This is a genomic window from Nocardia sp. NPDC052001, assembly GCF_040680615.1.
Classification (GTDB): Bacteria; Actinomycetota; Actinomycetes; order Mycobacteriales; family Mycobacteriaceae; genus Nocardia.
Window position 1 is genome coordinate 457,656 of sequence record NZ_JBFAXC010000004.1, and the last position, 57,671, is coordinate 515,326.

General features: G+C 67.2%; 50 protein-coding genes, 2 tRNA genes and 1 riboswitch (2 of these 53 cut by a window edge). Of the genes, 20 read left to right on the forward strand and 32 right to left on the reverse strand.

All coding sequences use genetic code 11. From position 1 onward, the window contains the following. The 3 genes from AB0L82_RS22245 to AB0L82_RS22255 form a co-directional block, all read left to right on the forward strand. Window positions 1-1,405 carry the 3' portion of a PepSY-associated TM helix domain-containing protein gene (locus AB0L82_RS22245; RefSeq protein ID WP_364639233.1) on the forward strand. The gene continues 68 nt to the left of window position 1, outside the view, so only the last 1,405 of its 1,473 coding nucleotides appear in the window; its start codon lies off the left edge, out of view; the stop codon is at window positions 1,403-1,405. A gap of 135 nt (window positions 1,406-1,540) precedes the next feature. After that, window positions 1,541-2,236 (forward strand): hypothetical protein, encoded by a 696-nt coding sequence (locus AB0L82_RS22250; protein ID WP_364639235.1) that lies wholly within the window; start codon window positions 1,541-1,543, stop codon window positions 2,234-2,236. Between the two features lie 262 nt (window positions 2,237-2,498). Next, window positions 2,499-3,899, forward strand: a complete 1,401-nt coding sequence (locus AB0L82_RS22255) for a DUF222 domain-containing protein (RefSeq protein ID WP_364639238.1) — start codon at window positions 2,499-2,501, stop codon at window positions 3,897-3,899. 436 nt (window positions 3,900-4,335) lie between these two features. On the opposite strand, the gene AB0L82_RS22260 is transcribed toward AB0L82_RS22255, so the two are convergent. Both AB0L82_RS22260 and AB0L82_RS22265 read right to left on the reverse strand, forming a co-directional pair. Continuing rightward, window positions 4,336-4,914, reverse strand: coding sequence for a TetR/AcrR family transcriptional regulator (locus tag AB0L82_RS22260; protein WP_364639241.1), 579 nt, complete (start codon window positions 4,912-4,914; stop codon window positions 4,336-4,338). A gap of 4 nt (window positions 4,915-4,918) precedes the next feature. Further along, window positions 4,919-5,422: an SRPBCC family protein gene (locus AB0L82_RS22265; RefSeq protein WP_364639244.1), complete on the reverse strand. Its 504-nt coding sequence runs from the start codon at window positions 5,420-5,422 to the stop codon at window positions 4,919-4,921. A 62-nt stretch (window positions 5,423-5,484) separates the two neighbouring features. On the opposite strand from AB0L82_RS22265, the gene AB0L82_RS22270 reads away from it, so the two are divergent. Next, window positions 5,485-6,528 carry an LLM class flavin-dependent oxidoreductase gene (locus tag AB0L82_RS22270; RefSeq protein ID WP_364639247.1) on the forward strand — a complete coding sequence of 348 codons (1,044 nt, stop codon included), beginning with the start codon at window positions 5,485-5,487 and terminating at the stop codon, window positions 6,526-6,528. A 20-nt stretch (window positions 6,529-6,548) separates the two neighbouring features. On the opposite strand, the gene AB0L82_RS22275 is transcribed toward AB0L82_RS22270, so the two are convergent. The 4 genes from AB0L82_RS22275 to galK all read right to left on the reverse strand — a co-directional run bounded on the left by AB0L82_RS22275 (window position 6,549) and on the right by galK (window position 10,330). Further along, complete coding sequence (locus tag AB0L82_RS22275; RefSeq protein ID WP_364639250.1) at window positions 6,549-6,779, reverse strand: hypothetical protein; 231 nt, start codon at window positions 6,777-6,779, stop codon at window positions 6,549-6,551. A 13-nt stretch (window positions 6,780-6,792) separates the two neighbouring features. After that, on the reverse strand, window positions 6,793-8,481 hold the full coding sequence (locus tag AB0L82_RS22280) for a sodium:solute symporter family protein (protein ID WP_364640418.1): 1,689 nt from the start codon (window positions 8,479-8,481) through the stop codon (window positions 6,793-6,795). A gap of 165 nt (window positions 8,482-8,646) precedes the next feature. Continuing rightward, window positions 8,647-9,078: a group II truncated hemoglobin gene (locus AB0L82_RS22285; RefSeq protein WP_364639253.1), complete on the reverse strand. Its 432-nt coding sequence runs from the start codon at window positions 9,076-9,078 to the stop codon at window positions 8,647-8,649. A 127-nt stretch (window positions 9,079-9,205) separates the two neighbouring features. Further along, window positions 9,206-10,330, reverse strand: coding sequence for a galactokinase (gene galK, locus AB0L82_RS22290; protein ID WP_364639256.1), 1,125 nt, complete (start codon window positions 10,328-10,330; stop codon window positions 9,206-9,208). 366 nt (window positions 10,331-10,696) lie between these two features. Between galK and AB0L82_RS22295 the strand changes: the two genes are divergently transcribed. Together AB0L82_RS22295 and AB0L82_RS22300 are read left to right on the forward strand one after the other, a co-directional pair. Continuing rightward, window positions 10,697-12,133, forward strand: coding sequence for a GGDEF domain-containing protein (locus AB0L82_RS22295; RefSeq protein ID WP_364639258.1), 1,437 nt, complete (start codon window positions 10,697-10,699; stop codon window positions 12,131-12,133). A gap of 41 nt (window positions 12,134-12,174) precedes the next feature. Further along, window positions 12,175-12,573 carry a hypothetical protein gene (locus AB0L82_RS22300; RefSeq protein ID WP_364639261.1) on the forward strand — a complete coding sequence of 133 codons (399 nt, stop codon included), beginning with the start codon at window positions 12,175-12,177 and terminating at the stop codon, window positions 12,571-12,573. Here AB0L82_RS22300 and AB0L82_RS22305 read toward each other — a convergent pair. The 5 genes from AB0L82_RS22305 to AB0L82_RS22325 all read right to left on the reverse strand — a co-directional run bounded on the left by AB0L82_RS22305 (window position 12,570) and on the right by AB0L82_RS22325 (window position 18,437). Continuing rightward, window positions 12,570-13,328 (reverse strand): DUF6319 family protein, encoded by a 759-nt coding sequence (locus AB0L82_RS22305; protein ID WP_364639264.1) that lies wholly within the window; start codon window positions 13,326-13,328, stop codon window positions 12,570-12,572. The genes AB0L82_RS22300 and AB0L82_RS22305 overlap by 4 nt on opposite strands. 242 nt (window positions 13,329-13,570) lie before the next feature. Then, on the reverse strand, window positions 13,571-13,978 hold the full coding sequence (locus tag AB0L82_RS22310; protein ID WP_364639271.1) for a hypothetical protein: 408 nt from the start codon (window positions 13,976-13,978) through the stop codon (window positions 13,571-13,573). 164 nt (window positions 13,979-14,142) lie between these two features. Continuing rightward, on the reverse strand, window positions 14,143-15,033 hold the full coding sequence (locus AB0L82_RS22315; RefSeq protein WP_364639274.1) for an SGNH/GDSL hydrolase family protein: 891 nt from the start codon (window positions 15,031-15,033) through the stop codon (window positions 14,143-14,145). A 137-nt stretch (window positions 15,034-15,170) separates the two neighbouring features. Then, complete coding sequence (locus AB0L82_RS22320) at window positions 15,171-17,561, reverse strand: MFS transporter (protein WP_364639277.1); 2,391 nt, start codon at window positions 17,559-17,561, stop codon at window positions 15,171-15,173. Between the two features lie 216 nt (window positions 17,562-17,777). Then, the gene (locus AB0L82_RS22325) at window positions 17,778-18,437 is read right to left on the reverse strand and encodes a PhoU domain-containing protein (protein ID WP_364639280.1); all 660 of its coding nucleotides are present in this window, start codon (window positions 18,435-18,437) and stop codon (window positions 17,778-17,780) included. A gap of 174 nt (window positions 18,438-18,611) precedes the next feature. Here AB0L82_RS22325 and AB0L82_RS22330 point away from each other — a divergent pair, with 174 nt between their 5' ends. Then, window positions 18,612-19,778, forward strand: a complete 1,167-nt coding sequence (locus AB0L82_RS22330; RefSeq protein ID WP_364639283.1) for an AI-2E family transporter — start codon at window positions 18,612-18,614, stop codon at window positions 19,776-19,778. Here the strand turns inward: AB0L82_RS22330 and AB0L82_RS22335 are convergent. Both AB0L82_RS22335 and AB0L82_RS22340 read right to left on the reverse strand, forming a co-directional pair. Then, a complete protein-coding gene (locus AB0L82_RS22335; protein ID WP_364639286.1) occupies window positions 19,711-20,586 on the reverse strand; it encodes a DMT family transporter in 876 nt (291 codons plus the stop codon). The genes AB0L82_RS22330 and AB0L82_RS22335 overlap by 68 nt on opposite strands. 41 nt (window positions 20,587-20,627) lie before the next feature. Further along, a complete protein-coding gene (locus tag AB0L82_RS22340; protein WP_364639288.1) occupies window positions 20,628-20,984 on the reverse strand; it encodes an Imm51 family immunity protein in 357 nt (118 codons plus the stop codon). A gap of 74 nt (window positions 20,985-21,058) precedes the next feature. On the opposite strand from AB0L82_RS22340, the gene AB0L82_RS22345 reads away from it, so the two are divergent. Further along, complete coding sequence (locus AB0L82_RS22345) at window positions 21,059-22,411, forward strand: DUF2252 domain-containing protein (protein WP_364639290.1); 1,353 nt, start codon at window positions 21,059-21,061, stop codon at window positions 22,409-22,411. A gap of 13 nt (window positions 22,412-22,424) precedes the next feature. Here AB0L82_RS22345 and AB0L82_RS22350 read toward each other — a convergent pair whose 3' ends face one another. Further along, window positions 22,425-24,353 (reverse strand): BTAD domain-containing putative transcriptional regulator, encoded by a 1,929-nt coding sequence (locus AB0L82_RS22350; protein ID WP_364639292.1) that lies wholly within the window; start codon window positions 24,351-24,353, stop codon window positions 22,425-22,427. Window positions 24,354-24,462: 109 nt separating this feature from the next. Beyond that, window positions 24,463-25,245: an SDR family oxidoreductase gene (locus AB0L82_RS22355; protein ID WP_364639294.1), complete on the reverse strand. Its 783-nt coding sequence runs from the start codon at window positions 25,243-25,245 to the stop codon at window positions 24,463-24,465. 96 nt (window positions 25,246-25,341) lie between these two features. Here AB0L82_RS22355 and AB0L82_RS22360 point away from each other — a divergent pair, with 96 nt between their 5' ends. The 4 genes from AB0L82_RS22360 (at window position 25,342) to AB0L82_RS22375 (ending at window position 30,388) form a co-directional block, all read left to right on the forward strand. Then, the gene (locus AB0L82_RS22360; RefSeq protein ID WP_364639296.1) at window positions 25,342-25,977 is read left to right on the forward strand and encodes a TetR family transcriptional regulator; all 636 of its coding nucleotides are present in this window, start codon (window positions 25,342-25,344) and stop codon (window positions 25,975-25,977) included. Between the two features lie 63 nt (window positions 25,978-26,040). After that, window positions 26,041-26,219, forward strand: a riboswitch (M-box (ykoK) riboswitch). A 349-nt stretch (window positions 26,220-26,568) separates the two neighbouring features. Then, window positions 26,569-27,273, forward strand: coding sequence for a hypothetical protein (locus AB0L82_RS22365; protein ID WP_364639298.1), 705 nt, complete (start codon window positions 26,569-26,571; stop codon window positions 27,271-27,273). A 35-nt stretch (window positions 27,274-27,308) separates the two neighbouring features. Further along, window positions 27,309-29,066, forward strand: coding sequence for an ABC transporter permease subunit (locus AB0L82_RS22370; protein ID WP_364639300.1), 1,758 nt, complete (start codon window positions 27,309-27,311; stop codon window positions 29,064-29,066). Window positions 29,067-29,104: 38 nt separating this feature from the next. Then, a complete protein-coding gene (locus AB0L82_RS22375) occupies window positions 29,105-30,388 on the forward strand; it encodes a nitrate/sulfonate/bicarbonate ABC transporter ATP-binding protein (protein WP_364639302.1) in 1,284 nt (427 codons plus the stop codon). A 177-nt stretch (window positions 30,389-30,565) separates the two neighbouring features. Here the strand turns inward: AB0L82_RS22375 and AB0L82_RS22380 are convergent, their stop codons facing one another. The 7 genes from AB0L82_RS22380 to AB0L82_RS22410 form a co-directional block, all read right to left on the reverse strand. Continuing rightward, window positions 30,566-31,357 carry an SAM-dependent methyltransferase gene (locus tag AB0L82_RS22380; protein ID WP_364639304.1) on the reverse strand — a complete coding sequence of 264 codons (792 nt, stop codon included), beginning with the start codon at window positions 31,355-31,357 and terminating at the stop codon, window positions 30,566-30,568. A gap of 171 nt (window positions 31,358-31,528) precedes the next feature. Continuing rightward, window positions 31,529-32,902 (reverse strand): cutinase family protein, encoded by a 1,374-nt coding sequence (locus tag AB0L82_RS22385; RefSeq protein WP_364639306.1) that lies wholly within the window; start codon window positions 32,900-32,902, stop codon window positions 31,529-31,531. Window positions 32,903-33,097: 195 nt separating this feature from the next. Further along, a tRNA-Met gene (locus AB0L82_RS22390) sits at window positions 33,098-33,171 on the reverse strand. A gap of 59 nt (window positions 33,172-33,230) precedes the next feature. Next, the gene (locus AB0L82_RS22395; RefSeq protein WP_364639308.1) at window positions 33,231-35,213 is read right to left on the reverse strand and encodes a serine/threonine-protein kinase; all 1,983 of its coding nucleotides are present in this window, start codon (window positions 35,211-35,213) and stop codon (window positions 33,231-33,233) included. Next, the gene (locus AB0L82_RS22400) at window positions 35,210-37,192 is read right to left on the reverse strand and encodes a serine/threonine-protein kinase (protein WP_364639311.1); all 1,983 of its coding nucleotides are present in this window, start codon (window positions 37,190-37,192) and stop codon (window positions 35,210-35,212) included. The genes AB0L82_RS22395 and AB0L82_RS22400 overlap by 4 nt, the downstream gene beginning before the upstream one ends. Further along, window positions 37,189-37,809 carry a hypothetical protein gene (locus AB0L82_RS22405; RefSeq protein ID WP_364639314.1) on the reverse strand — a complete coding sequence of 207 codons (621 nt, stop codon included), beginning with the start codon at window positions 37,807-37,809 and terminating at the stop codon, window positions 37,189-37,191. The genes AB0L82_RS22400 and AB0L82_RS22405 overlap by 4 nt, the downstream gene beginning before the upstream one ends. Window positions 37,810-37,832: 23 nt before the next feature. Then, complete coding sequence (locus AB0L82_RS22410; RefSeq protein WP_364639317.1) at window positions 37,833-39,062, reverse strand: hypothetical protein; 1,230 nt, start codon at window positions 39,060-39,062, stop codon at window positions 37,833-37,835. Window positions 39,063-39,224: 162 nt separating this feature from the next. On the opposite strand from AB0L82_RS22410, the gene AB0L82_RS22415 reads away from it, so the two are divergent. Both AB0L82_RS22415 and AB0L82_RS22420 read left to right on the forward strand, forming a co-directional pair. Then, window positions 39,225-40,226, forward strand: coding sequence for an AraC family transcriptional regulator (locus AB0L82_RS22415; protein ID WP_364639320.1), 1,002 nt, complete (start codon window positions 39,225-39,227; stop codon window positions 40,224-40,226). A 149-nt stretch (window positions 40,227-40,375) separates the two neighbouring features. After that, window positions 40,376-41,497, forward strand: coding sequence for an acyl-CoA dehydrogenase family protein (locus AB0L82_RS22420; protein WP_364640420.1), 1,122 nt, complete (start codon window positions 40,376-40,378; stop codon window positions 41,495-41,497). Here the strand turns inward: AB0L82_RS22420 and AB0L82_RS22425 are convergent. From AB0L82_RS22425 to AB0L82_RS22435, 3 genes are all read right to left on the reverse strand, one after another. After that, window positions 41,478-42,035, reverse strand: coding sequence for a potassium channel family protein (locus AB0L82_RS22425; protein ID WP_364639323.1), 558 nt, complete (start codon window positions 42,033-42,035; stop codon window positions 41,478-41,480). The genes AB0L82_RS22420 and AB0L82_RS22425 overlap by 20 nt on opposite strands. Before the next feature lie 44 nt (window positions 42,036-42,079). Further along, window positions 42,080-43,174, reverse strand: a complete 1,095-nt coding sequence (locus AB0L82_RS22430; protein ID WP_364640423.1) for an AI-2E family transporter — start codon at window positions 43,172-43,174, stop codon at window positions 42,080-42,082. Between the two features lie 197 nt (window positions 43,175-43,371). Then, complete coding sequence (locus AB0L82_RS22435; RefSeq protein WP_364639326.1) at window positions 43,372-43,959, reverse strand: TetR/AcrR family transcriptional regulator; 588 nt, start codon at window positions 43,957-43,959, stop codon at window positions 43,372-43,374. Between the two features lie 88 nt (window positions 43,960-44,047). Between AB0L82_RS22435 and AB0L82_RS22440 the strand changes: the two genes are divergently transcribed. Then, entirely contained in the window at window positions 44,048-44,584 is a 537-nt protein-coding gene (locus AB0L82_RS22440; protein WP_364639329.1) for a DUF1772 domain-containing protein, read from the forward strand. Here the strand turns inward: AB0L82_RS22440 and AB0L82_RS22445 are convergent. The 3 genes from AB0L82_RS22445 to AB0L82_RS22455 all read right to left on the reverse strand — a co-directional run bounded on the left by AB0L82_RS22445 (window position 44,491) and on the right by AB0L82_RS22455 (window position 47,865). Continuing rightward, the gene (locus AB0L82_RS22445; RefSeq protein WP_364639332.1) at window positions 44,491-45,018 is read right to left on the reverse strand and encodes a DUF779 domain-containing protein; all 528 of its coding nucleotides are present in this window, start codon (window positions 45,016-45,018) and stop codon (window positions 44,491-44,493) included. The two genes, AB0L82_RS22440 and AB0L82_RS22445, sit on opposite strands and share 94 nt — an antisense overlap. Next, complete coding sequence (locus AB0L82_RS22450; protein ID WP_364639335.1) at window positions 45,018-46,541, reverse strand: aldehyde dehydrogenase family protein; 1,524 nt, start codon at window positions 46,539-46,541, stop codon at window positions 45,018-45,020. Before AB0L82_RS22450 ends, AB0L82_RS22445 begins: the two co-directional genes overlap by 1 nt. A 94-nt stretch (window positions 46,542-46,635) precedes the next feature. Then, window positions 46,636-47,865, reverse strand: coding sequence for a transcriptional regulator (locus tag AB0L82_RS22455; protein WP_364640425.1), 1,230 nt, complete (start codon window positions 47,863-47,865; stop codon window positions 46,636-46,638). 428 nt (window positions 47,866-48,293) lie between these two features. On the opposite strand from AB0L82_RS22455, the gene AB0L82_RS22460 reads away from it, so the two are divergent. Continuing rightward, window positions 48,294-48,941 (forward strand): SDR family oxidoreductase, encoded by a 648-nt coding sequence (locus AB0L82_RS22460; RefSeq protein ID WP_364639338.1) that lies wholly within the window; start codon window positions 48,294-48,296, stop codon window positions 48,939-48,941. Between the two features lie 216 nt (window positions 48,942-49,157). Beyond that, window positions 49,158-51,644 carry an ABC transporter substrate-binding protein gene (locus AB0L82_RS22465; RefSeq protein ID WP_364639341.1) on the forward strand — a complete coding sequence of 829 codons (2,487 nt, stop codon included), beginning with the start codon at window positions 49,158-49,160 and terminating at the stop codon, window positions 51,642-51,644. Window positions 51,645-51,652: 8 nt separating this feature from the next. On the opposite strand, the gene AB0L82_RS22470 is transcribed toward AB0L82_RS22465, so the two are convergent. Further along, complete coding sequence (locus AB0L82_RS22470) at window positions 51,653-54,325, reverse strand: AAA family ATPase (protein WP_364639343.1); 2,673 nt, start codon at window positions 54,323-54,325, stop codon at window positions 51,653-51,655. A 204-nt stretch (window positions 54,326-54,529) separates the two neighbouring features. On the opposite strand from AB0L82_RS22470, the gene AB0L82_RS22475 reads away from it, so the two are divergent. Together AB0L82_RS22475 and AB0L82_RS22480 are read left to right on the forward strand one after the other, a co-directional pair. Next, window positions 54,530-55,588 (forward strand): helix-turn-helix domain-containing protein, encoded by a 1,059-nt coding sequence (locus AB0L82_RS22475; protein WP_364639346.1) that lies wholly within the window; start codon window positions 54,530-54,532, stop codon window positions 55,586-55,588. A gap of 32 nt (window positions 55,589-55,620) precedes the next feature. Further along, window positions 55,621-56,052 (forward strand): SRPBCC family protein, encoded by a 432-nt coding sequence (locus AB0L82_RS22480; protein WP_364639348.1) that lies wholly within the window; start codon window positions 55,621-55,623, stop codon window positions 56,050-56,052. A gap of 52 nt (window positions 56,053-56,104) precedes the next feature. Here AB0L82_RS22480 and AB0L82_RS22485 read toward each other — a convergent pair. Both AB0L82_RS22485 and AB0L82_RS22490 read right to left on the reverse strand, forming a co-directional pair. Further along, window positions 56,105-56,178 (reverse strand) — tRNA-Met (locus tag AB0L82_RS22485). A gap of 16 nt (window positions 56,179-56,194) precedes the next feature. After that, on the reverse strand, window positions 56,195-56,581 hold the full coding sequence (locus tag AB0L82_RS22490) for a hypothetical protein (protein WP_364639351.1): 387 nt from the start codon (window positions 56,579-56,581) through the stop codon (window positions 56,195-56,197). Between AB0L82_RS22490 and AB0L82_RS22495 the strand changes: the two genes are divergently transcribed. Further along, a complete protein-coding gene (locus AB0L82_RS22495; protein ID WP_364639354.1) occupies window positions 56,580-57,071 on the forward strand; it encodes a helix-turn-helix transcriptional regulator in 492 nt (163 codons plus the stop codon). The genes AB0L82_RS22490 and AB0L82_RS22495 overlap by 2 nt on opposite strands. Here AB0L82_RS22495 and AB0L82_RS22500 read toward each other — a convergent pair. Further along, window positions 57,056-57,671: the 3' portion of a protein phosphatase 2C domain-containing protein gene (locus tag AB0L82_RS22500; RefSeq protein ID WP_364639356.1), read on the reverse strand. It continues 176 nt past the right edge of the window; only the last 616 of its 792 coding nucleotides appear in the window; the start codon falls outside the window, past its right edge — the gene reads right to left on this strand; it ends in the stop codon at window positions 57,056-57,058. The genes AB0L82_RS22495 and AB0L82_RS22500 overlap by 16 nt on opposite strands.

Below are 57,671 nucleotides of genomic sequence, written 5' to 3' on the forward strand. Positions count from 1 at the left end.
CCCACCCAAACGCAGTGCGGGCAATGCCTTTCAGGCGTTGATGCTGCGACTGCATTTCTATGCCGGTGTATTCGTCGCACCGTTCATTCTCATTGCCGCCGTGACCGGTGCGCTGTACGCGGTGGCGCCCACGCTGGAGACCTTCGTCGATCGCGGTCTGCTGCACACCGATTCGACCGGTCCGGCCAAACCGCTGTCCGCGCAGATCGCCGCGGCCACCGCGGTGCAGCCGAAGCTGGCGCTGGTGGCGGTCGCACCGGCGCAGAACAGCGGTGACACCACCCGGGTCATCTTCAGCGATCCGAGCCTCGGCGAATCCGAGCGGCGCGCGGTGTTCATCGATCCGGTGACCGCGACGTCGGTGGGCGACAGCGTCGTCTACGGCAGTTCCGGGGCGCTGCCCACGCGCACCTGGATCGATCAGCTGCACCGGGATCTGCACCTGGGCGACTTCGGCCGCTACTACAGCGAGATCGCGGCGTCCTGGCTGTGGGTCATCGCACTGGCCGGACTGGTGCTGTGGTTCCGCCGGGTGCGGGCGCGGCGCGAAAAGCGCTCGGCCGGTTGGCTGTTCCGCCCGGATCGGTCCCGGCCGCGCGCCCGCACGCTGAATTGGCATGCGGCCGTTGGCGTATGGATTCTGCCGGTGCTGCTGTTGCTGTCGGCGACCGGTATGACCTGGTCCAAGTACGCCGGTGAGAACGTCACCAAACTGCGCCAGGAAATGAGCTGGACCACGCCGTCGGTGACCACCAAGCTGCCCGGCACCGAGGGTCCGGCCATGCCCGCCGGTGGCGACCACGCCGGTCACGGCGGGGGCGCGACGCCCGCCGCCGCACCGAATCCGAACAAGGCGGCGCTGGTGGACACCGTGTACGCGGTGGCTCGCGCCAACGGTGTCGACGGTCCCATCGAGATCAGCATTCCGGCCAAGGACGGCACCGCGTTCGTGGCCAAGGAACTGCGCCGACCCGGCGTGCTGACCGTCGATGCCATCGCCGTGAACGGCAGCACCGGCGTGGTCACCGATTCGCTGAAGTATTCGGATTGGCCGCTGGCCGCGAAATTGACCAACTGGGGCATCCAGTTCCATATGGGGCTGATGTTCGGGCTGCTCAATCAGCTGCTGTTGCTCGCCGTCATGATCGGGCTGCTCACCGTGGTGGTGCGCGGATACCTGATGTGGTGGCGACGCCGGCCGACCAAATCCGAAGCCAAGGTCGCGCTGGGTAAGGCCCCGCGCCGGGGTGCGCTGCGGCAAACACCGATCACCGTACTGGTGCCGTTCCTCGCGGTCGCCGCGGTGGCGGCCTGGTTCGCACCGATGATCGGCATTCCACTCCTCGGTTTCCTACTGGTGGACATCCTGGCGGGCTTGGCATCCCGCCGTCGCGCCACCGCCTGACAACCGAATCCCGCTGAGCGGCACGGCCATTGGGCCGTGCCGCCGGTAAGCCATACCTTCGCGCCGATCCCGGCGGTCGGGATCGACTCTGCCCGTGCAGTACCTGACCTGCACTGACACAAGGATTTTCACCTGATGAAGCTCAACACGTTCGCCGCGTCCATCGTCATGTCGAGCGCGCTCGCCGTCTGCGCGGGCACCGCGCACGCCGATACGACGGCCGATTCGGCGATCAACTACACCGCCACGAACAGCGAGACCAACACGGTCATCCGCACCGATGCCGGTTCCATGGCGGTCGAGGACGACGTCTTCAAGATCAAGGCGGCCGACGGCAAGACCATCGCCGGAACCGAATTGTCCTTCCGCGTAGACGATTTCGTCTTCCCCATCGCCACCGAGATCCACGACCGGGTGGCCACCCTCACCCCGCAGTTCGACCTGGCCCACGCCGCCTACCGCCCCGTGGCCCTCCCGTTCGAGAACGGGGCGCCTTGGAAGACCGAATACGACCGTGAGCAGGCCGCCTGGAGCCGCATGACCAGCACCATCGGCATGGGCGCGACAATCGGCACCCTGGTCGGCGGCCTCGGCGGCGCGGCGGTCGGCTGCCTCATCGGCGGCGCCACCCTCGCCACCGTCACCGGTGCGCTGACCGCCATGTTCGGCGCCCTGGGCGGCGCGGCGCTCGGGTGCATCGTCGGCATGAGCGTGATCGGTTTCCTCGGAACCGTCGCGGGCCAGATCTTCGTGACGGCTCCGGTGGCGATTCTCGCTGCGGCGCAGTACTTCACGACTATCAACCAGCCGTTCACGGCACCGGCGAAGTAGGCCCGGAGTAGGACGGGGGTATCGGCCGGAATGTCCGGCCGATACCCCCGGTGGCCCGAAAATGAAAGAGCGTGAATTCTGAATAGCTTTGTATCACAATAGAATTCGGCTTTCGGGGTTTGTTTTTCGGGAGTAGAATAGGGGTATGAATTCAAGGGAGAACATCGCAATCACGGACAGTGCACACGCACTCTCCGCTGCGATCGATTCCCTTGTTTCTCAGCCGCTTATTCCGGTGCCGGACAACGACATTGTTGAATTGATGCAGCAGATCGAAACCGCCACCCGCAAACTCGACGCGCTCAAGCTCGACCTGGTGGTGCAGACCTGCTCCCGGTCACTGCCCAAGCGCGCCGGAGCGGGCAGTGTCGCACTGTTTCTGCAAGACACCCTGCGGATTTCGCATGGGGACGCGTTGAACCGGTGGCATTGCGCCGAGCAGGCTGCGATCTGGCCGCGCGTGGGGGACAACAACGACATCTCCACACCTGCTCCGGTGTTGCCCAATACCGCGCTCGCGCAAGAAGAAGGCGCGATCGGACTCGATCATGTGCGCGTGATCCGGCAGGTCATGGACCGGCTCCCCAACAAGGTCACCGCGGAAGACCGCGCACTCGCCGAAGAACACCTCGCGCGGCACGCTCGCGCGTTGAACCCGAACCAACTGCCCAAGATCGGTGACCGGATCCTGGGCCACCTCGATCCCGATGGCACCCTCACCGACGACACGGACCGCGCTCGGATGCGCAGCATGCGGTTGAGCCCACAGGGTTTCGACCTGATGTCCACCATGACGGTGGTGTTGACCCCCGAAGCACGCGCGGCCATGGACGCGGTGCTGGCCAAGCTCGCCCGGCCCGGCCTGTGCAACCCGGCTGATCCCGAGAGCCCGTTCGTGGTGGACGACAAGCTCGATCCGGAGGTCGTGAAGGCTGCGGCCGCACGGGATACCCGCACGACGGTGCAGCGTCAGCACGATGCGTTGTTCGCGCTCCTGCACCCGGACTTCCACCCCGCGCATCTGGGCTCACACCGTGGCCTGCCCGTCACCACCATCCTGACCATGTCCATCGCCGATGTGGAACGCGCTGCCGGAGTGGCCACCACGGCCACCGGTGGGACTGTGCCGGTCGCGGTCGCGTTGGAAATGGCTGCGCGCAAGAGCAAGACGTTCTCTGTCGTCACCGACGCCAACAACATGCCCCTGCACATCGGCGAAGCCCGGTTGGCGAACCCGGCACAGCGGATGGCGCTCATCGCCACCGAGCGTGGTTGCACCCGCCCGGGCTGCACCGCACCCGCGAGCATGGCCGCCGTGCACCATGTCACCGAGTACGTCAAGGGCGGCCCGACCGACATCGAAAACCTCACGCTGGCGTGCGATCACTGCCACGCCTTGGTTAATGATTCTCCGACCGGCTGGACCACGATCAAGCTCGGTAAGGATTCGGCCTTCGCGGGCCGTACCGCGTGGATCGCGCCCGCGCACATCGACCCGACCCGGACACCGAAGGTGAACCACCTGCATCACCCGGACGAGTTGATGGCCACCGCCCCGGCCGCGCCGCCGCTGCCTGCCCGCCCGGCTCGCGCATGCGCTCCGAACCGGATGCGCCAGCGACCCTGGGTATTGCCTCGCCCGGCTTGCCCAGCCCGGCAATAGGTTTCGCCACCACCTGTATCCACCGTCAGGAACTCGCCTGCCGGTCCTACTGGCATGTCCGCATCTCTCCTGCCGGTCCTACTGGCATGTCCGCATCTCTCCTGCCGGTGCTACCGGCATGTCCGCATCTCTCCTGCCGGTGCTACCGGCATATCCGCATCTCAAAGGGGTGCCCCCGCACCTCCCGAAGGGTGCGCTTCTGCGGTTCCAGCCCTGCCGCAGTCCGGGCAAAGAAGCAGTGCTGGGCACGTCGCCTGCCGTACCCGACTTGCTCTCCCGCAACCCAGGCCCATACCTCACGCACCCGACGGGGTGACTGGCTGTGGTCACCTCCCAAGACCAAAGAACCAAGCCGCCCAAGTGTTTTGGTTCCTTTTGTTGGTCTTTATCTTTGTTCTTGTTCTTTCTTGTCCGGGCGTCTTTTTCTTTTGTTCTTCTAGTCTTTTGTATTTTGGGTGAGTAGCAACTCCAGCTCTGCGGCAACTTCGTTGAGGGGTTCGAGACTGCGGTGCACACGGCAGAGGATGATCGCGCCCTCGACGGACGAGAGTGTCAGTGTGGCAAGGCTTCCCGCGCGGGATGCGGGGATGCCCGCAGCCGTCAGGGAAGCGATGAGAGCGGTGCGCCAACGGGTGAACGTGGCGGATACCTCCGGATGCAGGGCGCGATCGTCGTCGGTGCCGCTGACCGCGACTGCGACTGCGGGGCAGACCGCTTGGAAGTCCTCGGTGTTCAGCAGGAGCCGCTGCCAGAAGCCGACGAGGCGGTGCAGCGCCTCCACCGGGCCGACCGTCGAGGTTTCCTCGATGATGGCGGCGATGGCATCGGACGCCAGTCCCAAACTCTCACTGAGCAATTGGCGACGGCCGCCCGGGAAATGGTGGTAGACCGAGCCGCGCGGCGCGCCGGTGCGGGCGAGCACGGCATCGATGGTCACGCCCGCGGAACCGCGTTCCCGGAGCAGCTCCACCCCGCCGATCAGCATCTTCTGCCTGGTCTGGCCACGTGCTGCCATGCCGCTAATCCCCCTGGGGTGCTTCGAATTTCGCCTGTACGGCCGCAAGGTTCGCGCGCATATTGCGCTCCCATTCGACCAAGCGATTGGCGATGATCCGGCCTTCCTTCTCCGGCATGGCGGTGATGGCCGCGTTCAGCCCGGACGGGTCCGGCCCCATCCGGCCCCACTGCCGCACGATCACCCCGGAGCTCGCCGGATCGATCTCGAAACCCCAGGTGGCGCTGACGCCGAGCGGCCCGCGCACCTGCCATACCCAGCGGCGTTCGGGCTCCACCTCGATCACCTCGCATTCGGTGCTCCACGCACCCATGGCGCTGTGCTGATTCGTGCCCCGGAATCGCGCGCCGAGCTCGACATGGTCCGCGCCGTCCAGCCATTCGACCGAGTCCAGCTCATCGGAGGCGATGGCGGGCAGCCCGATATCGGTGACCACGGCCCACGCCTGCTCCGGGGTACAGGACACCCGCTGGGAAACTTCGACGGTTGGTTGATCGCGGTAGCGCACTGTGCAGCCCTTCGGGGTTCCGGCCAGAGTTTCTATGGTCTATAACATAGAACATGATGTCGATGGAGCCCAAGGGGAAACCGCTCGAGGTCGGAGTCGTGATCGAACCGCGCCTACCGGGGGCGGCGGAGTTCGCGGTGGAGGCGGAGCGGCTCGGCGTCGCCTCGCTGTGGGTGCCGGAGGTGTGGGGGTACGACGCGCTGACCGGGCTGGCCTACCTCGCCGCCAAGACCTCGACGATCCGATTGGGCACCTTCGTGGTTCAGCTCGGCTCGCGCTCACCGGCGCTGCTGGCCACCTCGGCGCTGAGTCTGCAGGAGCTCTCGGGCGGGCGCTTCAATCTGGGCATCGGGGTATCCGGACCGCGGGTGATGGAGGGGTGGCATGGCGTGCGATTCCGCAAACCCGTTGCCACCACTCGCGAAACCATCGAGATCCTGCGAATCATCAGTCGCGGTGAACCTTTGAGCTACGACGGCGAGGTGTACACGCTGCCGCTGCCGGACAGCGCCGGTCGGGCGCTACGGCCGCTGATCGCGCCGCGCGAGGTACCGGTGTACGTCGCGTCCATGGGTCCGGCGAATCTCCGGCTCACCGGTGCGGCGGCGGACGGGTGGCTCGGTAACGCGTTCATCCCCGAAGCGGCCGACGTGTTCTTCGATCCGCTGCGGGAGGGCGCGGAATCAGCGGGCCGCACACTCGGCGATCTGGATCTGGTGGCACCGGTGGCCGTCGAGTTCGCCGATGACGAAATCGATGCGGCACAGCGCATTCGGAAGCACGCCGAGGGTTACGCCTTCACCATCGGCGCGATGGGTGCGAACGGGCGCAACTTCTACAACGAGGCGTTCACCCGGCTCGGGTTCGGTCCGGCCGTCGAGCGGGTGGCCCAGCTGTGGCAGTCCGGCGATCGCGATGCGGCGCGCCGCACGGTCCCGCTCCAACTGGGCAGCCACACCAATCTGGTCGGCACCGCCGACGATATCGCCGAGCGCGTGAAACGCTATCGGGCAGCGGGCATTTCGACACTGCTCGCCAAGATGGAGACGCCGTTCGAGGAACAGCTGGTCACCCTGCGCCGACTGCTGGAGCTGGTGCGCGCCTGAACAGGTGCGGGCGGCGAGACCTATTCGGCGTCGTCGTCCGCGCTCGTCAGCTGCGGCACCGGGCGTAGCCGGACCCAGGCGAAGAAGATCAGGCCGACGACCGTCATCCCTATTCCGGCCCATAGGTTGATGTCGATGCCACCGGTCTTGGCACGCTGGAAATCGGTGTTGTACGCCAGCGCGACGACGATCAGGATCACTCCGTAGCAGGCGAGTAACCCGCCGACGATGGTGCGGATATCGAACAGCATTTGACGCCTTTCCTTATCCGACGAACACATTGAGCAGAATCACGATGACCAGCGCTATCCCGGCCAGCAGGCCGGGTCGCTGATACCAAGGCAGGGTGGCCGCGTCCGCATCGGTGCGCATGGCCTTGGGGGTTTCGGAGTAGACCAGGCCCGCGAGTTCGGCGACCGGTTTGGGCCGCGACACCTGGGTAACCAGCACGCTCACCACGATGTCGACCACGAAGGCGATGCCCGCGGCCACGAAACTCGTTCCCTGACCGGACAATTCGAAGACGTGCGCCTTGCTCATCACGAAGACGATGATGGCCGCGCCGGTACCGCAGACCAGTCCGATCCAACCCGCGGCAGGGGTCATGCGCTTCCAGAACATGCCCAGGATGAAGGTCGCGAACAGCGGGGCGTTGAAGAAGCTGAACAGGGTCTGCAGGTAATCCATCATGTTGGAGAAATTGCCCGCGATGAACGCGGTGCCGACCGCGCCGAGCGTCGCGCCGACCGTGGCCAGGCGGCCGACCTTCAGGTAGTACTGATCGGAGCGATCACGCTTGACGTAGCGCTGCCACAGGTCGTAGCTGAATACGGTGTTGAACGCCGACACATTGGCCGCCATACCCGCCATGAACGCCGCCAGCAGTCCGGCCAGGCCGACTCCGAGCAGACCGTTGGGCAGCACGTCCTTCATGAGATAGAGCAGCGCCTGGTTGTAGGTGACATCGCCCTTGTAGTCCGGATTCGCCGCCAATTGTGTTTTGAAATCAGCGATCTGGGGCACCAGCACCGCGCTGATCATGCCGGGGATGACCACGATGAAGGGGATGAACATCTTCGGGTACGCGCCGATGATCGGGGTGCGCTGCGCCGCCGAGATGGAATGCGTGGCCAGCGCGCGCTGCACCTCGACGAAGTTGGTGGTCCAGTAGCCGAAGGACAGCACGAAGCCGAGGCCGAACACGATGCCGATCACCGAGGCGATATTGCTGGTGAACCCGGTGAGCTCATTGCCCGGCCAGGAGTCCAGCTGTTCCGCACCGCCCGGACCTTCGATCACCTTCTCGCGCAAGCCGTCCCAGCCGCCGACCTTGTGCAGGCCGACAATGGTGAGCGGCAGCAGCGCCGCCACGATGATGAAGAACTGCAGCACCTCGTTGTAGATGGCCGCCGACAGTCCGCCCAGGGTGATGTACGAGAGCACGATGGCCGCCGCCGCCAGCACCGACACCCACAGCGGCCAGCCCAGCAGCACATTGACGATGCTGCCCAGCAGATACAGGTTCACGCCCGCGATGAGCACCTGTGCCACCGCGAAACTCAGCGCGTTCACCAGGTGCGCCCCGGGACCGAAGCGGCGCAGCATGAACTCGGGCACGCTGCGCACCTTGGAGCCGTAGTAGAACGGCATCATCACGATGCCCAGGAACAACATGGCCGGGACCGCGCCGATCCAGAAGTAGTGCATGGTCGGCATGCCGTATTCGGCGCCATTGGCCGACATGCCCATGATCTCGACCGCGCCCAGGTTGGCGGAGATGAAGGCCAGGCCGGTCACCCAGGCCGGTAGCGAACGGCCGGACAGGAAGAAGTCGATACTCGACGAGACCCGCTGGCGGGCCAGCCAGCCGATCCCGAGTACGAAGACGAAATACAGTGCGACCAGGGCATAGTCGATGGGGTCGGCATCGAGTCTGAGTTGGCTCGCGGCCATTACCGCAGCGGGCTGCCCGAATGCCACCGCGGGCAGGCTGGCGTCGAACGGCATACGGCTCTCCTGTCGAAACAGATGGCGCGGGCACGACTGTAGCGCGAAATACTAGCGGGGTGTTCGCTGGCCTATGGGAGGCGCGGCCTGGCGTCTAGGAGTATTGACCGATCACCAGGTCCAGTGCGGTACTTCGCGCAATGGATGAAGTTGCTCGTCGGTTTCCGCGAGCGAGTTCTGCTGTGCGACCTGGGCGCCGAACTCCACATGCCGGCGCACCGCCTCGCGGAATTTCTCATCGGCCGGCATACCCGCCGCGTCGAGGGATTCCAGATACACCTCGACGAAGCGCTGTCGCTGCGCATCGGTGATCTTCAGGCCGCGGTGCGCGTCGATGATGTACGCGAAGCCCAGCTCCCGGGTGAAACGGCCTGGGCCACCGAAGGATTCGGCGGTGAACCAGGTCAGATGGTCGACGTGATCGGGCCGGCGCACCGGAAACACCTCGCGCAGCACGGGATCCGCCAGTGCGCGGTCGTAGAAGATCTCCTCCAGGCGGTGCAGGGCCTCTTCGCCGCCGGCGAACGTGTACAGGCTCTCCATGGCTCGCTCGTTCCTGGTGTGCGAGTTGGTCGTTCCGATACTCAGGCTAATCCCGGACAGCCGAAAGCGTGCGATTTAACGACCGCACGGTGCAATCGAACAACCCCGTCCGGCTTCGGGGTCGGCGCTAGGACAGTCGGCGCGCGCCCGCGGCCGGGGTCACCTCGAAGTCGCGCGGGGCGTCGAAACCCCTGCGCGCGAAGGCATCCCGCACCGTGGTGACAATTCCGGCGGCCCGCCCTGCGTCCGCAAGCGCGATGACGCTGCCGCCGAATCCGCCGCCGACCATCCGCGCGCCGTACGCGCCCGCCACCAGCGCGGCGGCGACGGCGGTGTCCAAACGCGGGGCGGAAACCTCGAAATCGTCCCGGAGCGAGGCGTGCCCGGCGGTCAGGATCGGTCCGATCGCGCGCGGATCGGCGCCATCACGCAATTTGTCGGCAACCTGGCGCACCCGCGCGTTCTCGGACACCACATGCCGGGCGCGCCCGCGCAGCACCGGATCGGTGAGCCGATTCGCCTCGGCCAGGGTCGCGTCGCGCAGGTACGGCACGCCGAGTTCCACGGCGGCGGTGGCACATTCGGCGCGCCGCTGTGCGTACTCGCCGTCCGCCAGCTGGTGCGGACTGCCGGTGTCGAACACCAGCAGGCTCAGGCCGAAGCGGCGCAGATCGAAGGGGATCTGCTCGTACTCGCGTGTGCGCACATCCAGGAACAGCACATGCCCCGCGGTACACAGCATGGACGCCGACTGATCCAGGATGCCGGTGGGCACCCCCACGTAGACGTTCTCCGCGGTGCGCGCGATATCGATGATCTCGGCGGTGGAGATACTGGGCGCGAACAGATCTCGCAGTGCGATGGCCACCGCGCAGGACAGTGCCGCCGAGGAGGACAGGCCCGCGCCGATGGGCACGTCGCCGTCCAATTCGAGATCGACCCCGCGCACCTCGTGCCCGCGCCGCTCGAATTCGCGGATCACCCCGAGCGGATAGTGCGACCACTTCGGCAGTTCGGACCAGCCCGCGGCGGCGAGCGCGCCCATGGCGATCTCGACCTCTTCGCCGGGCGCCTGCGCCGACCGCAGCCGCACCAGCCGGTCCGTCCGGATCGCGGCGGTGCAGGTCATGCCCAGCGGCAGGGCCAGCGGCAGTACGTATCCCTCGTTGTAATCGGTGTGCTCACCGATGAGGTTGACCCGGCCGGGGGCGAGCCAGCGCCCCGCCGTCGATGTCGCGGACGATGCAGCCACCTCAGCTCCTGTTCCCAGAGTCACACAGGCTGTCGGGTTCCATTGCGCAGCGAGCATAGCGAGTCACGCGGATCGCGATGCTGCGGGTTCGGCGGACTCCACTACGCGGAGCGACATTTCGTGCCATGATCGACTCGGTTGCCCAAATTTCGATGGCAGCGCCTCTTCCCCCGTGGATACTGCGGCCCTCGCTCGGCACCTATGCTCGTACGGCAATGCTCGGTTCGTGATTCGTGGTGGCACAGCCGATTACAACTGGGGACGGAGCGGACAAAAGGGGGGCTGGTGCAAGCAGACGAACAACCGGCCGGTTCCGGTCGACGGTTTCGAGTCTGTTGGCGTTCACTGCTGTTCGGTTGTGGGGTATTGATTCTGGCACTGCCCCTGGTGGTGAACAATCGCCTCCTCGCCCTGTGCACGCTGTTCGCCTCGGTCACCATCGCACTGGTCATGATCGGCGCGGGTGTGCACCGCTATCGGCCGCGATTTCCGCTGCCCTGGTATCTGCTGTCGGCCTCGGCCGTGCAATTCACCATAGGCACCACCCTGCGCGAAGTCACCGACTGGCACCGGCATCCATTCGACGATCTGTTCACCCTCAGCGGCTACTGCTGTATCGGCGCGGCCGCCGTACTCTGGCTGCGGCCGCGACAGAACAGTACCGATCACGATCTACTGCTGGATTCCGGCCTGATCGGACTCGGTGCGGCACTGCTGTCCTGGACCTTTCTCATCTCGCCGATTCTGCATCGCTCGAACGGCTTCAATTTCACCACCGCCACCGCCATCACCTATCCGGTGGTCGACGCCTTCCTGCTCACCGTGGTCGCACATTCGGTGGTGACCTCCGCGCGCTCGGAAACCTCACTGCGCCTGGTGTATCTGGCCATGCTGGTAATTTTGGCGGGCGATCTCGGCTACAACCTGGAGACGGCCGGTTCGGCCGAACTGGGCCGCCAGATCCTGCTGCTGCCATTGCAACTGGCGTACACGCTGATCGGCGCGGCGGCGCTGCATCCGACCATGGTCATGCTGGGCGGGCCGCGCGATATCCATTCCCATCGCTCCCGCCAGCGCGCCAGCATCATCGCCATCGTGATGATCGTGGCCTCGCTGGTGCCGGTGGTGGGCTCCAGCCTGAATCTGCTGGACCGCGTCGTGGTCTCCTCACTATTCGCCCTACTACTCGCCGGCGTGCTGCTACGCAGCGAACGCGCCATCGAACGCAGCGCCCGCAGCGAACGGCGCGCGCAGTACCAGGCGGACCACGATATGCTCACCGGCCTCCTGAACCGCGCCGCTCTGCTGCGGGCGCTGCATCGTAATCGGGACCGCTGGGGTGATCAGCCGCTCGCACTGCTGTTCATCGATCTGGACGGGTTCAAACGGGTCAATGACAATTGGGGGCATGCGGTCGGCGATGAGCTGATCGCCAATGCGGCGGCCCGTATTCGCCGCATCATCCGGCGCGATGACGCCGCCGCCCGTTATGGCGGTGACGAATTCGTGGTGCTGGCCCCGCTGGGTCGTCAGCAGGCGCTATTGCTGGCCGAGCGGCTATTGGCCACGCTCGGTGAACCGTTCGAACTCAGTGCCGCCGAGGTGCGCATCGCGGCCAGTATCGGAATTGCCTGCAGCGGCCCGCGCGGGGCCGATACCACGGTGTATGAGCTTCTCCGCGAGGCGGATTCGGCTATGTACCATGCGAAGGAATATTCGCTGGGGTACGTTTTCCATGCTGATCTCAGGCATGGTCACCCGGAGTCCGGACCGCGTACGTGGCACCGGGAGTCCGCGGTCTGACATCGTAATTGTTGTCAACGCACGGATATTCGGGTACTTCAATGAAGATTACGACCAGTCGCTATCGACTACTCACCGCGACCGGGGCCGCCTCGGTCGCACTCGCGCTCGGCGCGACGGGAGCCGCCAACGCGGCTCCGCTGGAGCTGGAGAATGCGCCAGTGGTGACCGCGCCGGCGGGTGCGGAAATCGCCATCGGCACCGGATCACTCAATACCGGATCGATCGGAAGTGGTTCGGCCACAGGTGGTTCCAGTAACCCCTACGCGCCGTACACCGGCTCGGGCAAGGGCACCGGATCCTCCGGCTGGGGCGACAGGATCGGTCGAATGGGACCGAATATCGCCGCCGGTATCGATAACTTCCTGCGCGGGCTCGGGTTCCGGCCGGGCAACGTTCCCGCTGCTCCGGACGCGGAACCCCCTGCGGCGGAAGGCTAGCCGGCGAGCTCGTCGAGCAGCCGCCGGGCGTTCTCCAATTCGGCCTGCAGCTGCTCGACCTTGGCACGCTGTGTCAGTCGCACCGCCTCGAGCACGCCGTCGACCACCTCGGCGACCTCCGGGTGCAATAGCTTGGCGGCCTGCGAGACCGCCGAACCCGGTACGGACAGGCCCTTGATGGTGCGCTTCTTGCCATTGACCACGTCCAAGGTCCACTCGCCGTCGGCGGTGCCGCTGAGCGTCACCACGACTTCGGGATCCTTGGGCTTCTTCGCTGCGGCCGCGTTGCGCGCGGGGCGCGATGCGGCGGCGGCCGGTTTGGGCTTGGCCGCCTCGGTGCTGGTTTCGGTTGCGGGAACAGCTGTCTCGGGCTTGGGCGCGGCGGGCGCGCTCGGCGGAGTAGCGGCAATGGTCGCGGTGGGTGCTGCGGGCGACGGCATCGTCACGGTGGGGTCCTTCCTGGTTGCCGTTTTCTGTTTCGCACCGGCGGCGGGCTGCTGCCGGGCCGGTTTGGTCAGGGTCACCTCGGTGGGGCCGAACGAAAGCACATCTTTGGAACCGGTCGGCTTCACCTGCAGGAAATCACCCTCGGACGGATCACCGAGTGAGATCACCTTGCCGGAACGGCCTTCCGGTACTCCGACCGCTGCCGCCGTGAACCACACCATCGGCGGACGGCCTGCATCGATCTGCTCGGCGATCTGCCGAATCTCTATCTCCGACAAGGGCTGTGGCTTGGTGCTACGGGACGACATGGGACTCTCCGGGCGGACGGTTGGACATCAGCGTGCACAGAGCATGCCCCATGGCACCGACAAATCCACATCCGGAGAATTCGCACCGCCACCGACGCACTGGCCAGTGAATGTTTAGCTAATCCGACTCGTGCGGCCCACCGAGCATGGCCGGCGGTCCGATCGTAGGCGCAGAGCACCCCGTGCGCGCAAGTTTCCGAGCTGTCAGCCCCTCGAACACGGAGCTGTCGGCCCCCTCTAACTCAGAGCTGTTCCACCCCGCGCAGCACACAGCGCACGCTCTGCGGGCGGGTGACCGGATCGAGTTTGGTCTCGGTGGTGAAGTCCTGGGTGGCTCCGGCCGCCACGGTCACCTCGGTGCTGGTGCGTTCCAGCACTGTGGATTCCGCGGTCAGGAAACTGATCACCACGAGGTACCGGTGTTCCACCTGATCCCGGTTGCTCACCACCGCGGTGGCCTCCCAGCCCGCCGAGGTGCCGCCGCAGCCGGTGACGAACGCGCTGCGCTGCATTTCCGCGGTGCTGTGCTGCGCTTCGGCCTTATCGGCGCCCTCGACTCCCGGCGTCGGCGTACCCGCTCGCGCACACCCCGCCAGCACAGCCGCGCATCCACCCAGAACACCGACGAGCCTCAGGTAGGGGGCGATCATGAATCTCCCTTTCCACCGCGCACTTCTGTGCAACAAATCAGCCGTGCGGTAAACCAGCGCCCCCGTAACACTGTTGCCGCTAATTAGCCGCGCGCAGAGATTACCCCAGTTGACGCGCGTGTCGTCACATGACGCGGCAGGCGTGTCGCACCGGGGGCGGAAGTTCAGTTCGCACCCAATACCTCCAGCACGCGACGGGCCTGGTAGTCCGCCCCCAACTGGTTCGGATGGAAGGGTACGGCCAGGCCGACCGGCGTGCCGGAGAACGGGATCAGACCTTCCACCCACCGGGTGCCGACCGGCTTGCAGGCATCGTGACCGGAACTGCCGGTGTAGGTGTCCACGAACTCGACACCGCTGGTCGCGGCCACCCGGGCGAGCATGTCGTGCAGTTCGATGAGCTTGCCGCCCAGCCAGATCGCGTCCGGATCGGAAATCGGGATCATCGGGAAACAGCCGCCGGTGACGCCGATGCCCTCGAAGTAGTCCAGCAGCAGAATGCGCGCGTGCGGGGCGCGCTCGCGGATCCCCGCGAGTACGGCGGCCACCCGCGGCTCGGCCCGCGCGATATTCGCCGACATCCGGTCCACCCCGTTCACGACCATCTCGTCGAGACAGGGCGTGGCGCGCGGATCGGCGGTGACGCAATCGGAGACGGTGGCCGCCAGATCCGCGTCATTGCCGCCGATTTCGAGGGTCACCAGATCGGTGGTCTCGCTCAGCCGATCGAATTGCGGTGGGTTGCTGCCGAATACGGAGGTCTGCGGGGAGGTCATATTCACCGTCATCGCACCGCCGCAGGTGGCATCGCGGAACACCGGAACCGCGAGCGCGGCGGCCACCTGCTTGGCGTAGTTCCCGATGCTCTGCACACAATGCAGCGGGGTGAACGCCGTGGTCACCTGACTCAGGGTGGCATCGGCCGCCCATGAATCCCCCAGCGCCACATACTCGTTCAACGGTGCGGTGTTCACCCCGGGTTCGGCGTGCGCCGCGCCCACCGGCAGCACCGCCGCGACCGCGGCGGCCGCCACCAGGACATGCGAGATCCTCAAGTCATTCTCCCCTTGACCGACACCCCGACAGTGAACTGGACCGTTGTTCAGATTGCTCTGCCAGAACATAACAGCGGTCCGCGTCACGCGTGCGGTGAAAGTGGAGAATTCCCGGGGGCTTCAGCCGCGGTCAACCCTCAGACGCGCTCCCCCGAGGTCAACAGCGGCTCGGCGTGCTCGCGTTCGTATCCGAGCAGCACATCGTGGGCGACCTCGCCGTCCACCACCGTGACCCGGCTGAAGACCGGCGGATAACCCCGGGCCATCACCGTGTACCGGCCGTCGGCCAGATCCGGGACCACATAGTGGCCGGTGTCGTCGGTGCGGGTGACGGCGATCAGATCACCCGCTTCGTCCAGGACGGTGATCTGGGCGTCCGGAACCTTGTGTCCCGCATCGGTGCTCGCCGATCCGGCCAGTACGGCGCGGGGCAGCAGTTCGACGTCGTGGCGGAGCATGCCCGAGTCCGGGACGGTCAGGGTGACGGCGGTGGGGCGCATATGACCGGCCACCGCGACCAGGGTGTAGTTGCCCGCCAGCACGCCGCGGCAGACGTACGCCCCGTCGGCCGTGCTGACGGCGGACGCGACGACATCGCCGTAGGTGTCGGTGAGGGTGACCGAGACATCGGCCAGCGGAGCACCGCGGCCCGCCGCGCGCACCAGACCCGAAACCTCGCCCGAACCGATCAGCGCGATATCGAGTTGATGCGGGCGGCGGGCGACCGTAATGGTCACCGCCGTCGGCTGATAGCCGTAGGCGGAGACGATCAGGACATAACCGCCCGCTCGCGGTGCGCCGATGGCGTAGGCCCCGTCGGCTTGGCCCAGCGCCCGCGAAACCTGGTGTCCGCGTTGATCGATGAGGGTGAGCACCGCATCGGGGATCGAGGTGCCGTCCTCGCGGTGCACACAGCCGGAGATGGCGATCCCGGCCGGCTCGACGATCCGCAGTTCCTGCTCGGGCTCCGCGTCGGGGACGACCTCGGCCTCGGGTTCGGGCTCGGCCACGACGCCCGCCTCGGCCGCCGCCGGGGACGGCATGTCCTGCAGCGGAATCTCTTTCATGAACATGAGCACGAACGCGGCCAGCACCGCCACCGCGCCCGCCACGTAGAACACCCCGGCCATGGCATCGGTGAAACCGATCAGGATCGGGGATCGAAGCTGTTCGGGCAGTGCGGCGATCCCGGTGGTATTGCTCTGGATCCGGCCCAGCTCCCCCGCGTCGAAGCCGGGCGGCAGCTCACCGCCGAACGCGCGCAGAATGCGCTTGGGCAGCAGATTGAACAGGATGGTCAGGAAGATCGCCACGCCCAGCGTGCCGCCCATCTGGCGGAAGAAGGTGGCGGCCGCGGTGGAGACGCCCATATCCGAACGGGGACCGGCGTTCTGGGTCGCGATGACCAGGGTCTGCATACAGCCGCCCAGGCCGAAACCGATGATGCCGCAGTACAGCAGCGGCTGCCACAGCGCGCTGTCGTAGTGCACCCGCGCGAACAGCACCGAGCCGATGGCGATCACCAGTGAGCCCAGAATCGGGAGCACCTTGTAGCGGCCGGTGAATTTGGTGACCAGCCCGGCCAATTGCGCGCCGATCATGATGCCGACCACCAGCGGCAGCATGAGCAACCCGGCATTGGTCGGCGAATAGCCGCGCACCACTTGGAAATACAGCGGCACCAGCACGATGGCGCCGAACATGGCAACGCCCACAATCAATCCGCCGATGATGGCGAGGCTGAAGGTGCCATTGCGGAAGAGCCGCAATGGAATCAGCGCGGCATCCTTCATCAGGAATTCCACGATCAGGAAGAGCACGAATCCGCCCGCGGCGATGCCGTAGCAGAGCAGCGCGCGATGGCTCTGCCAGCCCCAGTCCCGGCCCTGCTGGGCGATGATGAGCAGCGGCACCGTGGCGGCGGTCAGAGTGATCGCGCCGAACCAGTCGGTGCGGATGCGCTGGCGCTCGAACGGCACATTGAGCACCCGGGCCACCACCAGCATGGCGAGGACGCCGATGGGGACGTTGACCAGGAATACCCAGCGCCAGCCCTCCAGGCCGAGCAGGTGATCGGCATTGGAGAAGAAGCCGCCCAGCACCGGGCCCAGCACGGTGGCGATACCGAAGACCATCATGAAATAGCCCTGGTAGCGGACCCTTTCCCGGGGTGGCACGATATCGCCGATAATCGTGAAGGCCAGCGACATGAGCCCGCCCGCGCCGATGCCCTGTACCGCGCGGAAGCCCGCGAGCTGATACATGGTGGTGGCGAAGGTGCAGGCCACCGAACCGAGCACGAAGACCCCGATGGCTATGAGGTAGCAGGGTTTTCGGCCGTGGATATCGGCGAGTTTGCCGTACAGCGGGGTGCTGATGGTGGCGGTGATCAGATAGGCCGTGGTGGCCCACGCCTGCTGATCGAAGCCGTGCAGGCTGTTGGCGATGCGCACGATCGCCACGCTGACGATGTTCTGATCCAGTGCCGCCAGAAATACACCCAGCAACAAACCGGACAATATGGTCATAATCTGACGGTGCGACAGTGACTCTCTCGCACCGCTTTCCGAAGCCGGCGGGATAACCCGCGGCTTGGTTGGGGCATTAGTCATGTTTGGGGCCCTTGTCGGATTTCGGGTGTCCGTGCAGTGCGGTGCTACTCGAAAAGACCTCGCCATGAAGCAATTCGGGCAGCGTACCCTTGCCGATCCGGCCCCTGACCGGCCACCCCCGCTATGAGGTGGTTACCCCTCCACTTGTGCGTACAGCGGAATTCCGGTGTGGAAGAAGCGAATGAGCTGACCGATCCGCACCGAATGATCCACGCAGTGCCCGAAGTGATGCGCGATCATGGCGATATCGATGGCCATGGCCGACCCGTGCGACCAGCCCGAATCCGCGGCGGCCTCGGCGGCGCGCAGGCGCAGCCGGTCCAGTGCGTCGTCACGCGGCACCAGCACCTGATCGCGCGGCGGATTCTGCGCGGCAATGACTCTCACCACCAGATCCACCAGAGTGGTTACCGCGTCGGCGATCTCGGCCAGCATCTCGGCGATCGGCTGCACCGCAACCGGTTCCGGATAGCGGCGCACCACCACATCGGCCACCCGGCTCAGCGCGCCGGCGATGCCGAGCAGATCGTCGGCGATCTGCATGGCCGTCACCACATGGCGCAGGTCGCGCGCCACCGGGGCCTCCAGGGCCAGCAGGATGACCGACCGGTCCTCGCACTTGGCGTGCTCGATCTGCACCTGTTCCTCGAGCGCGAACACCTCGTAGGCGGCGGTGAGATCACAGCCCTGCAACGCCACCGTCGCGCGCTCGGCCGCCTCATGGGTCAGCCGCGCCATATGCGCCAGCTCATCGGTCAGCGCCATGAGCTCGATCGAGAATTTCGTCCGCACTCGCATATCTTGTCCGCCCACCCGCACAACTGCACAATATCGCGGGAAAAGCATTCCGCCCGAATGCGTCTCGGCCATGTCACCGGAAAATAACCAACCGACCAGTCGTATTCATTGCCCGGGCACCGGTGCGTCGTATCCGGAAAAGCACCCGGGGTACCCGAGACTGGGGCGGTGGCCGAGACCTCCGTGTCCATCGAAACCCCATCCCCGGCAAGCCGCATGCCGACCTGGCTGCCCCGCGCCATGGTGCTCGCCTTCGCCCTGCTCGGGTTGTTCGAGCTGGTCAATTGGGCCGCACACGAATTGATCGGGATCGCCGTCATGATGACGGTGGCCTTCTTCATCTCCCTGGCCATGGAGCCCGCGGTGGACGCCATGGCCGGGCGCGGGGTCAATCGCGGCATCGCGACGGCGGTGGTATTCCTCGTTGTTTTCGCCTGCACCATCGGCTTCCTGGTGACGCTCGGCATTCTCATGGTGGAGACCGTCGGCAATGTTCTGGACGAATTGCCGCGTCTGCTGGACGAATTGGTGTCCTGGGTCAATCACACCTTTCACCAGGATTTCACCGTGCATCAACTTCGGGACCGGCTTTTCAAGGACTCCGACGTCATCAGCTCGTATGCCGAGCGCGCCGCGAACAATGTGTGGGGACTGTCCAATACCGTGCTCGGCGGCTTCGCGCGGGTGGTCACCATCGCGCTCTTCAGCGTGTACATGACCGCGGACGGACCCAAGCTGCGCCGCTCGCTGTGCTCACTGCTGCCACCCGCGAAACAGGGTGCGGTACTGCATGCTTGGGATCTGGCCATCGATAAGACCGGCGGCTATCTCTACTCCCGGGCGCTGCTGGCGGTCATCTCCGCCGTCACGCACGGGGCGTTCCTGTGGTTGATCGGATTGCCGAACGCCTTCGCCCTGGGCATCTGGTTCGGCGTAGTCGCCTCGTTCGTGCCGACCATCGGCACCTATATCGCGGGCATTCTGCCCGTGCTGGTGGCGCTGACCATCCGGCCCATCGACGCGGTCTGGGTGGTGCTGTTCGTCGTTGTCTACCAATGGATTCAGGACTATGTGCTACAACCGCGCATCACCGCGCGCACGGTCGATGTGAACCCGGCCGTGGCGCTGCTGTCGGTCATCGTGGGCGGCGCGCTGCTGGGCGCGGTCGGGGCACTGCTGGCGATTCCCGCGACCGCGACCCTGCAGGCGTTCCTGAGCGAATACGTGACCCGGTACGACGTCACCGAGGATCCGCGCATCGATCGCGTCAGGCGGGGGCAGGCTCCCGCGCCCGATCCCGCGAACGCGCCGTCCCCAGAATCGAACCCAGAATGACCAGTGGGAAGCCGATCGCCATACCGGCGGTCAGCGGTTCGCCCAGCAGGCTCACTCCGATCAGCAGGGCCACCGCCGGATTGATGTAGGTGATGACGGTGGCGCGCGCCGGGCCGACCTCACCGATCAGCGCGAAGAACACCACGAACGCCAGCGCGGTGCACAGCAGGCCCAGCCCGACCACCGACCAGGTGGCGTCGGCCGGGAAGTGAGACGGCCTGCGCCACACCGCGAATGGCAGATAGATGATCGCGGCGAACACCAGCGAGGCGGTGACCACGCCGATAGGCGGTAGCTCCTTGAGCTTGCGATCGATGATGATGGGCCCGAAGGCGTAGCCGACCGCGCTCACCGCGATCGCCGCCAGCGCACCGATATTCGACACATCGATATCGAGACCGACCAGCGCCGCCACACCGCCGACACCGATCACCAGACCGGTGACGCGCCGCGCGTCCAAGCGCTCATGCCCCAGCCCGGTTACCACCACGACCGCGATCAGCGGTACCGCGGCGAGCAGCAGACCGACCGTGGAACTGGTCAGCGTGGTCTCGGCGGTGCCGATCAGCAGCCAGGGTCCGGTGATCTCCACGACGGTGTAGACCAGCACCCACTTCCACTGCCGCAGCACCGGTAGCAGCACCTTGGCGTACAGCGCCACCGGCAGCAGTACCAGCGCGCCGATGGCGGTGCGCCCGAAGGCCACCACCACCGGATCGAAATCACCGACGGCCACCCGGATCATGGCGTACGGGACGCCCCAGATCACGCCCATGGCGAGGAACAGCACCCAACCGCGCTTACTCACCACTCACCTCCGCCGGACCGGTACCGCATGGCGAACACCTCTCAGTCGAACCACTCCGGGTCGCCGCTCGCGATCAATTCGGCGAGCACGGCCCGCTCCCGGAAAGCCTCCCGGAGCAATAGGCCCAACCGCCGCAGGGCCTCCGCGTCTTCCCCGTACGCGACGAAAGTTCCGGCCTCGGGATCCAGGCCGAATTTTCCGTCGAGTTCGGGAGCGCGGGTGGCCACCGCGGATCGGGCGACACCGGCCCAGGCGTAACCGCCGCACTCGTAGCCGGACTCGGCGAAAACCTCTTCGAGCTCGACCATATGACTGTCCGACAGCATGAGGCAGTAGTTGCCGGGGTTGTGGTCGTATTCGAAGAACACCAGCGGGGCGAAGGTTTCGCGATCGGTCATAGCGGCGAACCTAGCGGGCGACACCGACAAGCGAGATGCGACGGTACGCGCCGCGCACGCACTAAAGTTCGCACATGTCGACTTCCGAGCGGGTGGACGGTGCAGATGCGGCCGAAGCGGGCCGCGCCGCGCGTAAACAGGCGACGCGCACCCAGCTCGGCGAATGGCGACCCGGACCCGATCGCGCCGATCCGATCGGCATTCTGGAACAGCAGGCCACCACCCGGGTGCCGGAGCTGGTGCGAATCCGATACGCGCGCATGGCCGCCGGGCAGTTCCCGTTCTACCGGGGCGCGCCCGCGATCATGGCGGCCGATCTGGCCGCCGGACCCGATACCGGGCTCACGGTGCAGCTCTGCGGTGACGCGCACCTGTCGAATTTCGGGCTGTTCGCCTCACCCGAGCGCGCACTCGTGTTCGACCTCAACGATTTCGACGAAACCCTGCCCGGACCGTTCGAATGGGATGTGAAGCGGCTGGTCGCCAGCGTCGCGGTGGCCGCGCGCGCCAACGGCTGCTCCGATGCCGAGGCCAGGACCGCGGCCATGGCCGCGGCGACCGCGTACCGCGAGGCCATGGCGCAGCTGGCCACCCTCGGCGAGACCGAGGTCTGGTACGAGATGGTCAATGCCGAGGACGCCGCCGCGGTGCTGCGGCCGCAGGATCGCAAGACCGTCGAGAAGGTGATCAACAAGGCCAAGACCCGCACCAGTCTGCAGGCCCTGGACAAACTCACCGAACCCGGGCCGGATGGTCAGCCGCGCATCAAATCCGATCCGCCGCTGGTGCTGCCGATCTCGGAAATCGAAGAGGCGGACCTGGATTCGGTGCTCGCGGACTATCGCGCCAGCCTGCCCGAGGAGCGCCGGGTGCTGCTGGATCGCTATCAGCTGCGCGATCTGGCCATGAAGGTGGTCGGCGTCGGCAGCGTCGGCACCCGCTGCTTCATCGCGCTGCTCACCGGCCAAGCCACCGGCGATCCGCTGTTTCTGCAAGTGAAGCAGGCCGAGACCTCGGTGCTGGCGAATCATCTGCGCGCCAGCGTATTCCGGCATCAGGGCCATCGCGTGGTGCACGGCCAGCGGCTCACCCAGGCCGCCGGTGACATCTTCCTGGGCTGGGCCACCGGCCCGAACGGACTCTTCTACTACTGGCGGCAACTCCGGGATATGAAGGGCTCCATCACCATCGACGATATGAGCGCCGAACAGCTGGCCAAATACGCGAACCTGTGCGGGCGCACCCTGGCGCGCGGCCACGCCCGCTCCGGCGACCGCGTCGCGATCGCCGCCTACCTCGGCAACGGTGACGTATTCGACCGCGCCATGGCCGATTTCGCCCTCGCCTACGCCGACCAGACGGCCACCGACTACGCCGCCCTGCTCACCGCCATCGATCTGGGCCGCATCGACGCCGCCACCGCCTGACGCCCGGCGGTACTCAGGCGGCGGGAATCGCCCGGGGCATCAGGTGTTTGGCGAAGAGCCGGTGGATTTCCAGCATGACGTACTGCGGGCGCGCGCCGTCGTGGTCGGCGACGGTGAGCAGGTGGGCTTCCAGGAGTTCCGCCAGCGCGGCGGCCGGATCGGCGAGGCCGGGCAGGGTGACGGTGCTGAAACGCTCGCGCGGGGACAGGGTGGCCCCCAAATGGTGCAGCGCCCGGATGGCGGATGGGCCGAGGCGGCGTACGGTCGAGGTGATGCCGTCGCGGATATCGGCTGTGCCATAGGCGAATTCGCGCAGGCGGCGCTGTTCCTCGGACATCCTCCCGAGCTGCTGGGTAATGGTCCAGTCCGGGCGGGCGGCCAGCCGGGAGCCGACCGCGTGCAGGGCCAGGGGGATGCCGGAGCAGCAGCGGATGAGCGCGGTGGTGGCCCATTCCTCGGCGGCGACCCGGTCCGGGCCGACGATGGCGGACAGCATCTCCAGGCTTTCGGCCATCGGCAGCTCACGCAGTACAACGGTGCGAAAAGACTTGGCGGGCAGCATGAAACGGCTCGTGATCAACGTCGCGCTGCCGGGGCCCCCGGCGAGCAGCGGGGCCAGTTGCGCCGCCGAGGCAGCGTCGTCGAGCACCACCAGCACCCGCCGCTCGGCGAGTTCGGCTCGATAGCGGGCCGCGCGAGCGGGCAGATCGGCCGGTAGCGCCGCCGCCGGTACCCCGAGCGCGTCCAGCAGCAGCGCCACGATCTGCGCGGGATCCGCGGGCGTGGACGTCGAACCGCCGAGTTCGGCTCGCAGCACGCCGTCGGGGAACTGCTCGGCGACCAACTCGGCGACACGCACGGCCAAGGCGGACTTGCCGATTCCGGGACTTCCGGTGATCAGGACCGGTCTCGCTCCCGGGCCGGAACGCTCGGCCAGCGCACAACGGACCTGTTCGATCTCGGCGCTCCGGCCACGGAAACCGTTCGGGGCCAAGATATCCGGGCCGTGCGCCGCTCCCGATGCGGACGCCTCGGCGAGCGCGGGCTCCGATCCGGACGCCGATCTCACCTCGGCCGCTGATTTCACCTCGGGGACCCCGGCCATCTCGGCCGGGGACTCGGCGAACCCAGCCCGGGGTGCGGACTCCGATCTCGGCGCCGCCGACTCCCCCCGCGAAATCGCTTCGCCCGGAGCGGTTTCGGTGGCGCGCAGCAATTGTGCGTGCAATTCTCGCAGGCGTGGGCCGGGGTCGACGCCGAGTTCGGTGGCCAGCGTGCGGCGCAACCTGTCGTAGTGCGACAGCGCTTCCGCGCCGCGGTTGTCCAGGTGATAGGCCCGCAGCAGCCGCTCGTGCAGATCCTCCGCCAGCGGATGCTCCAGCAGCGCCTTGCGCAGATCGGCGGCCACCGGTTTCGGATTGCCCAGGCGCAGTTCGGCATCGGCCCATTCGGCGATCACTTCGTGGCGCAATTGCCGCAGGCTGTCTCGAAAGCGCCGCACCCAGTCGCTGTCCAATCCGGCCAGCGGTTCACCGCGCCACAGCGCGAGCGCCCGGCTCAAAGTTTGCGCGCGGGCGGGATCGTCGGGGGCCAGCGCCCGGGCGCGGGCGACCAGATCGCGGAAGACGGACAGGTCGATGCTGTTCGGCGGCGCCTCCAGCCGATAGCTGCCGTGCACCCGGCGAATCTCCGGGGTCGCGCCCGCCCGGCCGCCCGCGGACCGCAGAATGCGCCGCAACCTGGTCATATACGTGTACACCGAATTCCGGATGGTCTCCGGTGGAGCGTCCCACACCCGTGCGACGAGGGTGTCGGTCGAGATGGTCTGATCCGGCTCGGCCAGCAGCGCGGCGACGATCCCCCGCTGTTTGGACGGCCCCAGATCGATGATGCGGCCATCCACCAGCAACTCCACGGAGCCCAGCAACCTGAATTCGATCATATCCTCCGCCGTGCCCCGAAACCCGTGGTGAGGTGCAAAAACTAACAGCCTCACGGGTGTTCGGCAAAGCCCCCACATCACACGGCAGTGCCGGGCGCGACGGTGCGGACTAGGTGTGCGCGGCCCCGTCGATGCGAATCTCGGTGCCGCTGATGAACTTGCCGTCATCGGAGACCAGCATGGCGATGACGCCCGCGACATTCTCCGGTCCCGCCATCTCGGCCGGATTGTCCTGCGGCAGAACGGCGATCAGGCGGCTGAACAACGACCAGTCCGAATCCTGCGGCAGGTAGCCCGGAGTCGCGTCGGTGATACCGGATTTGATGCCGCCGGGGGCGACGCTGACCGCGCGCAGGCCCTGCTTGCCATATTCCAGCGCGAGCACATGGGTAAGGGTCTGGATACCGCCCTTGCTCGCGGAGTACGCGGCCATATAGGGGTGCGCGAAGTTGGCGGAGGTGGAGCTGAAGTTCACGACGGTGCTGCGCGGGTTGGCCAGCAGTGCGGGCAGCGCCTCCCGGATGACCAGGAAGGTGCCGGTGAGGTTGACCGTGATGATCTGGTTCCACAGGTCCAGCGAGGTCTCGTGGGTGTGCGCCGCGCGCAGGATGCCCGCCGCGTTCACCAGCGCGTCCAGCCCGCCGAGCGTGTCGACCGCGCTCTTGACGCCCGCGACGACATCGGCTTCCTGGCCGATGTTCATCTCCAGCGTGGTCAGGCGATCGGCCGAACCCGCCTCGGCGGCGTGCTTGCGCGTGAGTTCGAGGCCCTCGGCGTTCACATCCGCGCCGACGACGACCGCGCCCTCGGACAGCAGGCGAAGGACGGTGGCCTGCCCGATACCGGATCCGGCGCCGGTCACCAGGATGCGGCGCTGTTCGAGACGATTCATGAGAGCTCTTCCTGATCGATGCGAGTGTTTCTGACACAATATGCCGCAAATGGCACATTGCGCCATTAAATGTTTCCGGCTCGGTAGAGTCCCCCTGTGACCAGCGACCGAGACCGTACCGCGCCCGCACCCGGCCGTCCCGCCCTGAGCGCGACCCGCCGCGCCGCCACGCGCCGCGAAGTCGCCATGGTCGCCGCCCACCTCTTCGCCGAAAACGGTTACACCGCAACGACGGTCGACGATATCGCCGCCGCCGCGGGTATGGGCCTGCGCACCTTCTACCGCTACTTCGCCGGTAAAGAGGATGTGGTGGCCCCGCTGCTCGCCATCGGCACCCAGGCCTGGTCCGACGAACTCGCCTCCTGCCCACCGGAACTCCCGCTGCGCGAGGCCCTGGGCCACTCCTACCGCACCGCCACCGCCGCCGCCCTCGCCGATGAGGGCATCGCCGAATCCCTGCTCCGGCCGCTGCTGCGCGCGGCCACCGAACTGCCCGCGCTGCGCGCCACCTGGCTACGCGTACAACACGATTGCGAACTCCGCCTCATCCCCATCATCGCCGCCCGCACCGGCCGCTCCCCCGACGATCTCGACGTGGCCCTGGCCGCCGCCATGGCCAACACCGCGGTCCGCCTGGCCAATGAACTCTGGGCCACCGGCAACCATCCCGGCTCCCCCGCCGACGCCGTCGACGCCTGCCTGGCCCGCCTGGCCGCGCACAGCCTGCTGTAGCGGCGGAATTCCACGGCATTTCTCAGGGAATTGACAATTTCGTAATGGGTTACTAGTTTTGGGCACGCACCTCGATAGGCGAGGCTCCTGCACGAACACAGGCCACTGATCTGACGACGTCGAGAGACGCCCAAGGTTAGGACAGATTTCTCCGGATTAAGGGGTTATCCGAAGTGGCTTTCCGATCCGCCCGGATCGGAACACGTCGTGCAGTGCCGAAGCTTTGACGAGAGGGGTGTCTGCCCGGATCGTTTCCGGGCGTTCCTCCCAGGTGCGCTGACGTATCGCGTTCTACCCGTTGGGAGGTGAGGCATCCGATGACCAGTGACGACGTTCCGGGATCTCCGGACCAGCCCCCTCCTGCGCGGGGCCGGTAACCAGCGCACCCCATCGCGTCCGATGATTCGGCGCGCATAATTCACACGCGCATCGGCAGCGAATTCGGCTGCCGAATTATTCGCGCGCGCAATTCCGGGTGAATTCGTCTATTCGGCACCCGAATCCGAGCCGTCCGCATGATCGGTGCGCGACGGTGATCACTGCTGCCCCGGCAATTCCGCGGGCAATGATATGCAGAGGCATACCCTTCTCATGAGAACTCGTCTCATCACCCTGGCCGCCACCACGACCACCGCCGCCCTGGTGGGCATCTCGGCCACCTCTCTGGCCGATCCGGCGCAGGCCGCGCCTGTCCCTGCCGCGACCAGCGTGCACGGTCAGGCCCGCATCGACGGGCAGTCGGTGCTGCTGCACACCGATCTCGGATCACTCCGGGTCGTCGAACGGCGGCTGGAGATCGTCGATCCGAACAGCCTGGTGCTCGGCGCGATTGCGCTGACCGTCGTCAAGGACGGCACCGCGTATCCGGTGGACGCGCACGTCGACGGCGAAAATGCCACTCTCACACCACGATTCGATCAGGCTCGGCCGATCACCGCGGAAGAGACGCCCATCGCGGCCGGGGACACCCCCGAGGATCGGCTCAACACCGCCATGGGGAACGTGAACAACGAGCTCACCGTGGCCCTCGCGGTGGGCACCCTGCTCGGCGCGATCATCGGCGCACCCCTGGGCTGCGTGGCGCTCGGACTGCTCGGCGGCGGGGCCGCCGGGGTGGCCACGGGCGGCCTCGCCGCGATCCCGGCCGCCGCCGTCGGCTGTCTGACCGGTGCGGTCACCGGCGCGGGGATGGGCGTGGTGGTGTTCAACCTGCTCATCGGCGTGCCCGCGCTCATCGCGTCCGCGGTCCACTTCTACAACGTCATGACCGCACCGCCCGCCGTCGCGAACGGCTGAGTCGCGGCGACGCAGTTCGGATACAGGAATCAGCAATGAGTGTCGATCTCGCAATTCCCAAGACCCCCAACCTCTCTCCCGGCGCACCGCGCGTCCGCAATCGGCTCCGGCCGGTCGACTATCTGCTCATCGGCGCGGGCGTCCTGCTGATCGTGGTGGTGCTCAGGCTCTTTCGCGATATGTCCGTGCCCTGGGTGCCGGGCGATTCCGCCGAATCGGTCTCGACCGATCCGTCGAATCTGCCGTACTACGCGGCGCGCACCACGCTGCGCATGTTCCTCGGCCTGGGCGCCTCGCTCATCTTCACGCTGATCGTCGGTCAGTGGGCGGCGCGATCCCGGCGCGCGGAGAAGGTCATCATTCCGGCGCTGGACATCCTGCAATCGGTGCCGGTGCTCGCGCTGGTCTCGATCACGGTGACCGCGTTCATCGCCATGTTCCCCGGCTCGTACCTGGGCGCGGAGGCGGCGTGCGTCTTCGCCATCTTCACCGCGCAGGCCTGGAATATGAGCTTCGCCTACTATCAGGCGCTCCGGAATATGCCCCGTGAGCTGGACGAATCGGTGCGCATGATGCGACTCACGCGCTGGCAGCGACTGTGGCGGCTGGAGGTGCCGACCGCCATGGTGCCGTTGATCTGGAACGGCATGATGAGTTTCGGCGGCGGCTGGTTCATGCTCGCCTCATCCGAGGTGATCAGCGTGTCCGGACGCGATCAGGCGCTGCCCGGCATGGGTAGCTTCATCGCGGCCGCCACCTCCGAGGCGAATGTCGGCACGCTCATGCTGGGCGCGCTGGTCATGGTGCTGACCATCGTGCTGGTGAACGTGCTGTTCTGGCGGCCGCTGACCGCCTGGTCGGAGCGGTTCCGGGTGGAGCACACCGAAAGCGCCTCCGCGCCACGCAGTCTCGTACTGGATCTGCTGCGGCACAGCACACTGCCCCGGCGCATCGGGCGCGCGCTGCGACCGCTGTCGGAGGGAATCGACCGTGCCATGCGGGTTTTCGGGCGCAGCACCAAGCCCGCGTACTGGGACAACTCCGGAACCAATGCCGGCGATATCGTGTTCTTCGGCCTGCTGTTCGCGGGTATCGGCTGGGTGATCTGGCGGCTGGCAACGTATTTCGAGAGCACCGTGGGATTCGCGGAATTCGGCCCGACCTCGCTGATGGGCCTGGCCAGCCTGAGTCGGGTGGCGGTACTGCTGGTGTTCTCGACCATCGTCTGGGTGCCGATCGGGGTGTGGATCGGCATGAATCCGCGCATCTGCCGATTCGCACAGCCGGTCGTGCAGGTGATGGCCAGCTTCCCGGCGCAGTTCCTGTACATCTTCGTCATCGCCGCGCTCACCTACACCGGAATCTCACTGAACTTCGGCGGTGTGGTGCTGATGGCGCTGGGTGCGCAATGGTACGTGCTGTTCAACGTCATCGCCGCCGCCGGGCAGATTCCGACGGATCTGCGCGAGGCCATGGACGACCTCGGCGTGCACGGCCGCGAACGCTGGAAGTCGTTGATACTGCCCGCGATCGCACCCGGATACCTGGTCGGTGCGATCACCGCGTTCGGCGGCGCGTGGAACGCCACGCTGGTCGGCGAGGTCGTCGAATCGGGCGGCAAGCATCTGGAGGCGTACGGGCTCGGCGCGTACATCACCGAGGCCACCACCAATGATCTGTTCGCGAAAGTACTGCTGGGCACGGTGGTGATGAGCATTGTCACCGTCTTCATCAATCGCCTGGTGTGGCGACGCCTGCAGCGCATTGCCGAGAAGCGCTTCGCGCTGCTCTGACCCCCTGTCTCATAACAGCTTTCGAAGGAGAACAGCCCATGTCCACCCCCATCGTCACCGTGGATCGCGTCACCAAGAACTTCACCAATCCCTCGGGCGAGCAGCTGCCGGTGCTCTCCGATGTCAGCCTGGAATTGCGCGAGGGCGAAATCGTCGCGCTGCTGGGCAAATCCGGCTCCGGCAAGTCGACCCTGCTGCGCATAATCGCGGGACTGGTGGCCCCCTCGGCCGGGGCCGCGCGTCTGCGCGAAGCGGATATCACCGAGCCGAATGCCGCCACCGCCATGGTCTTTCAGAGTTTCGCACTGCTGCCGTGGCTGACCGTGCGGCAGAATGTCGAACTCGGCCTGCGCGCCCAGGGCGTGCCCGAACCCGAGCGCAGCGAGCGGACCCTCGCGGTGATCGACATGATCGGCCTGGACGGCTTCGAAAACGCCTATCCCAAGGAGCTTTCCGGCGGGATGCGCCAGCGCGTCGGCTTCGCCCGCGCCCTGGTGGTGCAGCCCGAGGTGCTGCTCATGGACGAGCCGTTCTCCGCACTGGACGTGCTGACCGCCGAGAATCTGCGCGGTGAACTGGTCCGGCTGTGGGATCAGACCGCCTTCCCCACCAAGACCGTCCTGATGGTCACCCACAATATCGAGGAGGCGGTGCAGCTGGCCGATCGAATCCTGGTGCTGGACAACAACCCCGGACGTATCAAGGGGGAATTGCGGGTGCGGCTGGAGCGGCCCCGCGATACCCGGAACCGGCATTTCCTCAATATCGTGGATCAGGCGTACCGCATGCTCACCGACGGCGCGTTCGACGGCGGCCACGCCATCGCGCCCACCCCCACCACCCGGCCGCTGCCCGATGCGGGCGTGGACGGTATCGGCGGCATGCTGGATCTGGTTGCCGCACAGGGCGGTCACGTCGATCTGCCGGAGCTGGCGGGCGATCTGCGTTTCGAACTCGACGATCTGATGCCGCTGGTGGACGCCGCCGCCATGCTCGGGCTGGCGACCGCGTCCGGCGGCGATCTGGACCTCACCCCGGACGGCCGCAATTTCGCCGAGGCCGATATCGATGCCGCCAAGCGGATTTTCGCTCGCCTGGCCCGCGCCAACGCCCCGCTGGTCGGCACCATCGATCACGCCCTGAGCACCGCGCCCGACCATCGCCTCTACGACGGCTTCTTCCTCGATCTGCTGCGCCGCGGCTTCACCGAGGAGGCCGCCCAGCGTCAGCTGCGCACCGCCGTCGACTGGGGCCGCTACGCCGAGCTCTACGAATACGACGCGGCCGAACGCCTGCTCACCCGCGATCCGACAGCCGCTTAGGAAGCGTTGGTTCGGAACGGAATTCGGCGCTCCGGTGCGCGATGGCACGGGATTGTCGGTATGCCCACGAGCACCGTCGATACCCACCGAGCTGTACCGGCAGAGCGACGGCACCCGATGCCGTGCCGAGTGAACCCCAGCCGTGCGATCGCCGCCGCAACACCCCGGACGGCCGGATCAGGGTTTGCGGCCCACGGCGCAATAGCAGGACACCTTGGCATCCAGGGCGGCCGGAAGATCGGTCGCCTCCAGCAGTCGCCACCGATGCGGCGGCACCACACCCGGTTCCACCAGGTCGAGGTCCGCGAACCACGCGGTCACCTCCTCATGGGTGCGGACCTGCGCGGGCAGCTTGCGGACGCGGTAGACGTCCTGGCTGGCCAGTACCTGTTCGGGGGCGAAATCGGAGGTGATGGTGCAGATCACGAGATAGGAGCCGGGCGCCATGGCGTCCAGGAATGTTCGCACGATTCGCAAGATGTCGTCCTCGACGAAGTGCAGTAGCGCGATCATGCTCAACCCGATCGGCTGGCTCAGATCGAGTATCTCGGTCAACTCCGGATCGCGCAGGATCGACGCCGGATCGGTGACATCGCCGTGGATGTAGGTGGTGGCCCCCGGCATACCGGCGGTCATCAGCGCGCGGGCATGCGCCAGCACCACCGGATCATTGTCGACGTAGACCACCCGGGCGTCCGGTGCGGTCTCCTGCGCGATCTGATGCAGGTTGGGCTCGGTCGGGATACCGGTGCCGATATCGAGGAACTGCCGAATTCCGGCCTCGGCCAGGAACTTCGTGCTGCGGTGCATGAACTGGCGGTTGAGCCGGGCGGCGGTGCGGATATCCGGCCACACCTTCAGGATTTCCGCAGCGGCCCTGCGGTCGACCTCGTAATTGTCCTTGCCGCCCAGGAAGTAGTCGTACACGCGAGAGGTATGCGGCTGATCCAACTGATGTTCGCTATCCATTCGATCACCGCCCCTTTCGCCTGTTCGAGGACACACCCTTCGGCATAGGCTAATCGGCCAACGGCCATACCGAGTAGTTTCATGGCGAAGCGTGCGCACTCCCGCCGGACACGATCCGCGCCACGCCATCCAGCCGGACGGACCGGCGCGGGAACCCGCTGTGGCGTGCAGCTACGAATTGACCTGGGAATCCAGGAAATTCAGCAGAATCTGGGCGTCGTCGCCGTAGTCCAGGTGCGCCTTCGAGGCGTAGAAGGTGGCCATGGCCGCACCCTGCCTGCTCAATTGCAGCAGATCGTTGATGGAGTCCGGGCCGCCGATGCTGATCAGGGTCTGCGCGGCGACCCGGAGATCACCGCGCACGGCATCGGCGAAGGGGCCGATGACCGCACCGGCCAGGTCGATGGTGAGCGGGGCGAGCGCCGATGCCGTGACGGCCGCGGCCAGCGGTCCCGAATGATCCATGGATTCGACGGCGCGCCACAGGGTTTCCTGCATCTGGCCGACATCCGCGGCGATGCGCAGGATATCGATTCCGGTCATGGCGTCGGCGATGACGCCGGCGGCGGCCGTCCACCCCGACGGGTCGACCGCGGCGGCGGCCCGGATCACCGAGGCGACGAGCGGCAGATCCACCCCGGCGGCGGCCTTGACCAGGGGGGCCAGCGCGGCATTCAGATCGCTCGCGACCTGGTGCGCGGTACGCAGATCACCGGATTCGATGACGCCGGGCAGGCCGGTGAGACTGTCCAGAATCGCGGGCAGATTCGCGGCGGTGGCCGCCCAGCCCGCGCCGACCTGTACCACCTGCGCCATCAATTGGCCCGGATCGGTGGCTCCGGGCAGCAGCGCGGCGATCGGCGCGGGGTCGCCGCTGATCACCCGGCCCAGCGCGGCGAGGAACGGTGAGGTGGCGGCATTGAGCGAGCAGTACAGATCACCATCGGCACACAGGGTGCGCACCCGATCGGTGAGCGCCCCGAAATCCTGCTCCCGGGATCCGGCGATCCCGTGCCCGGGCTGCGGATTACCAAGGGACAGCGTGGTATTCGGATCCCGATGCGGATCGGCCAGCAGTCCGACCCCCAGCACCCGTTCCGCGCCGATCGGCCCCGCGCCGTGCCCGATCTCGGTGGCGAAATCACCGATCCCGTCCGCTCCCTGGCTGTATCCGGCCAGCAGCACCCGAGTCGACGCGCACAGCCCGCTCACCATCTGCCGCAACCGCGATTCCAGCGTGCCCAGCGACTGCGCATAGGTCAGCCCCTGATCGAAAGCACTCGCGGCATACGGCGCGTACAGCACCGTGATATCGCCCCCGAGCTGCCGCTGCAACCCATCCCCGATCGGCCTGAGCATCCCCACCGGCACCGTCGGATCCGCATCCGGCCGCGTCTCCCACGTCCCCGGCGCGAAAATCGCGGTATACGGCGTGCACCCCCGCGCTCCCCGAGGCTGCGCCCCGGCGTCCCCTGCCACCACGGTCCCCGCCATGACTGCCACGGCCATCGAGATCGCCGCGCACGAGGTCGCCAGCCTGCTCATCGTCCAAATCCTCTGCCACCGAAGGGTTTCCGATCCCACCCGACAGGTCCCGAAACCCGTCGCGCAGTTTCGGCCCATTCTCCCGCCCCACCCCCGGTTCCGCAGCCTTTTCAGACACATACCCGTTTCAAACCTTTGGGCGACTCATAACGAGAACGGCCCCGGAACCAGTGGTTCCGGGGCCGTTCCGTGTAGTAGCGGGGACAGGATTTGAACCTGCGACCTCTGGGTTATGAGCCCAGCGAGCTACCGAGCTGCTCCACCCCGCGTCGGGTAGGTAGAACATTACACAGGTGGGGCGGTGGGGCCTAATCGCGTGGGTGGCGTGTCACGGCAGGGGGATTTTGGAGAGGGTGCTGGAGCCTGCGTTGGCTACGTAGAGGTGGTTGTCGGGGGAGATGGTCAGGCCCTGGGGGTCCTGTTCCACTCGGATGGTGTCGATCACTTTCGCGGTGGCGGTGTCTATGACCGAGACGGTGGCGGTGAATTCGGTGGCGACATAGGTGCGGGAGCCGTCGGCGGAGAGGGCTACGCCGGAGACTCGGGAGCCCAGATCGACCGTGCCGGTGACGGTTTCGGTGACGGGGTCGATGAGGATGACGGTGTTGGTATTCCAGGTGGTGACGGCGGCGTGGGTGCCGTCGGCGGATACGGCCAGGTTCCGGGTGCGCACGCCCACATCGATGGTGGTGACCGCGCCGGTGGCGGGGTGGTAGAGGGAGATGTCGTTCTTGCGCTGGTTCATCAGGCTGTATTCGGTGATGATCCATTTGCTGCCGTCCGGCAGCGGCCAGGTTTGCCCGGGGGTGCGGCCGATCGGGATGCGTTGTCCGGTACGGGCTTTGGTTTCGGCGTCGAAGACGGTGATGCCGTCGCCGTCGGGGACATAGACCAGCGCGCCGTCGGGTGAGACGTCGGGTCTGCGGGGCGACTCGACCGGGCCCAGCTCGCCGATCTGCGCCCCGGTGACCCCGTCGAGGATGCGGATGACCTTCTGCTCGATCGACGGCACGTAGATGCGGCGGCCGTCGGGTGCGATGACGGCCTCCTCGTACAGGGCGGTGCGGAATCGGACCGTTCGCAGGGACGCGTTCGTCCGGGCGTCCAGGATCTGCGCGTCACCGTTCACCCCGACCACGAAGAGCTGGGAACCGTCGGTGGAAGGCGCCACGGTGAAGGGGGTCACCAGCACCGGGATCCGGACCGGGCGCGGTGTGGCCGCAGTCGTCGGAACGATGGAAGAGCTTGCCGCCGGGCCGCTTTCGGTATCGCGCAGCGCCCGGTAGGTGAGACCACCCGCCACCGCGAGCATGATCACCGCCAGCAGCGCGAGCACCGTGACCACCGCGCGGGCACGCCGTGGACGGGACACCGTATCCGCGTGGTCGGTCCGCACGGTGAGGTCGGCCAGGGCCCGCGTGTAGGCGCGGGTGCCGTCGGCCACCGCGGGCGGAAGCCAGTCCCCCGCCACGGGCACCGTGTCCCGGTTCAGGAAGCCGAGCAGGTCGGCCGGGCGCGGCCGATCGGCGGGGTTGGGCGAAAGACACCGGGCGACAATGTCACCCAGAGTCCCGGGCGGAGCACCGGAGAGATCGGGGGCACCGTTCGCGACCCGCATGAGCAATGCCACGGCGTCGCCGTCACCGTACGGGCCGCGACCGGATGCCGCGAACACCAGGACCGACCCTAGCGAGAACACATCGCCGGCCGGTCCGACGAACTCACCCCGCGCCTGTTCCGGCGACATGAAGCCGGGCGTGCCGATCACCCCGCCGGTCAAGGTCACCGTCGCACCCTCACCCAGTGCGTGCGCGATGCCGAAATCGATCACCCGCGGCCCGTCCGCGGCGATCAGCACATTCGACGGTTTCAGATCGCGGTGCACGACTCCGGCGGCGTGTATGGCGGCCAGCGCCTCCGCCATACCGCGCGCCAATTCCCGGACCGACTCCGTCGGCAGCGGCCCGAATCGTGCCACCACCTGATCCAGCGCGGGTGCGGGAATGTATTCGGTCGCACTCCAGGGCATCGGCCCGTCGACATCGGCGTCGACGACGGCGGGCGTGTGGAAACCGCCGACGGCGCGCGCCGCCCGGACCTCACGGATGAAGCGCTGCCGGAACTCCCGATCGCGCGCCAGATGCGGATGCACCACCTTGACCGCGACCAGGCGGCGGCCCGGCGAGATACCGAGAAAGACCTCGCCCATACCGCCCGCACCGAGCCTGCCCAGCAGCCGGTAGCCGCCGATGGCGCGCGGATCATCGGCGGCCAGTGCGTGAATCGGCTGCGGAGCCCGCGGTGCGCTCATGCGTTGATCGCGTAGAGATTGCGGTCATCGCAGCCCGCGAACACCACGCCGGATCCGAAGGTTATCCCCCCGAGTTTGTCCGGCGCCTGATAGACCCACCGCTGCTCGCCGGACGTGATATCCAGTGCCAGCAGCTTTTCGGTCGCCAGGCAGTACACCGAGTCGGTCCCCACCGCGAGCGCGGACGACAGGTTGTCGTCGCTGCGGTACAACCACCGCACGGTTCCGTCCGCGGCGTCGAAGGCGTAGGCCCGCGAGTAACCCGCGACGAAGACCGTATTCCCGCGCACCACCGTCGCCGACCCGCCGAAGCGGTCGAACTTCCACTTCTGCGCGCCGGTGCCGAGATCGAGCGCGCGGAAGGTGTTGGCGGTCGAAACGAACACGGCGCCACCGGAAATGATCGGCGGATCCACAACGTGGAAACCATCCTTGGGATCGGTCATCCGCCAGCGCACCGCACCCGTGGCCGCGTCCAGCAGGCATAGTTCACCGCCGCCCGTCACCGTCACGACCGCACCCTCGGCGGCGAAGATCGACAGCGAGGAGGTACTCGCATCGGTGAGCGCGACCCAGCGCTGCTCTCCGGTCGTGCTGTCGAAGGCGACGATTCCATTGCCGCGCACGCTGAGTGAGCCGAATACGAGTCCGCCGGCGGCCGCGACGGCACCACTGATGTCCGGCTTCTCCCAGAGTTCGGCACCCGTGGCGGCGTCGAACGCGAAGAGTCCACGCATGACGTTGGTCGCGTAGACCTTGCCGTCGAGCTGTACGGGACCGTGCGAAAGCTGCTGCCGCATAACGCCTTTCCAGCGCACAGCACCGGAAGCGCCGTCCAGCGCATACACCGAGCCGTCGATACTCCCCGCGAAGACCGCCGTCCCGGCGACCGCGGGCGGATCCGGCGAATAGTCAGTGCCGACGAAGGTCCCGATATCGGCCTGCCAGCGCAGCGTCCCGCCCGGACTCCTCACCGCCGCAGGAGCTTTCGCGGATGAGCGGTCGGCGATGAGCTTACCGGTCGCCACCGCGGCACCCATCAGGATCACGGCCCCGCCTATCCCCGCGGTCAGCACCGCACGCCGGTTCGACCGGCGCTGCGGCATCAGCGGCTCGACCGATGGCGGCGCTGCCAGCGCGGCCATCATCGGCGGCGGTAGCCACTGCGCCGATGCCCCCGCCCGGTGATCGCGCAGCGCCTCGAGCAGATCGGAGGTCGACGGACGCGCGGCGGCGTCTTTGTGCAAGCAGGCCACGATGATTCGGTTCAGCCGACCCTCCCGCAGTCCCGTGAGATCGGGCGCGGAGTACGCGACCCGCATCAGCATCAGCGCGGTGCTCTTGTCTTCGAAGGGTGCGTGACCGGTGGCCGCGAAGGTGAGCACCGAGCCGAGCGAGAACACATCACCCGCGGGACCGATATCACCACCGAGCACGTGCTCCGGCGACATATAGCCGGGCGTGCCGATGAGCGCACCGGTGGTGGTGACCGCCTGCGTCTCGGCGACCAGCTTCGCGATCCCGAAATCGATGACGCGCGGACCGGATTCGGTGAGCAGCACATTGCCCGGTGTGAGATCCCGATGGGTGACTCCGGCAGTGTGGATGGCGGCCAGCGCCTCGACGATTCCGGCTGCCAACTCTTCCACCGACGCCTCGGGCAGCGGACCGAAGTCGGCGACCACATCCTTGAGGGAGTGTCCGGCAATATATTCGGTCGCCAGCCACGGCTGCGGCGCTTCCCAGTCGGCGTCGACAACGGCCGCGGTATAGAAGCCCCCGACCGCGCGGGCCGCCTGCACCTCGCGGGCGAATCGCGTCCGGAACTCCGCGTCGCGGGCCAGATGCCGGTGCACCACCTTGAGGGCGACCTGCCGTCCACCGGGCGATCGCCCGAGCAGCACATCACCCATGCCGCCGGAGCCGAGCCGCCCGATCACCCGGTACGGGCCGATCGCCTCGACTACATCGGCGCTCACCGGAGCCGGTCGAGCATGATGCGCGCCTGATTCTCGGCGGCCTGGCGTACCGCGTCCCGATCGGCGTGGATATCGAAGCCGGTCACCCGGAAGGTGGAGCGCACGAACAGGTTCGAGTCCTTGGCTTCCACCGTCGCGGTGATATCGGTACGGGGCCCGGAGCTGATGTCCTCGAGCGTGTAGTACGCGGTCTCACCAAGTCCGGGGATGGCCTTCGCGGTGGTGTTCGCCGGTGGCGTCGCGACGGTGCTCAACCTGCCCGCGTCGAACAGATCGTTATCGGCGCCCCAGCCGAAATCGGCCTGCCCGGTGTAGCTCGCGTTCTCGAAATCGGCTCGGCATTCCAGGCTGCCGCCGGTCCCGGCGGCATTGACTTCCTCGTGCAGCGGCTTGCCCTGCGCCGGGTAACCCAGTCGCACGATGGCGGCCAGATCCACCGCGTCACAGGCATTGGTGACCTTGCCGGGTTTGTACTTGCCCGCTTTGACGAGTGAACCTCCGGGCTGGTACCCGGGTTCGCTCCCGCCCGCGCCGTCGCCACCGGTCAGCACCACCACCGCGACCACCGCCGAGGCGATGAGCGCGAGCACGCTCGCCCCCGCCACCAGCCACGGCATCCTGCTCCGCCTAGGTGCCGGTATCACTTCAGTCTCCCGAGCACCGTTTCGGACTGGTGCCGGCAGATCGCAACCAGCTGATCGCGGTTGGTGCCGTCGTCCTCGGACAGATACACATCGACAATGGCGACCACATTCGCTTCGAGGAAGCCGAGCATGCAACCGATCTGCGTGGTGTCGCCCTTGTTCGGCTCGTGCACAACCAGATACGCGTCTTCGCCGATTCCACTCACCTTCTGGGTGGTGACACCGGACCCGGTGGTGCCGAGGCCGTCGGCGCGATGGCTGTCGTACAGACTGCGCACGATGGCGAGCTGATCGGACACCTCGAGGTGCAGCATGATGAAGCCGTGCTCGTTCATGGTGTTGCATTCGAGCGAATCGGCGACCGACGGCAGTTCGATCTTGTCGCCCAATGGAGTGCCGTTCGACTTGCCGATCACCTTCTCGGCGGCGGGCATATCGAGCAGAGCGCAGGCCTCACCGATCCCGGCCGCCGTGTACTTGGCCGCACCGCCCGCCGCCGTACCCGCACCGCCCCCTGCCGAGTCGTCACCGCGTTGCGCGACAACGATTCCCACGATCGCCAGCACGGCCACCACCAGGGCACCGCAGACCGCCGCGATCATCCACGGCAGCCGGTTCGGTGAATCCGATTGCGCGGGAGCGTATTGCGAATTGACCGGCTCGGTCACCGCATCGGGCGCGAACCGCGTCGTGGCGGGCTCGGGCACGTGCCGGCCGACGGACTCGTAACCCGGCTCCGGCGAGACCCGCGCCGGTTGCCCGGTCACCGGCGCGCCGGCCAGCGCTGCCGTCAACTCGACCGCGGTCGGCCTGCGGACCGGATCCTCGAACAGGCACTGCGCCAGCACAGTTCGCAACCCCGCCGGTACCGCGTCGAGTCCAGGGGACGGCGCGCGGCCCGTCGCGGCGAATACCAGCACCGTCGCGAGCGCGTACACGTCACCGGCCGGATCAGCGGTTCCCTCGGAGGGCCGCGCTTGGCCGAGCCGTGGTCCGTCGGAGTACATCAGCACGGTCTCGGGACGCAGATCGCCGAAGACCTGCCGCAGCGCGTGCACCGCGGCCAGTGCGGCGGCCAGACGCTCGCCGATCTCCCGCACGGCGGGCTCGGGCAGCGGACCATGCTCCGCGACAACACGATCCAGTGTCGGCGGCAGTTCCTGATCGGCTATCCGGCCCTCCGGCCGCCCCGGTTGCTCGGTGGCACCACCGATTCCCATTGTCATGGCCAAGTCCTCCCTCCTGACCGCGCCATACGGCGCTGTGCGACTGTATCGCCTCCCCGGATCCGCGCAACCCCAATAGATAGCTCTCGAATGGTCGCCGCGCGGAATCCCGTCGGCGGTGCCGCCGCCGGAACCGATCCCGGGGTTGATACGGTCGGGCGGATGTCTGCCGAGGCCGGAAGTACCCTGCCCATCCAGCGAGTTCGGGCCATTGTCGAACTCGCCGGATTGCGTGGGTGGGATATCAGCGGCATGCTCGCCGATGCGGGAATTTCGCCGGATCTGTTGTCGGAGGGGCGATCCCGGGTCACCATCGATCAGGCGGTGCGGGTGGTGCAGCAGCTGTGGCGGGCCACCGATGACGAATTGCTCGGGCTCGGACTGCAACCCATGCCGCGCGGCACGCTGCGGCTGGTGTGTTTCGGGTTGATGGGCGCGCCCACGCTGGGGGCCGCGATTCGCCGGTTCGAGAGTTTCCGGCGATCACTGCCAGGTTTGCCGCGGGCCTCGCTCACCGAACGGGACGGGGAGGCGCGGGTCGGGTTCGATATGAGTGGGGCGGATCGCGCGCCCGGCATTGTCATCGACACCATGCTGGTCATCACGCATCGCTTCCTGGCGTGGCTGATCGGCGGCCGGCTCCGGCTGCGCCGCGTCGAACTGCCCTACGCCCGCGATCCCGAAGTCGACGACTATGACGTGGTTTTCGGTGCGCCCGTGGTGTTTTCGGCCGCTGAACCGACGCTGATCTTCGATGCCGCGCTGCTGGATCATCCGATCGGGCGCACCGAGGGGGAGCTGCTGGAGTTCCTGCGCAACGCACCGTCGGGGGTGCTCGGCCCGCGTGACTATTCGATCTCGCTGGCCGCGCGGGTGCGGCATATCTTGCAGCGCGGACTGGACGGCGAATGGCCCGGGGTCGACGATGTCGCCGCCGAACTGTCCATGAGCCCGCCCACCCTGCGCCGCAAACTGCGTGAGGAGCACACCGCGTTGCGCGAGATCCGCGAGCAGATCCTGCGCGACGCCGCCATCGCGAGCCTGGTGCGCGGGGAGGAAACGGTGGCGGCGCTGTCCCGGCGGCTCGGCTTCTCCGAGCCCAGCGCCTTCTCCCGTGCGTTCCGGCGCTGGACCGGCAGTCCGCCCGGCTCATATCAGCACTGAACCTCGGCGACAGCACTGAGCGGCTGAGCGTTCCGGTCAAGAAGTCGAGCGAGGCGGTCATTGGGAAACCGGGCATATCGCCTTACCGTCACGGCAGAGCCTACTTAGAACAGAGGAGTTCACTCGTGGCCCTGCACCGCTCGCCGTGGATGGACGAGGACCTGGACGCGCTGTCCGATCTCGCGCGCAAGTTCTTCGAGAAGGAATGCGCCCCCAATGAGGACCGGTGGGCCCGCCAGCACCATGTCGACCGCGAACTCTGGAACCGCGCGGGCGAATTGGGCCTGCTCTGCCTGAGCATTCCGGAGGAGTACGGCGGTGGCGGCGGCACCTTCGCCCATGAGGCCGTGGTGCTCACCGAACAGGTGCGCGGGCTGTCCCCAAGCCTGGGCAACCCGGTGCACAGCGGTATCGTCGCGCACTATCTGAACGCGTACGGCACCGACGAGCAGAAGCGGAACTGGTTGCCGCGCATGGCATCCGGCGAGGTCGTCGGCGCGATCGCGATGACCGAACCCGGCACCGGCTCGGATCTGCAGGGCATCAAGACCAAGGCGGTCAAGGACGGCGACGATTACGTCCTGAACGGCGCCAAGACCTTCATCACCAACGGCTACCTGGCCGATCTGGTGATCGTGGCCTGTAAGACCTCCGAGGGCAAGGGCGCGGACACCGTCTCGCTGCTGCTGGTGGAGACCGATCGCGAGGGCTTCCGGCGCGGCCGCAATCTGGAGAAGATCGGCCAGCACGGTCAGGACACCTGCGAGCTGTTCTTCGACAATGTCCGTGTGCCGCAGTCGAATCTGCTGGGCAGTGCGGAGGGTATCGGCTTCATCCAGCTCATGCAGCAGCTGCCGCAGGAGCGCCTGATCCTGGCGGTCATCGCCGCCGCCGCGATCGAGAAGACCGTCGAGGTCACCCTGGCCTACACCAAGGAACGCGAAGCCTTCGGCAAGCCCGTCTTCGCCTTCCAGAACACCCAGTTCACCCTGGCCGAATGCGACACCATCAAGTCCATCGCCTGGGCCTTCACCGATGACTGCGTCAACAAGCACCTGCGCGGCGAACTGGATGTGCCCACGGCCGCCAAGGCCAAGTGGTGGCTCACCGAACAGCAGTGCAAGGTCGCCGACGAATGCCTGCAGCTCTTCGGCGGCTACGGCTACATGGCCGAATACCCCATCTCGCGCATGTACGCCGACGCCCGCATCCAGAAGATCTACGGCGGCACCAACGAGATCATGAAGCTGATCATCGGCCGGACCCTGTAGTACCGGATCGCAACTGCCGCTGCCGGACCCGGGCCGAACCCGTGATCAGGCGCAGGGCCGTGCCCAGCAGCAGCAGATTGCCGATCATCTGCACGAGGACGAAACCCCTGGCCAGCTGGCTGCTCGCCACGATGTCACCGAATCCGACGGTGGCGAACACCGTCACGGTGAAATAGAGCGCGTCCAGCTTGGTCAGCGAAGCCCCGAAATTCCCGATGTCATCGAGACTCAGCAGGTAATAGACCGTGGCGAATCCGATCAGATAGGCCCCGAAAACAGTTGCCAGCGCTTCGGCGGCCTGCTCGATCGGCCGATCCACCCGCAACACCCGGCTCACCTGCCAGACGCACAACCCGAACACCACCGCCAGCCCGGCCGTCAGCAGGACGAACGCTGGCACATCGTCCAGCCGATCGAACGGCAACAGGAAATACGCCAGCGTGAATGCCGTGACGGTCAACGCCGACCGCCCCATCGCCCGATAGAACGATCGGCGTCCGTGCCGTGAAACTCCGCTCCCACCAGGCTGTTTCGGCATGAGGAAATGCTACGTCGCAGGTGGGAGTTCCTGGTGTAAGGCGCTTACTCGGTCGCATCCTCGAGTGCGGGTTCGGGTGCGGTGCGGGCGTCGATCTGTTCGCCGATGTAGCGGATGATCACCGCGGCGATGGCGGCGACCGGGACGGAGAGGAAGGCGCCGACTATGCCGTAGAGGGAGCTGCCCACGGTGATGGCGAGCAGGACTACGACGGCGTGCAGTTGCATGCTGCGGCTTTGCAGGATCGGTTGCAGCACATTGCCTTCCAGCTGCTGCACGACGACGATGATGGCAAGGACGATCAAGGCCGAGGTGAGACCCTTGGTCACCAGGGCCACCAGGACGGCGAGGGCGCCCGCGACGAAGGCGCCGACGATCGGGATGAAGCCGCCGAGGAAGGTCAGGACGGTCAGGACCGCGGCGAGCGGGATGTGCATGATGACCAGGCCGCCGCCGATCAGGACCGCGTCGATGAGGCTCACCAGGGCCTGGGTGCGGATGAAGCCGCCCAGGGTGACCCAGATCCGGTTCAGGACCTCCTCGACGTGCCGGCCGCTGCGGCTGCCCAGAATCGAGTGCAGCCAGGGCAGCAGGCGCGGGCCGTCCTTGACGAAGAAGAACGTCAGCATGAGCACCAGGAACAGGGTGACGATCGCCGAGGTCGCGGTGCTGACACCGCTGAAGACGCCGCTGGCGATGCGCTCGGCGCTGGACTGCACCTTGCTCACGATCGCATCGACGGCCGAATTCAATTGTTCGTCACCGATATTCAGCGGCGGGCCGTGCAACCAGTCGCGCACCTTGTGCAGGCCCTCGGTGGCGCGATCCGCGAGCGCGGGCGATTGATCGACCACCGACGGCACAATCAGGGCGATCACCCCGGCCAGGATGCCGAGCAGACCGAGTGTCGTGACCGAGGCCGCCAAGGCGGGCGGCAGGCCACGCTGCACGAGCCATCGCGTCGGCGGCCACAGCACGGTGGAGATCACCAGCGCCAGCGCCACGGGCAGCACCGCGACCCAGAGCTTGCCGAGCACGATCTGGAGCACCCACGCACCGGCCGCGATGGCGACCAGGCACAGCGACCATTTGGCGAGCCAGAGCAGGCCCTTGCCGATCACAGCGCCTCGATCCGGCAGTGTCGCCGTCGGCGCTCCCCCGGTCTCTCGCCGCGTCGAGTCATTCCGCTCGGACGCCCCTGCGGATCCGGCCCCGTCTTTGTCGTTCGCTGGCTCGCTCACGCCCACAGTGTGGCACGGTGCGGATAAGAAACCACGCAGCACGTTCTGCCCGCACCGGCACTGCCGCCACCGCTCAGCAATTCAGACATTGTGGACTAAACGAACACTCCCGCATGCGCGCCCGCCAACGCCAGGCGGACAGCCGAATCGGCGGTCGCATCGGTCAACTTCTCGCGGGTTATCAAGGCGCGGAAATAGATCGGCGCGACCAGCGCCTTGACCAGCTCCACCGGATCGGTATCGGCGGGCAGTTCCCCCCGCTCGGTGGCGCGCACCACGATCGGCAACGCCTGGCGAATGCGATCGCGGAAGACATGCCGGACCACATTCGGGGGCGGTGCCGAACCCGCGGTCTCGGACACCATGACGGCCAGCACCGCCTGTCCCCCCGGACTTTTCACCCATGCGACCAGACCGCGCGCGAGTGCGCGCAGATCATCCTCGACCGAACCGGTATCCGCCAGCGGAATCTCGGCCGCCGCACTGTCCGCGAGCGCATCGGCGATGAGCGCGTCGCGATCCGCCCAGCGCCGGTACACGGTGGTCTTGTGCACCCCGGCGCGGCGCGCCACATTGTCGACGGCGAACCCCGCGTAGCCGAGTTCGGCCAGCTCGGCGACGGTGGCGGCCAAGACGGCCGCGCGCACCTTGGGTCCGCGACCGAGCGGCGCGTCAGGGCTCATTGCAACTCCTAGTTGCGATATCGAACGGGCACGGGCATGCTCAACCCTATCGCAACTCACTGTTGCGATAATTCAGGACGGGAGTCCCATGCTGTCGAAACTCGTTCGCGCGGCGGCCCTGCTGTTTCCGGGTCTACTGGCCGGAGCCTTCGGCTACGGCGCGGTCAATGTCCTCTACGCCTTCCGCGAGGTCCCGCTCGATGTCCGATTCGCCTTCCACACCGCGCTCATGCGGGTCAACGGCCCGGTCATGCAATCGCTCATGGCCCTGACGATTCTGAGCACCCTGACACTCGCGATCCGCGGCCGGGGCGCGACCCGGCTGCTGGCCGCCACCGCCGCTGCCCTGGCGGTGGCGTCCTTCCTCATCACCCGTTTCGGCAATGTCCCGATCAACCAGCACATCAAGGTCTGGGCGATCAGCGGCCCGCCCGCCGACTACGCCACCCAGCTGCACCGCTGGGAGATGTTCCACTTCACCCGAACCGGTTGTGCCCTGGTCGCTTTCGTCCTGGCGATCGCCGCGGTCACTCAGCCCTGGCGCTCCGGGACCGGACAGGCGTCGACGGCCTCGGCGACGACCTGGGGCTCGATGGCGGCCGCCGGGCGGGCTCCGAGCTCGTAGTCCGCGCCGGTGATGATCGCGGACGCGGCCAGTGCGCTCAATTCCTCGCGATCGTAAACCCTTCCGCGACTGAGGAATCGGAATCCCTCGGGGCTTTCGAGGCTGAATCCCGAACCGCGGCCCGGCACCATATCGAGCACCAGCTGGGTATGCCGCCAGGCGGCGAACTGTGGTCCCGAAATCCACACCGGCGCAATATCTTCCGGTGCAGGATCGGTTTCGGGCAGCTCATCGGCCCGCAGCCGCAGATCCAGCAGCCCGAGCAGCACATCGGCATCGCCGACGATGAATTCCCCTGCGGGATAACACATCGGCGATGAGCCGTCGCAGCACCCGCCGGACTGGTGCAGCATGAGCGGACCGTGCGAATCGCGGAGGCGACGGAGCAGATCCATCGCCGCCGCGGTGGCGCGCACGCGCCGGGGCTCGGGCATCAGAAGAAGCCTTGCGCCTTCGACGCATAGCTGACCAGGAGGTTCTTGGTCTGCTGGTAGTGGTCGAGCATCATGCGGTGGTTCTCACGGCCGATACCGGACTGCTTGTAACCGCCGAACGCGGCATGTGCCGGGTACTGGTGATAGGTGTTGGTCCACACGCGCCCGGCCTGGATATCGCGCCCGGCACGGTAGGCCACCCCGCCATCGCGCGACCAGACGCCCGCGCCCAGCCCGTACAGCGTGTCGTTGGCGATCTTGATGGCATCGTCGTAATCGGTGAACGAGGTCACCGAGACGACGGGTCCGAAGATCTCCTCCTGGAAGATCCGCATGGAATTGCTGCCGGTGAACACGGTCGGCTGCACGTAGTAGCCGCCGGACAGATCCCCGCCCAGATCCACCCGCTCACCACCGGTGAGCAGGGTCGCGCCCTCACCCTTGCCGATCTCGATATAGGACAGGATCTTCTCCAGCTGATCATTGCTGGCCTGCGCGCCGATCATGGTCTCGGTATCGAGCGGATCCCCCTGCCGCACCGCCTTGGTGCGCACCACGGCCGCGCTCAGGAACTCGTCGTAGATATCGGATTGGATCAGCGCGCGCGACGGACAGGTGCAGACCTCGCCCTGATTGAGCGCGAACATGGCGAAACCCTCGAGCGCGCTGTCCTGGAAATCGTCATTGGCGGCGAGCACATCGGAGAAGAAAATATTCGGGCTCTTGCCGCCGAGTTCCAGCGTCACCGGAATCAAGTTCTGCGAGGCGTACTGCATGATCAGCCGCCCGGTGGTGGTCTCACCGGTGAACGCGATCTTCTTGATGCGCGGGCTGGACGCGAGCGGCTTACCCGCCTCGACGCCGAAACCGTTGACGATATTCACCACGCCCGGGGGCAGCAGATCGCCGATGATGCTCATCAGGAACAGGATCGAGGCCGGGGTCTGCTCGGCGGGCTTGAGCACCACGGCATTTCCGGCGGCGAGCGCGGGCGCGAGCTTCCAGATGGCCATCAGGATCGGGAAGTTCCACGGAATGATCTGCCCGACAACGCCGAGCGGTTCCTGGAAGTGGTAGGCGACGGTCTGGCTGTCGATCTCGGAGATCGAACCCTCCTGTGCGCGAACGGCTCCCGCGAAGTACCGCAGATGGTCGATGGCGAGCGGGATATCCGCGGCCATGGTCTCGCGGATCGGCTTGCCGTTATCCCAGCTCTCGGCGAGCGCGATGGCCTCGAGGTTCTCCGCGATCCGATCGGCGATCCTATTGAGGATGAGCGAGCGTTCGGCGACCGTGGTCTTACCCCAGGCGGGTGCGGCGGCGTGCGCGGCGTCCAGCGCGAGCTCGATATCCTCGGCGGTGCCGCGCGCGATCTCGCAGAAGGTCTGCCCGGTCACCGGCGTCGGGTTCTCGAAGTACTGCCCCTTGACGGGTGCGACCCATTCACCACCGATCCAGTTCTCGTAGCGGGACTGGAAGGACATGGCTGCCCTGGTGGTGCCGGGGCGCGCGAAGACGGTCATCGATACTCCTGAATCTGCTGACGGTTCCTGCGATGTCAGATGTGATCCAGGACACTACGAGTGCGCCCGTTGCGCTACCGTTGCATAAAACTGGTCAGATGCCCAATTTGCGGTCTATGAGCGCCAATTGCGCCTCGGCCTGGGCATACATCGGCGAATCCCGGTCCAGCGACGCCAGATACGCGGACCAGGCCGCGATATCCTCGCGCCCGTCCACCGAACTGGTCCAGCGCGCCAGCAAGCGCCGATCACCCGCCGCCAGCAGTGCCGCGCGCACCCGGCAGTGCAATTCGGCGCGCGCCTCCATGATTCCGGGCGCGAGTGAGCGCGGCAGCATCGGACCCGGATACGCGCGCAGCGCCGCCGCCGCGTCACCGTGCGCCAGCGCCCGGCGCACCGCACCGATATCGGTATCCAGATCCAGCAGCAGCCGATACGGTCGCGACGCCAAACCGTTCGCGCCCACGATCTTTCGCACCCGGGACAATTCCGCGCGCACCGTCACCGGATCCAATTCGGACTCGTCGAGCAGCATCGCCAGATGGTCGGCGCTCAACCCCTCCGGATGATCGGCGAGCAACACCAGAATCTCGGCGTGCCGCTGCGACAGGCGAATTCGCTCACCGTCGATGGTGAGCACCGGACGCCCGGCACCGAGCACCTGCAATCGCGCCAATGCGGAATCCGGCGGCGACGGCGCGCCGAGCAACCGCAGTCGCAACTCCGATTCCGCGGCCACCACCGTCGCCCGGATCAACGACAGCATCTCCGGCCCGGCGACTCGCGGCCCGCCGGTGATATCGATAGCGCCGATGACCCGGCCACTGCTCGGATCGTGCACGGGCGCTGCGGTACAACTGAATTCGTGCACCGCCCGGCTGAAATGCTCGGCCCCGAAAATCTGGACGTGATGATCCAGCGCGAGCGCGGTCCCCGGGGCATTGGTGCCGACGCGATCCTCACTCCAGTCCGCGCCCTCGACGAAATTCATTCCGGTGGCGCGATCTTTGACCCGGCGATCACCCTCCACCCAGAGCAGTCGTCCCTGTGCGTCACTGATCGCCACCAGCAATCCGGCATCGGCCGCGTCCTCGACGAGCAGTTTGCGGACCACCGGGCGAATCGACGCCGTGGGATGAGTTGCCCGATAGCGCTTCAACTCGGGCGCGGTCAAATCCACCGCACCGCCGAAACCATCCGGATCCACCCCGTTGCTGCGGCTGCGCCGCCACGAATCCAGCACCACAGACCGCACCGAATCCCCACCCGGGCGCACCGTCGGAAGCTGGCGACCGTCGATAAAGGAGTTGTGCGCGAAAGACATTCGCAACGCCAGCTGCGTGACGTCGTCATCCGGCCGGACGGCAACCCATGGGCTGCCCTGCGCAACAGTGCTCAATCACTATCCTTCACGTTCCCCCGTCTTCCACTGTAACGCCGAACTCGAAAGTGGCGGGCGGCCTTCGCCGATCGCCGCGTGTCGAGCGGGCACACCGAATTTCGCCGGTGTTAGCATCGCGCGTGCCATCGGAGCGACCTATTCGCCTATTCGATTCGGCATTCCATGATTTCGACCTGAGTCATTTCGCGCACGGTTTCGAATAACCCAAGAAAGGGCCGAATACATATGCTGGCGCTCCTCGGAATAGCGGTCGTCTCCGTGATGACCCTCATGCCCCAGGCGGTCACCGAGACCGTCACCAGGGTCCTGGCCTTCATCGGCTGATACCGGTCCGCCGTAGGCTCGTAATCATGCGAATCGCAATCATCGGCGGACACGGGCAGATAGCACTCCAGCTCACCGGACTGCTAAGCGAACGCGGGCAGCAGGTGGTGGGCGTGATCCGGAATCCGGACCACGCGGCGGAGGTCGAGGCGGCGGGCGGCGAGCCCGTCGTGCTCGATCTCGAACAACGGGGCGCGGCGGAACTCGCGGCCGCGCTGCAGGGCGTAGACGCGGTCGTGTTCGCGGCCGGTGCCGGACCCGGCAGCGGGATCGAACGCAAGTACACGGTCGACCGGGACGGGTCGGTGCGGCTCGCCGAAGCCGCCGAACAGGCCGGAATCCGGCGATTCCTCCAGATCTCCACCATGGGCGCGGGCAAACCCGCCACCGGGGGCGACGAATCGTGGATCGCGTACATCGACGCCAAAACCCAGGCGGAGAACGATCTTCGCGCCCGCGACCTGGACTGGACGATTCTGCGGCCGGGACGGCTGCTCGACGACGCTCCCACCGGGGCGGTCCGGCTCGCCGATACCGTCCCCGCCGGAAGCGTTCCCCGCGCCGATGTGGCGGCCGTGCTGTCCGAATTGCTGGTCACCGGCGCGGGAGCGGGCCGCGTCCTCGAATTGATCAGCGGCGACAGCACCGTCGAGGACTCCGTCAAGGCGCTGTAATCGGCGACGCCCGCAGAGCAGCGTGACCGCGTCCGGTCCGTCGCCGATCGTGGCGATCAGGGCCGGACGATCAGCTCGTCCGACGGGTGATCGGTTGCGCCCCAATCGATCCGCCGCGATCCGGACCGCCGCCCGCCGCCACCGGCCGAACGGCTGGATGAGCGGGACGGGCCGAAGCGGTAGGGTTCGAAGGGTTTTGCGGTATCGAGGGGCCGAATGGTGCGTGCGGGCGAGGAATTCGCGGGATTTGTGATCGAGCGCCGACTCGGCGGGGGCGGGATGGGCGAGGTGTATCTCGCCCGGCACCCGCGATTGCCCCGGCTGGTGGCGATCAAACTGCTGGCTCGGGAGCTGGCCTCGGACGGGCTGACCCGGGCCAGATTCGAGCGTGAGGCAGAACTCGTCGCCCGGCTGGACCATCCGAATATCGTCACCGTGCACGATCGAGGCGTCGAGGACGGGCGACTGTGGATCGCCATGCAATACGTCGACGGGGGCGATGCGTCGGCCGTCGATCCCTTCCGCCTGCCGCCCCGGGACGCGGTGCGGATCGCGGCCGAGACCGCCAAGGCCCTGGACCACGCGCATTCAATGGGCGTACTGCACCGCGATGTGAAACCCGCCAATATCCTGCTGACCCGGGAGACACCGGGCCAGAAGCGGCGCATTCTGCTGACGGACTTCGGGATCGGACGCCTGCGCGACGATTCGACGGAATTGACCAGGACCGGCACCCTCGCCGCGACCCTCACCTATGCCTCACCGGAGCAGCTCTCGGGTGAGCCGCTCGATCACCGCTCCGATCAATATTCGCTGGCGTGCACGCTGTTCCGGCTGCTCACCGGGTCGACGCCATTCCAGTCCGAGACCGCGGCCGGGGTCGTCGCGGGGCATCTGCAGCATCCGGTGCCACGGCTCACCGATCGGCGTCCGGGGTTGCCCGAGGCATTGAACGAGGTGTTCGAACGCGGTCTGGCCAAACGGCCGGGCGATCGATTCGAATCCTGTCGCGAGTTCGCCGCCGCGGCCGCACGCGCCCTGACCGCCGATCCGGCGGCGACACCGGAGTTCGCACCGGCGACACGGCCCTTCGAGGTCGCCGAACCCGCGAACCTGGCATCCGCGCCGACCCTGGTCACGAGCGCACCGGGTGGCCCGGCCACGCTCGTCCTGCCCGTGGTCGGCGATGTCACCGCGCTGGAAGCGGCACGGCCCCACAATGATTCGGAACGTCCGACCCACCCCGGAACGCGCACCGACGATGGCGCGGACCTCGACAACGGCAGGCCCGCGCGCAACGGTTCGAGGTCCGATTCCGGAGCGCCGCCCGATACCGGATCGAGGGCCGACAGCGGCGCACCGTCCGACAACGGATCGAGGGCGGGCAGCGGCGCACCGGGCCACACCGACGCCGGGTCCGCCACCGGCGCACGGCGCGATGGCGGCACACGGGCCGATCACGGCGCGCGACCGCGCACCCGGCGGATCGCGGCCGGAGCCGGAGCACTGGTCGTGGTGGTCGCGGCGGCCTGCGGAATCTTCTGGGCGGCACATGATTCCGCCGCCCGGCCGAAGATCTCGCCACCGAACGCGGCAACGCATGCCGCGCTCTACCCCGGCTTCACCCCGCTCACCCGGATCGATGTGAACGGCAACCCGGTCGACGAAACGAAATCGGTGCTGGATCCGGCCAATGACGGCAGGCTGTTCTGCAAACCGGTATCGATCGCGGCGGCGCTGCCGCTATCCGGTAAGGATGCGTCATTGGGGCGCAATGTGATCGGCGGCGTCCGGCTGGCGGTGAACCAGTTCCTGCGCGGCGGGAACAATGCCTGCCCGGTCACCCTGCGCGAATTCGATACCGCCGGCGATCAGGAGACCGCCACGCAGGCGGCGGCGCGCATCGCCGATGACGAATCCATTGTCGCGGTGATCGGGCCCGCGCTGTCCGGGGAGGTCATCGCGGCGGGCAGCACCCTGGACGAGGCGGGACTGCCGTTCCTCACCCCGGTGGCGACCAATCCCCTACTGGCGCAATGGCGCTGGTCCGGCTTCTTCCGCGGGCTGGCCAATGACCACGCCCAAGGCCCGGCCGTCGGCCGCTATCTGGCCCAGACGGCGGGCTTCGCACACGTCTGCGTGGTGCGGGACACCGGCGGCGGCTTCGGAAACGAATTGGCCGACAATGTGATCGAGGGCCTCGGCACGGCGAAGTCCTGCGAGGTCAGCATCGACCCCGACGCCGACCCGGCGGCGGCCGTGACCGCCCTCGCGGACGCCCACCCGGACGCGATCTACTACTCCGGCTATGCGAAGGCCGCGGCGAAGCTGCTGACGCAACTCCGGAATGCCGGTGTATCAGCGACTTTCGTCCTCGGCGACGGTGGGTACGATCCGCTGTTCCGCGGCGACGCCGGTTCCGCCGCCAAGGGCGCGATCGTGGCCTGCCCGTGCGGTCCTCCCACCGATCGCTTCCAGACCGACTACCGAACCGCCACCGGCGCGGCTCCGGCCCCGCACACCGTCGAGGCGTACGACCTCACCGCAATCGTATTGCGAGGCATAGCCTCCGGCCGCGTCACCCGGGCGGACCTGCGCACGTACCTGCACAACTATCACGGCGACGGTATAGCGCACACCTACTCCTGGTCCGCCACCGGCGAACTCACCGACCCGCGCGTCTGGCTCTACCGCCTGGACTGAACCGAACTTCACCGGCGCTGGAACGGTGGCCGAATATCCCTGCGGGAGTTGATCATCAGCTTGGCCAGGATCGATGCGACCTGGGAATCCACCGTGCGCACGGAGGTGCCGCGCCGCGCGGCGATCGCGGCGTTGGTGAATCCCGCCGCGACCAGCATCGCCACCTGCTGCTCCGCGCCGGTCAGCGCACTCCACGCCCGCGCGTGTTCCGGAGCGGGGTTCGGCTCGGACGTGGTCGCAGGTGTGGACTCCAGCGAGTTCGTGAGCCGGTGTGCCGACTCGAGCGCGGGCATGCCGCCGGGTTCAGCGAGATGGTCGGTGTCGGAGCAGGCAGCGAGCAGTCGCCCGGCATCGGGGATCGCCGCGCCCTCGCTCGCGACGGTCCGGAAAGCCCTGTCCCCCAGTACCTTCGTCGCCACCGCGACCGCTTCGGCGGTGATTTCCGCGAACGGCCGCAGACTGGCGACCTCGAAACCCAATCGACGGCGCAGTTCCGCGGTACCGCCCAGCAGCCGCGCGATATCGAGCGCCCACGGTACCGCCCGAGCATCGGTGGCAGTCGGCAGCGCGGTGATCAACCGGGACAGAATCCACGCCCGGACCTGCAGCCCCCACACCCCGCCCCAGTGATCGCGCATCGGAATCTGCCAGGTCAATCCCGCATCACACAGTGCGAGAGCCGCTTTCGGATCACCGTGCGCGCACACCGCGATGGCGCGCGCGAATCGAACCCACGTGATCGCCCATTGCGCCCCGGCCGCCACCATCCGCTCCGACTGCGCGCCGGTGACCGCGAGCGCCTGCTCGGCGGTGCCGTGGAACGCCGCAGACAATGCCTCGAACAATCCGCTCATGGCAGCGCCACCGGGATCGCCCGCCGCCTCGAACTTATCGACCGCTCGCGAAAGCACGACCGCAGCAACGGGATCGGCATGCACCAACCACAGCGTCCCGCCCCACAGATACTCGACCGCGGCGGGCAGTCCGTGATCGACGGCCGGGTCCAGCCGGTCGGCGCCGGTCACCGCCGTGGCACTGTCCCGATCGGCAGTCGAATCCATTCGGTCCGAACCGATTTCGGCCGTGGCACCGTCATCGAGAACATCGAGCCGGATACCGTCCGCCAGGCTCGCGGCCACGCATTCGGCCAGAATCTGCTCGGCCTCACCGGGCAGACCCTGACACAGGCTGAGCCAGCCGATCAGCGCGCGGGTCGACACCTCCAGTTCGGGCGGGCAGTGTCCCGATGCGCACGCCGCCGCCAGTGCGCGCTCGATCAGACTTCGCGATTCGCGTAAAGAGCCGCGCAGGAATGGGATTCGCGAGGTGGCGAGTCCGACCGCCATTTCCAGGCCGACCACCGCACGGGCGGGATCGGCCAGACTGCCCTCGACGGCGCACAGGATGTTGTCCCACGCCGCCCGGGTCCGGACCAGCAGCTCCTGTTCGCGCGGGCTGACCCAGCCGGTGCTCACCGCCAGCACCTGATCTCGGTAGTAGTCGCGATGCCGGGCGGTCAGCTCGAGCCATTCCCCGGACTCGATCAGGCGCTCGCGCGCGAATACCTGGAAGCTCTCCAGCAGCGAGAATCGCGCGGTCTCACCGCCGAGGTGAATCGACACCAGCGAACGATCGACCAGCTGTTCCAGCAGACCTGCGACCTCATACCGCGCCAAGCCACCCGAATCGGCTCCGGCACAGACCGATTCGATCGCTTCGATATCGGCTCCGGTCTCCGAGGCCGAACCGCCGTCCCGATCGCCCCCGTCCCGATCGGCGTCATAGCCGGTCGCGAACACCGCCAGCCGCGCGAACAGCAGGCGTTCCTTCGGCTCACACAGCTCGTACGACCAGCCGATGACCGCGCCGATATCGCGATGCCGCTCATCGACGCCCACCCGGAACCCCGGCGACCAGCGCAGTCTGCGGTCCGTCTCGGCGCCGCCCAGATCGCGCAGCACCATCGCCGGAGACTGGTAGCGCAGTCGCGCCGCCGCCAGCCGGATGTACAGCGGGAAATAGTGCAGATGCCAGCAGATCTGCCGCACCACGGCGGTATCGCCCTCCCCCACCGGCCGCCCCGACAGCTCCGCTCGCTGCCGGAACAGCGCCATCGCCTGATCCCGGGCCAGCGGGGGAACAACCGCGATGTGCTCTTCAGCCCAACCGATCGCGGTACGACTGGTGGCCAGCACCGCCACCCCGGGAATGGCTGCGAGCAGATCCGCGATCACCAGTCCCACGGCCGCGAGCAGATGTTCGCAATTGTCGAGCACCACCACCGTTCGCCGGGCCGCGCCCGTGCGGGCCGCCTCGTCCATGTCGACTGAGCAGACCGGGCGTTCGAGGGCGTCGATCAGCGCCTGTCGCCCGGTGCGTCCGGAGAAGTCGCCTTCCAGCACGGCACCGGCGATCTTGTCCATCACCACGGCCGCGCTCGCATCCCGGGGCAGTCGGGCCAGATGCACCCAATACACCCGCAGCCGGGGGTCTGCGCGCAGCCGCGCGGCGATCGCCATGGCCAGCCGCGTCTTACCGATGCCGCCGGGCCCGACCAGTGTCACCAGCCGCGCGGAGCCCGCGAGCAGGGTTGTCACGCGGTCCAGTTCGCTGTCACGCCCGATGAATCCGTCGGCGCCCATCGGCATACCGACACCGAATGGATCAGGACCTACCGACACGAAGCGGAAGCCTAGAGGTTCGGACCCGCGACGGCCCGTCCGACCTCGGGCTACGCGCTGAGGATCGGTCCCATAGGTAGCTCCGGGCAGCGATTGCGGATGTGCCCGGACCATCTCCTCACCCAGGATCGACCAGACCCGTATCCACCGAACCGAAAGGTACGACATGCTTTCCGCGCGGTGTCACCGAGAACCCGGCCCGCGATGCCCGTGATCACCGGCACCACCTCGACCCGGCTGGCCGGACTGATCCGCACCACCGCGCTCACCGCCGGGGTTCCGGCCACCGAACTCGACGCGATCAGCCCGAGCGTGAATCCGGCCGTCCTGGCCGACGATCAGCTGCGGGTGCCGACCGAATGGGCCTGGCGGGCCTGGGAACTCATCGACGCGACCGCGGGTCCCGGCTCCGGCCTGCTCGCCACCGCCGCGGCCGGGTACGGCGGCCTGCACGTCTGGGACTACCTGTTCACCTGCGCCCCGACCCTGGCGGAAAGCGTACGCATCGCGATCGGATTGCGCGGAGTGGTCACCGATCCCGCGGTCGGCTGGGTGGTGGAGGAGGACGGGCGGCTGCTCACCATCCGGGAAACCACCGCCATCGAACCCGACGGGGTGCTGCCGCCCATCCAGGAATTCATGCTCTCGATCATGCTGCGCCGCGTGCGCGAGGCCACCGGGCAGCATCTGGTGCCGGTGCGAGTGGCGTTCAGCCACAGCGCAACTCACCGGTACCGGCCACTGGTCGACGAATTCGGCACCACCCGAATTGATTTCGGCGCAGCCTGCGCGGAGATCACCTTCCTGGACGCGGGCGGCCTGCCCACCGGCACCGACCCGTACCTGGGCGCGATGGTCCGCAAGTACGCCGAGTTGCTATTGACGACATCACGACCAGCGCCGGACTGGCGAACCACCCTGCACAACACCGTCATCGGCGCGCTTCGCGACGGCGACACCAGTCTCGAGGGAGCCGCACGCCGTCTCCAGATCAGCCCGCGCACACTACAGCGCCGACTGTACGAATTGGGCACCAGTTGGCGGCAGGAAGTCGAATCGGTCCGGCGCGACAATGCGATCCAGCTCATGCGGCACACCGATCTACCGGTGCGGTCGGTCGCGGCCCGGCTCGGCTACACCGACGCCCGCACCCTGCGCCGGGCCATCCGCCGCTGGTCCGGCCAGGGCGTGACCGACTTCCGGCGCGAACTGCGCGACGCCGATTGGATCGGAGCCCCCGGGTCATCCGGGATCCGGCGTTAGAGCTACGCCATGTAACAGATACCATCTGGTTCGTGGCAAAGCTCAAGGTCTCCATAGACGTCCCGATCCCGCCCGACCAGGCCTGGGCACACGCCTCCGACCTGCCGGAACTCGATAAATGGCTGACCCTGCACGAGGGCTGGCGCGGCCCGGTCCCCGCCGACCTCACCCCCGGCACCCGCCTCATCGGCGTGGCCACCGTGAAGGGCTTCCGCAACCGCGTCACCTGGATTGTGCACACCGCCGAACCCCCGAACCGCCTGATACTCAACGGCTCCGGTATCGGCGGCACCAAATTCGGCATCGAACTCCGCGTCGCCCCCAGCCCCACCGGCTCCAAGGTCACCGCCGACTTCAACCTCGGCGGCGCACCCCTGTTCGGCCCCATCGGCTCCGCCGTGGCCCGCGCCCTGCGCGGCGACGTCGAACGCTCCCTGGACAACTTCGTCAAGCTCTACGGCTGACCCGAGACAGAAAAGTGGCCCGGAACCTGGGGTTCCGGGCCATTTTTCGTAGTAGCGGGGACAGGATTTGAACCTGCGACCTCTGGGTTATGAGCCCAGCGAGCTACCGAGCTGCTCCACCCCGCGTCGGGTGAAGAAGACGTTACCCCGGGGTGTACACATTCTCCAAAACGGGCGAAGCGGGCGAGGTCAGGCGGCTTTCGGGGCGGACGCCGCCGGAGGCCAGGGTGAGGATTTCCTTATTGCCGTCGGCCCAGGTGGGGGTCATGGCGACGTCGTTGATGAGCCAGACACCCGCGGAGCGGAGCAGGCCGATGCGGTAGGTGCCGCCCAGGGTCCAGCGGGGGGAGCCGAAGGGGTTGGCCAGCAGGTGAATTGCCTGGAAGACGGCGGTCAGGATGGCGGTGTAGTCCAGGCGTACGGAATCGGCGAAGACGGCGGGGAAGGCATCCCAATCGCGAGTGTCTATGCGCCACATCATGGTGGTGGCGGCATCGATCACGTCGGCGCGATCCTGGGCTGAAGTCATGGCGGTACTCCTTTGTAATCAGTTGAGGGGGAGAAGATTTCGCGCGTCGAAAACACGCCGCGCCACGGTCATCGCGGCGAGCACCCGGGGAAGCCCGCATACGGTGGAGTACTACCAGCGGCTCGAACAGGGCCGGGCCAATCACCCCTCGAACGAAGTGCTCGACGCGCTCGCCGAGGTACTGCGCCTGGACGCCACCGAACGCGGATACCTGGGCAGGCTCGCCAATCCGGCGCGAAATCAGCTCGACGAACTATCCACCGGCAGTGTGGAATTCGCCGAAGTCTGGTCGGCGGGCGAGGTCGCGGTGCGCACGCACGGCTCCAAGAATTTCCGCCATCCCACCGTCGGCGTCCTGACCCTGAATTACGAAAACCTGGAATTGCCGGGGGATCTGCGCCAGCGCCTGGTCACCTTCAGCCCGGATCCGGCCACCGCGACCGATGCCGCACTACGGGTGCTCGGGTCACAAACCTATGTGAGCCGCTGAACCGGAGACAGGCCCCGCAGCAGCTGCGCGTCCACGACCAGCGCGGTGGTGTTATCCCTGCCGCCATTGGCCAGCGCCGTCTCGACCAGTGCCTCGGCGGTGTGACCGGCCGAATTGTCGGCTGCCAGCAGGGCTTTGATCGCCACCATATCCAGCTTCTTGCCCACGCCGTCACTGCACAGCAGTAGTCGCCCGGCACTCGAACCGGTGGCGGCCTGACCGATCTGATCGGGCTCCACGGTGCGCGCGGACGTGGTCACCAGGTGGGCCATACCCGGCATCGGCTCATGACCGCGGGACCGGAAGTATTCGGCCACAGTGTGATCGGTGGTGATGCGCTGGAGCGCCCGGCCATTCCAGCGGTACGCCCGGCAGTCCCCGACCCACGCGATATCGGTCGGGCCATCGGGCTGTCCGCCCGCGGGGAGCACCGCCACCACCAGCACGCTGTCGGCGGCCGACTCGGGCAGCTCGCGCAGCAATTCCTGCTGTGCGGCAAGGATTCCCGCTCGTGCACCGTGTACCACCGCGACCCGCGATGCGGTCCGGGCCACCAGCCGCGCGGCTCGCGCCGCCGCCAGATGATCGCCGACGCCGTCC

Bases quoted from the DNA above. Each gene is read 5' to 3' on its own strand.
- AB0L82_RS22415 (WP_364639320.1), top strand. From the start codon at position 39,225: ATGTCTGCCGAGGCCGGAAGTACCCTGCCCATCCAGCGAGTTCGGGCC.
- AB0L82_RS22255 (WP_364639238.1), top strand. From the start codon at position 2,499: ATGCAGCAGATCGAAACCGCCACCCGCAAACTCGACGCGCTCAAGCTC.
- AB0L82_RS22475 (WP_364639346.1), top strand. From the start codon at position 54,530: ATGCCCGTGATCACCGGCACCACCTCGACCCGGCTGGCCGGACTGATC.
- AB0L82_RS22395 (WP_364639308.1), bottom strand. From the start codon at position 35,213: ATGAGCGCACCGCGGGCTCCGCAGCCGATTCACGCACTGGCCGCCGAT.
- AB0L82_RS22270 (WP_364639247.1), top strand. From the start codon at position 5,485: ATGGAGCCCAAGGGGAAACCGCTCGAGGTCGGAGTCGTGATCGAACCG.
- AB0L82_RS22385 (WP_364639306.1), bottom strand. From the start codon at position 32,902: ATGAGCAGGCTGGCGACCTCGTGCGCGGCGATCTCGATGGCCGTGGCA.
- AB0L82_RS22280 (WP_364640418.1), bottom strand. From the start codon at position 8,481: ATGGCCGCGAGCCAACTCAGACTCGATGCCGACCCCATCGACTATGCC.
- AB0L82_RS22495 (WP_364639354.1), top strand. From the start codon at position 56,580: ATGGCGGTACTCCTTTGTAATCAGTTGAGGGGGAGAAGATTTCGCGCG.
- AB0L82_RS22250 (WP_364639235.1), top strand. From the start codon at position 1,541: ATGAAGCTCAACACGTTCGCCGCGTCCATCGTCATGTCGAGCGCGCTC.
- AB0L82_RS22410 (WP_364639317.1), bottom strand. From the start codon at position 39,062: ATGACAATGGGAATCGGTGGTGCCACCGAGCAACCGGGGCGGCCGGAG.
- AB0L82_RS22375 (WP_364639302.1), top strand. From the start codon at position 29,105: ATGTCCACCCCCATCGTCACCGTGGATCGCGTCACCAAGAACTTCACC.
- AB0L82_RS22260 (WP_364639241.1), bottom strand. From the start codon at position 4,914: ATGGCAGCACGTGGCCAGACCAGGCAGAAGATGCTGATCGGCGGGGTG.
- AB0L82_RS22460 (WP_364639338.1), top strand. From the start codon at position 48,294: ATGCGAATCGCAATCATCGGCGGACACGGGCAGATAGCACTCCAGCTC.
- AB0L82_RS22455 (WP_364640425.1), bottom strand. From the start codon at position 47,865: ATGTCTTTCGCGCACAACTCCTTTATCGACGGTCGCCAGCTTCCGACG.
- AB0L82_RS22435 (WP_364639326.1), bottom strand. From the start codon at position 43,959: ATGAGCCCTGACGCGCCGCTCGGTCGCGGACCCAAGGTGCGCGCGGCC.
- AB0L82_RS22425 (WP_364639323.1), bottom strand. From the start codon at position 42,035: ATGCCGAAACAGCCTGGTGGGAGCGGAGTTTCACGGCACGGACGCCGA.
- AB0L82_RS22275 (WP_364639250.1), bottom strand. From the start codon at position 6,779: ATGCTGTTCGATATCCGCACCATCGTCGGCGGGTTACTCGCCTGCTAC.
- AB0L82_RS22355 (WP_364639294.1), bottom strand. From the start codon at position 25,245: ATGAATCGTCTCGAACAGCGCCGCATCCTGGTGACCGGCGCCGGATCC.
- AB0L82_RS22450 (WP_364639335.1), bottom strand. From the start codon at position 46,541: ATGACCGTCTTCGCGCGCCCCGGCACCACCAGGGCAGCCATGTCCTTC.
- AB0L82_RS22490 (WP_364639351.1), bottom strand. From the start codon at position 56,581: ATGACTTCAGCCCAGGATCGCGCCGACGTGATCGATGCCGCCACCACC.
- AB0L82_RS22440 (WP_364639329.1), top strand. From the start codon at position 44,048: ATGCTGTCGAAACTCGTTCGCGCGGCGGCCCTGCTGTTTCCGGGTCTA.
- AB0L82_RS22285 (WP_364639253.1), bottom strand. From the start codon at position 9,078: ATGGAGAGCCTGTACACGTTCGCCGGCGGCGAAGAGGCCCTGCACCGC.
- AB0L82_RS22365 (WP_364639298.1), top strand. From the start codon at position 26,569: ATGAGAACTCGTCTCATCACCCTGGCCGCCACCACGACCACCGCCGCC.
- AB0L82_RS22380 (WP_364639304.1), bottom strand. From the start codon at position 31,357: ATGGATAGCGAACATCAGTTGGATCAGCCGCATACCTCTCGCGTGTAC.
- AB0L82_RS22345 (WP_364639290.1), top strand. From the start codon at position 21,059: ATGTCGACTTCCGAGCGGGTGGACGGTGCAGATGCGGCCGAAGCGGGC.
- AB0L82_RS22305 (WP_364639264.1), bottom strand. From the start codon at position 13,328: ATGTCGTCCCGTAGCACCAAGCCACAGCCCTTGTCGGAGATAGAGATT.
- AB0L82_RS22300 (WP_364639261.1), top strand. From the start codon at position 12,175: ATGAAGATTACGACCAGTCGCTATCGACTACTCACCGCGACCGGGGCC.
- AB0L82_RS22340 (WP_364639288.1), bottom strand. From the start codon at position 20,984: ATGACCGATCGCGAAACCTTCGCCCCGCTGGTGTTCTTCGAATACGAC.
- AB0L82_RS22350 (WP_364639292.1), bottom strand. From the start codon at position 24,353: ATGATCGAATTCAGGTTGCTGGGCTCCGTGGAGTTGCTGGTGGATGGC.
- AB0L82_RS22370 (WP_364639300.1), top strand. From the start codon at position 27,309: ATGAGTGTCGATCTCGCAATTCCCAAGACCCCCAACCTCTCTCCCGGC.
- AB0L82_RS22310 (WP_364639271.1), bottom strand. From the start codon at position 13,978: ATGATCGCCCCCTACCTGAGGCTCGTCGGTGTTCTGGGTGGATGCGCG.
- AB0L82_RS22405 (WP_364639314.1), bottom strand. From the start codon at position 37,809: ATGCCGTGGCTGGTGGCGGGGGCGAGCGTGCTCGCGCTCATCGCCTCG.
- AB0L82_RS22445 (WP_364639332.1), bottom strand. From the start codon at position 45,018: ATGCCCGAGCCCCGGCGCGTGCGCGCCACCGCGGCGGCGATGGATCTG.
- AB0L82_RS22420 (WP_364640420.1), top strand. From the start codon at position 40,376: ATGGACGAGGACCTGGACGCGCTGTCCGATCTCGCGCGCAAGTTCTTC.
- AB0L82_RS22320 (WP_364639277.1), bottom strand. From the start codon at position 17,561: ATGACCATATTGTCCGGTTTGTTGCTGGGTGTATTTCTGGCGGCACTG.
- AB0L82_RS22465 (WP_364639341.1), top strand. From the start codon at position 49,158: ATGGTGCGTGCGGGCGAGGAATTCGCGGGATTTGTGATCGAGCGCCGA.